This is a genomic window from Bradyrhizobium sp. MI1.7, from assembly GCF_055811795.1.
This window is the reverse complement of sequence record NZ_JBVVPO010000002.1, coordinates 226,502-278,021: the sequence shown is the minus strand read 5'-3', so window position 1 is coordinate 278,021 and position 51,520 is coordinate 226,502. Positions and strand designations below refer to the sequence as shown.

Sequence of the window (51,520 nt, the reverse complement as noted above, 5' to 3'; positions counted from 1 at the left end):
AGGACAGCCCGACGGCGGCCGAGCCCCGCGAAATCTCCTCCATGGCGACGATATGGGCGAGATAGCCCATGCTGGAGCCGCCATATTGCTCCGGCGCGGTCATGCCGAGCAGGCCGAGGTCGCCAAAGCGCTTCCAGAGGTCGGCCGGGAACAGATTGGCCTTCTCGATCTCGGCTGCGCGCGGGGCGATCTCCGCCTCCACGAAGGCGCGCAGCGTGTCGCGCAGCATGCTGATGTCTTCGCCCAGATCGAAATCGATGCTCGGGATGTTCAAGGCGATTCCTCCGTATTCTTGTCGGGTCCGAACCTACCCCCGCCCGGGCGTCCCAGCGGTCGAAAAGGTTGCATTTTCCGCCAAGTTTGGCGAGGATTTTTCATGCCCTTTCAAGCCGCGACCGCGACGCCCCGCCGCGCCATGACCCCAGCCGCCTTCGTCCGCGGCGTGGTTGCCGCTTATGCCGTTTACGGACGGGATCCAGCGGAAGCGCTAGGCAAGGGGCAGGTCGCCGAGGACCTTGTTCGATCCCGGGACGGACGGGTGACGGCGGCCCAGTTCGAGGCGCTGGCCGGCCACGCCATGCGCGAGCTCGACGACGAGGCGCTCGGCTGGTTCTCGCGCCGGCTGCCTTGGGGAACCTATGGCATGCTGTGCCGCGCCTCGATCACGGCCCCCAATCTCGAAGTCGCGCTAAAACGCTGGTGCCGGCATCATCGCCTACTGACCGAGGACGTGCTGTTCAAGCTCTCGCTTGGTGATGAGACCGCGACCATCTCCATTCGCGAGCAGCGCGACCTTGGCCCGTTGCGTGAATTCTGCCTGGTCACCCTGCTCCGCTATGTCCTCGGCTTTTCCTGCTGGGCCGTCGATTCCGCGATCGCGCTGCGTGCGGCCGAGTTTCCCTATTCCGAGCCGGGCCACGTCTCGGTCTATCCGACGATCTTCTGCAGGCATTTGAGCTTTGATGCGGACGGCGCCCGCATCGTCTTCGACAAACATTATCTCTCTCTGCCGCTGACCCGCAGCCCCGCCGATCTCGACAGCATGCTCAAGGGCGCGCTGCGGCTCACCGTGCTGCCCTACCGGCGCGACCGGCTGCTGGTCGAGCGCGTCCGCCGCGTGCTGCGCAATGCACGCGGACGCATTCTCGGCGCCGAGGATGTCGCAAGCGAGCTGGCGCTCTCCACCCGCACCATGCATCGGCGCTTGCGCGAGGAAGCGACCTCGCTACGCGATCTCAAGGAAGAGGCAAAGTTCGAGCTCGCCAAGCAGGAGCTGATGCGCGGCCGGGCGCCCATCAAGCGGATCGCGGAGATCGCCGGCTTCCGCAACGAGAAGAGTTTTTCGCGCGCCTTCCGCACCTGGACCGGCGCCTCCCCGCGCGAGTTTCGCGAGCGCTATCGCTGAGGCGCGGCGTCACCTGCTTGTCATAAATTGACGTCCTCCGAGATCACTCTCGGAGGACGCAATCTCTCGGATCAGGTCGCGATCTCAGGCGTTAGTTCTGCGCGCCCTGGCGAGCCTTGGGCTGCTTCGTCTGCTTCGGCTGGAAGGCGAGCGCATCGTTGCTAGTCTTGGCGCCGCCGGCCTGCGAGCACGTGCCGCCGATGCCACCGGCCGCCTGACGGCAGGCTTCCATCGTCGGATAGCCGCAGCCGTGAGCGGCCTGGGCGCCGTTGGTGATGCAATAATCGTCGGCCTTCGCAGCCGGCGCCGACAGAACAAAAAACGCAGACGCAAACAGCGTCGCAGCAGAGGCTGCGATCGTCTTCGAAGTCGATGTCATGATGTCTTTTCCTGCTTAGGGTCCCACAAAAGCATCCCCGGCGTGCGACGCAGACCGAGGTTCACACCCTGCATCTAGGCAGCGCAAAGATGCCGACAATCACGGTTGCGCGCATTGCAGTCCTGCCTAAATCACATGTCACAGTTAGGTGAGTTACTAAGCGATTATAACTATCCGAATCGACCGCACCGCGCGCAAGCGCCCCCGACTTCGGAATTTCAGTAGAGAGACTTGAACGCCTATCCGACGGGTGCCGCCACTACATCCTGTAACGGCAGCGGCACATCCTTCGCGACGCCCAGCACCGGAAAGCTGCGGACGTTCTTCACATCAGGCATCGCGGCGAAATGCAGCAGCTGCTGGCGCATGCTCTCGACGTTCGGCGCGACGCATTTCAGCAGGTAGTCGGTGTCGCCTGAAATCCGCCAGCACTGCTGGATGCGCGGGATCGCGGCAACCGAGCTCTCGAACGCCTCCAGCACCGGCTGGGCCTGGCTCACGAGCTGGATCGAGACGAACGAAACCACCTCATAGCCGAGCAGCCGCTCGTCGATGACGGCGCGGACCGCCCGGATCACGCCGCGGCTGAACAGCAGTTTCAGCCGCCGCAGGCAATTGGGCGCGGACACGCCGACCCGCAGTGCCAGCTCGTTGTTGCGCACCCGACCGTCCTGCTGCAGCTCGGATAAGATCTTCAGATCGACGCCGTCGAGCTGGTCACGCCCGGCCATCCCCCACCTCGCCATGATCCCATCATGACGTCAGCGAAGCACGCGGCGGAATCGCTGCCAAGTGGCGGCAGCGCGGCGCAATAGCTGTCCGTCTATCGGGGTCATCGGACGCGACGTCATGTCTGCGGGCGGGGTACCCCGCCGTCATGCCAGGGCTTGTCGCGGCCATCCGCGCTCTTTCACTCGGCCCCAAAGACGTCGATGTCCGGGCCTTCGCCTCGCCGAAGCGGCTTCGGCCGCGCAGGCGGGACAAGGCCCGGGCCTGACGCGTAAATCACGTCGTATGAAGTCGTAGCAGCGAGCCGCCCCTCAATGCGTCCAGGGCTCGCCGCGCCGGAACGAGAAATTGTCGGCATAGGCGACCGGGCGGCGGATCGAATCCTGCGGCTCGATCACCTGGTAGGCGATACCCTTGCGCTCACAATAGGCGACCGCCTCTTCCTTGCTGTGGAAGCGCAGCGTGATCTGCTGCTTCATGTCGCCGGACGAGGTCCATCCCATCAGCGGCTCGACCGAACGCGGCTGCTCCGGCTCGTAATCCAGCTGCCATTCCTTGGTCTTGGACCGGCCGGATTGCATCGCGTTCTTGGCGGGCTTGAAAATGCGTGCGGTCATGGGTGGTCCGGGCCTCTTGGTCTTTTCGTTCGATTTCGATGCGTCACGGTAGCAGTTGGTGGAAACCGCGGGCATAGTATAGAGACACCTTTTGGGAACTGATCGGTGATTCCGGTCCCCCGGGGGTGCGTTGCCGACGGGTATAGTCATTATGCTGCACCGTGACAATTGCGTACCCGCCTTCCGCGCCGGGATCCCGCCCGGCGGCCCTGTCTCGCCGACACCAGCGTATCCGCCCCCTCCGAAAGCTTCCGTCGCATGGCCTTCCTGAACATCAACGCCACGCTTCCCGAAAAGGGCCGTGACCTCAGGCTCGACCTGTTTCGCGGCATCGCGAACTGGGCGATCTTCCTCGACCATATCCCCGACAACGTGGTGAACTGGATCACCACCCGCAACTACGGCTTTTCCGACGCCGCCGACCTGTTCGTCTTCATCTCCGGCTACACCGCTTCCTTCGTCTATGCGCGAATGATGCTCGAGCGCGGCTTCATCGTCGGCGCCACGAGGCTGACCAAGCGGGTCTGGCAGCTCTACGTCGCCCACATCATCCTGTTCGTGATCTACATCGCCTCGATCAGCTATCTGGCGCTGCGCTTCGGCGACTCTGACATGATCAACGAGTTCAACGTCGCCGGCCTCGTCGACAACGCCACCGAGACGCTGCGCCAGGGCCTGTTCCTGCGCTTCAAGCCGCTCAATCTCGACGTGCTGCCGCTCTACATCGTGCTGATGGGGCTGTTTCCGCCGGTGCTGTGGTTCATGCTGCGCAAGCCCGACCTGACGATGGCGCTGTCCATCGTGCTGTGGCTCGCCGCCCGCCATTACGGCCTGAACCTGACCGCCTATCCGGCCGGCCAGTGGTACTTCAACCCGTATGCCTGGCAGGTGCTGTTCGTGTTCGGCGCCTGGTGCGCGATGGGCGGCGCCCGGCGTTCGGGAGCCGTGATCAATTCGCCGATCACGCTGTGGCTTTGCCTCGGCTATCTCGCCTTCGCGCTGGTCATGACCATGGCCGGCCGCTTCCCCACCCTCGGCGGCATGTTCCCGGGATGGCTGTTCTCGGCCTTCAACCCCAACGACAAGACCAATCTCGCGCCCTACCGCTTCCTCCATTTCGTCGTGATCGTGATCCTGGTGATCCGCTTCGTGCCGAAGGACTGGCCTGGTCTGGAGTGGAAGGTGTTCGATCCCTTGATCGTCTGCGGCCAGCAGTCGCTCGCCGTGTTCTGCGTCGGCGTGTTCCTGTCCTTCGTCGGCCATTTCGAGCTGTCGATGAGCTCGGGCTCGCTGTTCGCGCAGATCTTCGTCAGCATCGCCGGCATCGCGATCATGACGACGGTGGCCTATTACATTTCCTGGTCGAAAAAGCAGGACAAGCCGTTGAAGCCGCCGCCGCCCAAACCTGCGGCCGCCGCCTCGCCCGCAAAGGCCGCCTAGAGCCATTTCCGTTCCGATGAAATCGGAACGGGGTGCTAGCTTCTAGTAGCGGCAGCGGAGCCGGCTCAGGCCGCTTCGCTGTCGTACTCGGTGAACTTCTTGTAGATCCAGTCGCGGCCGTCGTGGCGGCGCCAGACCTTTCCATAGACGATCTGCCCGTTGATCGAGCGGCGCGGCACGATCACGGTCCAGAGGTGCCAGATCTCGGTCCAGCTCGACTGCGGATGGACGGTTCGGACGTTGCGATCGAAAGACATGACGCAAAACTCACAAGATATGAGCGCCGCGACGAACTGTGACCTGTGTGACCACCGATTGCAGGCAGCCCATCGCGAGCCTTGCCGACCTGATATCAGCCAGGAATGCGGCCGCAACAACCACTCGGCCTTAACCTAACCGGTCAACCTTACCCCTCGTGGGTACCCGCCAAGACCCGTTGAAAGCCGGCGCCGATCTTTCTATGATGCGTGCACAATTTGAGAATGAGCGCGCCGTTTCGGACGCGTGGCAATTGCGAACTGATTTTCATTTTTCAAATGACTTGCTGACTGGGGCACCACAATGAATATGCAATGTGGACGTTTGCGCCTGGCGGTGTGCTCGGTGCCGCCTGCGCCGCGTGTCAAGGCAGTCAAGACATCTGTCTCTGAACCGCCGAAGGCGGCCAACGACAATCATCTGGCGTGGCCGTTCCTGCCGTTTCCGCTCGGCTGGTACGCGACGAACTGATCCCCGGAATAGCGCGACGCCGCTCAAGCGGAATATCATCGCTTGGCGGCGTCCGTTTAGGCATTGGGCGCTGAAATCCCCAATGCTCATATGTCTATGGCGACAGCCAAAGGTTCGAAGCAATTTTGCGAATTCTGCGTCGGGCCGGCCGGCGCAATGCCTTGAAAAATCGCGCAGAAGTCGCGTTGGGTGAAGAACAAGCGCCAAGGCTTCAGGCAAGGCTTCAAGCAAGGTTCGCGCGCGCTTCCGGTCGCCATAGGCCCGCCTGCCCATCCCCCGCAATCGCGCCGGCTGAGATGCCCTGCGCGTTGTCGGTCTGTCGCGGCGGCCGTGCAGTTCCCGCCTTTGCAGTCGCAACCAATCACCGCGCCATGAGTTGCAGGTTCTTCCCGTCTGTCCGGGGAAGCTGCGTGGCTGCGATCCATGCCCGCGCGATGTACGGACGGTCATCTCGCCTCACGACCGTGTGAGCTGGAGCGCGGCCGGTGAATTTTCACGAGCGAGCAGAGACCAACGAACAGCAGGCCGCAAGCCAAGGGGATGCAGTGAGTCAAATCGATACGACCGAGAAACTCTCGGGCACACCGGAGACTGAAAGTTCGCTGTTCGCGCTGTGCGGGCTTGGCGTCGCCGGGATCGCAATGCTGGGCTGGATCTGCGCCCTCGCCTGGATCGCCTGGCGCCTGGTCGATTGGCTGTGGTTCTGAAATCGAAACGCCGCCGGCACGCCGACGCACGCAAAAGTTGCATCGGACGTAATTTCGCGGAGATCGCCCCGCTGACCTGACGGTCGGCAGCGAAACGGGATGAGCGCGGCGCAATATCGAGAGAATTGAAGGAGCTTCAACCTCGGGACTGGTCGGGGCAGCTGGATTCGAACCAACGACCTGCAGTACCCAAAACTGCCGCGCTACCAGGCTGCGCTATACCCCGAATGTCCAGCGAGCCCCGTCGATACACGCTTCCCAAAGCGCCATCAAGCTTTCAAGCCGCCAGCAAGGCCGCAATAACCCCGCCGGGTCGCCCTACTTGGTGCCGAACAGCGGGTGGCCGACGCGGTCGCCGGGACGGATGCCGTATTTCTGCGCCGTTCCCGCCACCACCTCCAGCACGGCCCGCGCGGGCCCCTGGGACGAGATGATCTTGGTCGACAGCGGCTCGGTGTTTTCGGCGATGCGCAGGATGCGACCGTCGGCGCGGATGAAGATCATGTCGAGCGAGACGTAGGTGTTCTTCATCCACATCGACACTTCCTGCTCGGGTTTGAAGTCGAACAGCATGCCTTTGCCGTCGGCCAGTTCCTTGCGGTACATCAGCCCGGTCTGCTTCTCCTCCTCGGTCGTCGCCATTTCCACCGAGAACACCTGCACGCCGTTCCTGGTGACGATCTCGAGCGGCTGGAAGCTGGCGGCGCGCACCGGCGCGCTCGCGACGGCACAGCCGACGACGAGGATGGCGGCCAGCCAGCCCCTCGCAATGGACCAGACGGCCTTTCGGTCAAAATTCATGGGACGGTACTCAAGGGGGCGTGGGACTGGACCAGTCCTTACGCGGCGATCGTGACAAAAGCCAGAGGCGCGCCGGACGGCCTGCGCGCCTCTTGTCACGATTGCGGGAGTTGGCGATCGCCGCTAGTGCGACTGCAATCCCGGCGATCCGGTCTCGGGATGGATCTCGGCCGCCATCATGCCCTTGGAGCCGGGCCCGAAGCGGACCAGGACATACTGGCCGGGCCTGAGCTCGGTCATGCCGAAGCGGCGCAGCGTCTCCATGTGCACGAAGATGTCGGGCGTGCCCTCGCCGCAGGTCAGGAAGCCGAAGCCGCGCAGCCGGTTGAACCACTTGACCTGGGCTCGCTCCAGTCCGCTGGTCGCGGTGACCGTGACATGGGTGCGCGGCGGCAGCATCTGCGCCGGATGGATCGCGGTCGACTCGTCCATCGAGACCACGCGGAAGGCCTGGTAGCCCTTGGCGCGCTGGATGCACTCGACGACGATGCGGGCGCCCTCATAGGCGGTCTGGAAGCCGTCGCGTCTGAGCACGGTGACGTGCAGCAGCACGTCCGGCCAGCCATTGTCGGGAACGATGAAGCCGTAGCCCTTTGAAGCGTCGAACCATTTGATGACGCCGTGAACCTCGACGAGGTTGGCACTGCCTTCACCAAGTCCGCTGAACGGGCTTAGCGCGTTATCGCGACCGCCGCCGTGCTCGCCCACAGCGGGAACTCCGATCTTCTTGGACTCAAATCCGTCCGACGACCCCATAACCCCGGACCCCACACTGCCCATTGCAACCCGCCTCAGCGGCGGCGTCGAATCACGCGTCTTAAGAGAATGTTCTCAATTCGACGCGATGCGAATCTTTCGACTCAAAAGATAACACTCCCGGTTGCGGCGCATAGATAAAAAAATGATTCGCCGGAACCTATGAACAGCTTGCACAGCCGCGAATCAAATTGATGCCTCAATTTCCGACAAAGGGCCCGAGAGTCTCGCCTATGTCGTGGCGGATAACGAGGTCGGCGATGTCGTCCTGATCGGTCGGCTCGCGATTGATGATCACCAGACGTGCACCGGCGTTCTTCGCCATCATCGGAAAACCCGCCGCCGGCCACACCACGAGCGAGGAGCCGATCGCGATGAAGAGGTCGCAGGCTTGCGACAGCGCGGTCGCGCGCTGCATTTCGTCGTCGGGCATCATCTGGCCGAACGAGATCGTCGCGGTCTTCACGGGCTCGTCGCACGCGGTGCAGTTGGGTGCGCCGCCATCTTCGTCGAAGCGGCGCTTCACCCAGTCAAGCTGATAGGCCTGCCCGCATCCGATGCAGCGCGCATAGGTGGTATTGCCGTGAAGTTCGATGACGTGCTCGGCGGCAAAGCCCGAAGCCTGGTGCAGATTGTCGATGTTCTGGGTGATGACGGCGGGAACCTTGCCAGCGCGGTAGAGCGAGGCGAGCGCGCGATGACCGCGGCCGGGCCTGGCCGCGGCAAAGACCGCCTCCATCGCAAAGCGGCGGCGCCAGGATTCGTCGCGAGCTTCCTGGCTGGCGACGAATTCGTCGAACGGGATCGGACGGTTGCGCGTCCAAATTCCCCCCGGTGAGCGGAAGTCCGGGATGCCGCATTCGGTGGAGATGCCGGCGCCCGTGAACGGCACGATGGTCCTCGACTCGGCGATCATGTCGCCGAGTCGTTCGACGCCGCTGCGAAGATCCGATGCAATCACTCGCGGCCTCCCATGTTGGCCTTGCGCTGGCCGCTCCATGCGCAAGCGACAAGATCGTTGACGCTGTTATCCACTGCCGCGTGAGAATCGCGCAAGCGCGGTCGGCAATTTTTTCCGACCTTCGCTTATCACAATCCTGCAATGCCTCCTCCCCATTGACGCCCCAATCAGAAGCGCCAATGCATGTGTTAACGCGACTCAACGTGATTGCGGCGGCAGTGCGTGAGTTCGGCCGTGCACACATATTGGAGTGCACAGATACTGACGTGTAGAGGGGATTTGACATGACCGAAGACGAACAACGCAAAATCCGCGAACGCGAAGAGATCGCCGCCCGTGTCGCCGCCTTCCGTGCCACGCAGGAAAGATTCCAGCGCGAGCGCGAAGAGTATTTCGTGTCGACGCTCGACAATGCGCGCAAGGTGGAGCGGCCCTCGCTCTGGCCATAAAGGCACCTCCGATCGCCACGCATGAAAAAAGCCCGGAGCATCGCTCCGGGCTTTTCACTTGGTCAGCCGTTACCAGTGGCGGTAGTAGTGGCGCCGGGGGTAGTACGGCCCATCGCCGTAATAGGCATACGGGCCGGGGCTGTAATAGGCGGGCCCGCCATAATAGCCGTACGGATGGGACGCAGCGACCGCGCCCGCGGTGATCGCGCCGGCGGCGAGGCCGAATGCGAGGCCCGGGCCAATGCCGCGACCGCGCGCCTCAGCAGGCGCAGGTGCCGCGACCGCGGTCACGCCGACGGCTGCGACGGTGGCCAGAGCTGCCAATGTCTTCTTCATGACTCTCCTCCTTCGCGTCTTGCGGGGACAACGTCGCCGGCCCGCGATGGTTGCGCGCAGGAGTGGAACCCGGGCGGCAGAAAAATATCGGCACGAGCGGAACGAAAGCCGGTTCGGCGGATTGCATCTGCGAGTGCGGAAGCCTCCGCTATCCGGTTGAGGCGACAGCACGATGCCCCGTCAGCATCTCCGCGATGCTGGCGGGGTTTTTGGTTTCGCGGACAGAAAATGGCGGCAGACATCAATGGCTGCCAATGGGACGGATGCCGAGGAGGACACATTGCCGCTATCCGCTTTGCTGGGGCGCATCCGCAGGCTCGTTCCCAAATCCCGCGACCAGCATTACGACGAGATCGTCCGCAACTTCGGTGTCGGCGCGCTGCGCCCGCCGCCGACGCCGATGAGCGACGGCGAGCTGGCGCGGGCCATCGCCGAGTTCCTCAAGGAGCAGCCGTCGAGCGCGTCCGTTGCGACCCTCGGCCGGCGGCTGGACCCCTCCTCTCCGCTGTAAGCGGGTTTGTTTCTGGCGAGCACGGAACAAATGTTTCCCGCGCACGTTGAACCCTCTTCACGCAAGAAGGGACCCGACATGCCCGCGTGGCTTGAAGTTCTGCTCAACCTGTCCGGCTATGCCGGCTTCGTCGCGCTTGCGCGCCGCGGCACCGCGTGCCCGGGCCATTCCGCCGACGACCGCACCTATGGTGACGAGCGCTAATTGGTGTGGGGCGCCTGGCCTGCCGTGCGCACCAGCCGGTCGGCCTTGACCGCGACGCGCGTGTCCTCGAGCTGCGGCCGCAGCGAGAAGCTGATCACCACGAAGGCGAGGCAGAACAGCGAGCCGACGACGGCGACGCGCCGGTAGGTGTGGCGGTCGCCCTGATAAAACGATGGTTCTGAAAAAGGTGTCATGCAAACTTGCTTCTGGGCAAAGTCGTCTCTTGTCCTTGCCAAGACACCTATCCCAAGCAGCCGCAAGCGCAACGCGATTGGGGTTTTAACCTAACCGAATAGGGTTATCGGCTTTCCCGCAAATTTTCGTTAGGAGTTTGCGCAAGGCTTGAGACATCTGCCCTTGAGATCCCGGCGCGCCGCTTCAGACAACGTCCGCACCAAAACTCGTAAACGCTCCGCCGGAGCCGCGGGTACGGCTTTGTTCCAGCTTCGCCTGCATTTCGTTCTCGAAGAACGAATCGGAATCGAAAAAATCGCCGCGGAGCAACTCTTAACAAGTGGTGCGGATCGTCGCGAAATCAAACGTGCGATCGCAGCGAAGGCACCATCACTCCATGTCGTCTCGCTTCAGTGGCGGCGGCACCTGCGGCACCGAGGGCCTGCCTTTGCGCAGCCGCTTGTGCCTGTCGGACCAGAACACTTTGACGATCTCGGCGAGAAACCAGCACGCATCCATGTCGCTCTCCCTCGCTCCATTCCGTAACGAGGACATGAGGGCTGGACCGTGCGAAGTATCACGCTCACGCGCGGCGAGAAGGACTGTCCCGCATCGACACAGAAGGCACGCCTTGTTCTGCATCCGACTCCATTTCGTTCGCAAAGAACGAATCGGAGTCGAGCAAATCAGCGCGGCGCGACTCCTAACGATCGATGAAGGCGCGCGCCGTCACGGCTTCATCGGCAACATTTTCATCGGCAGACGAGATCGCGCTGACTGGGTCGCCGTCGTGGCCCGCCGGCGCGCCTCACGCCGCGCGCTTGGCGTTGGCCTTCTCGGAAAAACATTCGAGGATCTGGATGCGGAGTTCTTCGGCGGCCGGCCCCTCGACTTTCCTCAGCTGATTCCAGAGCCTGATCACTTCGCGCTGTTTCTCGACGGTCATGAGTCACCTCCAACGTGATGACCAACTAGAACAAAATGAGAACAAAAAGTCCAGCCCCTCGCGCGCGATTTCCCACGCACATCGCCTCAAGCCTTGCTCGCGCTGCGCGGCCCCCTGAAAGCTGGGGATTTCCGCGCCCGGCCACTGGCCGCGCGGCCTGACGAACATGCTCCGTCGCCACGGCGGGTTGCTTTTTGGATTTTCAACCTTAAGTTCGAGGCGCTGGCGGCCAGGCGCTGAAATCCCAACGCCGCCGGCCAAGAGAGCCCCGTGCGCAAGCGCGGGGTTTTTCTTTTGGGAACGCGCCGTCGCCCTCGCCGTTAGCCATTCCGGAGCGAGGGACCGTGACCAGGAAATTTTACGCCGTCGAGGTGGTTCGTCAGATCGAGGAGACCGTGGAGATCATGGTCGAGGCCCCCGACGAGACCACGGCGCACGATGCGGCGCTTGCGCACCTCAAGGCGCGCGGCTCCGAATATCAGTGGCTCAATCCCAAATGTGAATTCATCGTCTGGCGCGAGCGCCAGATCGATCCGCCGGCGATCATCGATGTGTCGGTGTCGCCGGAGTAGCGGCCGGAACGAATGGCACCGCTCCGTGTTGTCAGGTCGAATTCAGTGGTGCTGGCGGCTGTGCGACGCGGCCGTCCAGCTTTGAGAAGCCCCGGCGCCCAACGCCGGGGTTTTTCTTTGCGGCGCGCTCGAACAACAGAGCAGCGAATAACAAAGCAGCCACACGGGCGTTACACCGGGTGGCTGCTTTGACGACTGTCAGCTTCGCGCAAGATTCCGTCGCCGTCATCTCAACCGCCGAACGCCGGACAACGTTCCGGCGTACGGCAAATTTTCGTGCGGCCTTTGTTGACCGTCAGACCGGCAAATTGTCGTTCAGCCCCGGCGGGACTTCGCCTTGCGCGGCCCGCTCGGCGAGGAGCATCTTTTCGGCCTCGTACCAGAAAGTGTCCATCCTCCCCGCGGGCTCGCCGGCTTGCCGCCAGAGATGATAGGCGCGGTCCCGGATCTGTTCCTCGCTCAGACTGGCCATGTGACGTCTCCCTTTGGGAAGCAAAGCGTGACGATGCCCGAGAGTTCCTTGTCCGTGTCTGACACACCAGCCGGCGGTCGTTGCGACGCTCCGAGAGAGGGAGCCGCCGCGACGACGTCGCGGGCCCCTTAGACGGAGTCCTTGGCCACCTTCAGCGGCGAGGCCTTCACCGACTTGCTCGCCGGCTTCGCCGCGAACTGCATCGGCTCCTTGGTGAAGGGGTTGACGCCCATGCGGGCCTCGGTCGCCGGCTTGTTCACGACCGACATCTTGACGAAGCCGGGAATGACGAACTCGCCGGACTCGTTGAGCTCCTTGTAGCCGACCGTTGCCATGTACTCGATGACCGACTTCACGTCGTTCTTCGACAGCTGCGTGCCCTCGGCAATTGCATCAATCAATTGAGTTTTCGTCATCTTCGCCATGTCTGAATTCCTTTTGTGCGGGTGAGCAGATCCTGCTCAGGACGCGGCTGAACCACGCAAGTGTGATGCCGATTCACGCCGGAGGTCATGAAGTCACGGGGCTTAGAACCCATTGAAGCCCAAAACACAAGCATGGCTTCGGCTGGGGTTCCACCCTTTCCCGCGAAAGTGTCGCAGCATGCGCCGCGTTGGCTTTGAACCATTCTGCCGCTGGCGCGTCTAACTAATTGAAGTCCCCAAGCTTCACCCCCATCAGAGAGCCCCGCTTCCCCCAGGCGGGGCTTTCGCTTTTGGTGGCCTGGTGGAGCGCGCCGGCTGTTATATGGTCGGATGTTTCTCGTGAGGGGCTGATGAAGATTGCCATTGTTATCGCCGGCCTGATCGTCGTTGCGGTCGCCGCCCTGGTCGCCATCCAGCCGGAGTTTTTGAAGCCTGCGTCTCTGGCGCAGGTCAAGAAGTCCGACATCTTCGGCTTTTCGCCCGGGATGACATTCGAGGAGACCAACAAGCTCGTCACGCAACGTCACTACCGCTGCCGACAGGGTCGCGGTTCGTACATCCTCGAATGCGAAATCAACGGCGCCAAAGTCACGGTCTATAATGACGACGTCGACGCCAGCCACCCCATCCGGCGCGTCAATGCCGCGTTGAACAATCCGGGACCGCAGGACGCGGCCGTCAAATCGATCTCCGACCAGTTCAACGCCCAGCCGACCAGGGACGCCCGCGACGGATGGACGTGGATCGTCGGCCGTGGGCTCAAGCTGAGCTACGACGGCAGCGCCTTGAAGCTCGTGGACGAGGCCTGGGATAACAGGCTTCGCAACGACGAAGCCAAGCGCTAGGCGCGCTGCGCCGAAATGAGCGGACCGTCACCGCAACCCGGTTATCCCCAGCCATCGCGTCACCTCGTCGTGAAACCTGCGACCCGGCACGCCTTGTTGAGACTTCGGTAACCTAACCCATCCACTCTCCCCGCCAGTATCGTTGCGTTGGAGTAAACCCACAGTGCTGAATTTTGACGAGCTGCGTGAACTCGCGGCTGATGTTCGCGTGTTTGTTGACATCGCCGAGGACAAAGCCGAAGCGCTCAAGGCCGTCATCGCGGCTTACGACGTGGTGCTGGCGATCTTCCCCTCGCAGGAGGGCATGGGCCTCCACGTCATCAAGGGCAAAGAGATCCTGGACAGAATCGCCAATTCGCGGACCCACGCGATCTACAGCCACACGGCGATTGCGGTTCCCGACCTCGAGCATGCGCAGATGCTCAAATATCTGACAGCACCTGTCGAACGACGGATTGCTGCGTAGTTGCCGACGGCAGGCGCATCCCCACAATGACCGGCGGATAGGAACGGTCGGCTCTCCCGCACATTGACCCGTCTCCAGATGAGGAGATTGCAATGAGCGTTGAAGGTAAAGCCAAGGAAGCCGCCGGCTACGTCAAGGAAGAGCTGTACGAGCACGGCAAGTCGCCCGGGAGCCAGAAGAAGGCTCAGGAGGGTCGCGACCTCAGGAACGAAGGCCGCGTAGAAGACGGCAAGCCGCCGAAGACGACGAAGCCCGGCACCGGTCACTAGACTGACTTTTGTCAAAGCCGCCCCTGGCCATGTCAGGGGCGGCTTTTCATGTGCGCTCGTGCCCCGGACGCAGCGCTCCCGGCGATGCGAAGCATGGTCCAACAGCGACAAACACGCTGCGGCTACGTCCCATCTCGCATGTCCCTGGTCGCGAAGTGACATCCAAACGCCACCAGGACCAGAGCAAACGTCGAGCCGAGCAGAATTCGCAGGGTCGATCCCATCTCCTGGCTCACATACCGGACATCGTGCCGGTGCGCGTAGCGTTCAGGATGCGCGGCATCAGGCGCCTGGGGAGAACTCGTCAAAAGCACAAGCCACGCGACGGTCCCGCAAATCGCCGCAACCCTCGCAATCTTTCCGAGCCTTTGAAGCCAGCGCTTCATGCCGCTCCCATCATGGCGTGGATCTCCGCTGCGCCTTTGTCCGGATCAGCTTTCATAAGCTCCAGGAGGTCGCCGCGCCTCTCAAGTCTTCGGCTTGGTCAGCAGCCTGAGAGCACTGAGAACGATGAGAATGGCGAAAGCACCGAGAGCGTAGGTGAGTGCATTCACGAGCCAGGAAATGGCAATCCCTGCGAAGCTGGAGCCTCCGACCGCTCCCCAGAACAAATACGCTGCGGTGATGCCGGGCCACTCCAGCGAAAGAAAAGCGAAGTCGGTCAGCGGCTCGATGGCGAGGAGCACCGAGGAGATGAGCGCCCCGATGGCCAGTGCGATGATGAGGTTTGCCTTCACGGAGAGCATCAAAAACCCAGCAGCCCGGCGATAACCGGAACGAGGAAATAGGCGGCGAGCCCAAGAAGGCCGCCCACGACAAGGCGTGCCCCGCGGCCGTGAATCTTCGTATCGAGCCACGCACAAACGGTCACCGCAGCCTGTCTCAGCCAGTCACCGACCAGGATTCTGACGAGATCAAACAGGAGTTCTGCAAAGAAAGCGGCCATGGCGTTTAGTCGCCCTACCTCTGGCGGGGTTCAACCGCCGAGGGTTGGCCATCGAGGGCGCCGGTTCGATAGGTTGCTGGCGAGGTCACTGTTCGACACTCATAAACAGCCATCATCGCCGAGGAACGGGCCGATCGGGACCGGATTGGTTTTCCGTCACCGTGAGTGATGCCGATGCGGATTGACGAAAAGCCGGCCGAGGCGGGTTCTCATTTAAGAGAATTCCCTGCATAGTGCGGCATGGCCAAAGCAAAAGTGACCTTCAAAACCGTCCGCCTCTCAGACAGCGACTGGAAGATACTGGCGGACTACCCCGACCACGAACAGCGCGAAATCACCGGATTCGCCAGCAAGGCAGATGCCGACGACTGGATCAACGGCGATCGCAAGATCGCATGGCTCCGTTCCCAAGGTTACGCCAAGTGAGCTAGCCAAGTGACGTAGCTGTCGCGCGCACGTCGCGATCCCCCTTTTTGATGTTGCAGCCGCATCGTGTCATGTCCTTGCGCGGACAGACGGTCACGCATGCGCGGCTCACGCCTTGCGTTAGGACCCGCTAGCGCCCCCTGCAACCAAAAGGAGTAAATTCAACCGTCGTCAATCAAGGGGAGATCGTCATATTGCCGGACCAGATCCCCTGGGGCCCGGTCGACGCGCGTGGCGCAAGTGCCATTGGCTTGCTTTCGCCGAAGGTGGTGGAGAAGCTGGGGTATATGATGGGGCTGGTGCGGGAGCGAGCGTGACTCGTTCGCATCCGTCGCGAAGCGCGAACGCTGCTCGCAGCCACTTCAATTCGTCGTGGTCTTGCCGCCGCGCATGGACACGAGCTTGTCCTCACCAAATCCGAGAATGAGCCAAGCGGTCTCATCGAAACCGTCTGCGAGCTTTCCCTCGTGAGAATACACGATCTGAGCAGCTTCCGACTTCGACGGCGGTCCCAACGCCGTGATTACCTCCTGACGCGACATACCTAAATGCAGCTTGCTGTCGAGGACGACGGGCGAGAACTTTTCCGGGATGATGGCGCAATCGGCCGAGGCCCCGGCGTCTTTCTCGGTGAGCTCTTCAACGATCTCCGTGACGAGATGGTCCGGGCCGCCCATCTCTCCGCTGGACACCACCCATAATCGATGCTGCGCGCGCCGATAACACAGCCAATAGATGCTATCTCCAGCGTCGCCTTGGTGTCGGATGGTCCCTTCGCCCACGGCTTCGCGAACCGCGCCGAGCCGCGTCTCTTCGAAGCGGCCGGCGAATGCGCCTAGCGAAAAGCGGGTCGCCAATCTCTTCACGACTGTCGGCGGCACGCGCTCGAACGCATGTTCGTCGACTGGGGGCGGCGGTGTCTGCGCGGAGCAGTCGTCCGCGGGGATCGCGAAAAGGAGAAGGAGCAAGAAGAGCGTCTTTCGACCATCAAATCCGAATTGCCTATATATTTCTCGCCTCAGCAGGTCGCGCCTAGGCGTCGAGAGTGCGGGCATCAGTTTCTGGGTGTCGGACACGTCAGTCACCCCAGCTTCCCTTCATTGATCTTGTGCGCAACCTCGCCAACAGAGCTGCCAACGATGACGGCGGTCACGATTGGCCAAAAACCCGCCACCATGACGATAGCGCCCCAACGCATGTCTTCGCCGGGCCGTCTGTAGCCATCGTTGATGCCGCCGAGGATCAACCAGATCAGGCAGCCAATTGCATATCGTTTGAACCATTTCACGGCGAAATACCTTCCAGATATGGGCATTAGTGACCATGGCATTGAGGATGGTTCATCGGCAGGACCGGGCTTGCTCATTGACGAGAAGCGCTGAATTCCGCTGACAGCGCATTGGAGTTACGGTGACAGTGCATTCAACCCGCTGCCATCTGCCGTCGGAGTTGAGTGCACTGTCACCGTAACTCCGATCAATTCAATCTACGCTGTGCGGTCCAGCGAGGCGGAACGACGTTCGTCAAGAGCGAAAATACACGCGTTTGTTTTGACGCCATCTGGGTCTCGCTCCACCACGCAGATTGTGAATACGAATAGTTGAAGCGCATTACGGCCCTAACAATCGGATCACCTTGCGGCAGCGCAACGAAGCGATTGAGAGGGCATATGTAGATCGGCGCCTCCCCTGGCTCGATGAAGTTCGATGCCGCAACGTTTAGGGTGATGTTCGCGACGCCGTTGTTATTTCGGGTCGTCACTTCGATCAGCTCGCAGATGATCTTCAGGTCTGTAATCTTGAAGACCTTGCTATTGTTCGTGACCGTGAAGGGAACGTCGAAAGGCGACGCCAGAGAGGGGGCGCCTGCGTCAAACTCCGGCTCAGTCGGCCAGAACGGCTGAAAGGTGCCCGCGAGGAAGCCTATCCCCGCTACGGTTAGACCAGCCAGCACGCGGCCTACGATAGTGTCTGCGAGACGTCTAGGCGGTTGCTTGTCTCGTCCGGCCATTGCGCTTCCCCTCAAGGAAAGTTTGTTAGCTCCTGCATCTCGTCCAAGGAGTTGACCGAAGGTCCGATAACCGTCCTTGGAATTACGGTGACTGTGCTGCCACCGTAATCGCTCGCATAGCGCGGGATTTATCTGTTTTGGACTCTACTATAAGCTGCGGCTCGGGACTCCTTACCGGGACGCATCATGTTTTACCGTATAATTTTGGTCGCTCTCGTTCGGACGCTTGCTGAAACCGTACGTGGCGAGACGATTTCGGGAGTAACGGTGACAGTGCATTAAATTAATTCGCGGTCTGCTTCGATCCACACTTGGTGGAAGGATCAATTGAGTGCACTGTCACCGTAATCTCCGGTTTCAGAAGCTGGCCGGTCAGTCGATCGAGGCGAGCGATGAACGATCGTCTCCGAGAGTGCGCACCGCTACGATGTTATTGGCAAGAGCTACTACGTCGGTGTGATTAAACTCAGCAGAGCGAGAGCGCCCCCTAATCCCGCTGCGGCGGCGGATGTGTAGGCAGCCCTCGAATTAAATTTTGACTGCTCATCAAACGTCGCGTGAAAATCGATGACCTCGCCAGTGCCCAACTTTACGTGGATGCCGCCACCGAACACACCACCGACCGAAGTTGTGGATGCCATAACCTTAGCTCGCGCTGACTTGATCCAGTATAATCCCGATGCAACAGCGCAGCCAGCCGTAGCTAAAGTCAGCAAGACTTTCAGATATTGAATCGCAACAACCATCGCTCTTGCGCCCCCGCGCGCTCCGTCTGGAGCGTACTACTATTCACACGGAAAAGCTGCTATTAGCAAGGCTTTCAACCGACCTTCAGCTTTAGAGAGCCCCTATATGGACGAATTTTTGAAATTGTATGGTTCGGGCGACAGTGCCGCGATGGCGCTCGGAATATTCTTGGCCTTCCTCGGGCTCTTCGCTCCCAAGAAGTTCTTCGGCATCGAATTCGATTGGACGCCGGCTACTTCCGCGGCAGCACTAATCTCCGGAGTGGCATTCTTTGCGTTCTCTTACCCGCAGCTGCGTTTCTGGCAATCGAACACTAGTAATGTTGATCAAGCGACTATCGCGAAACTGGTGTTAGACACGCAGCAGGGCATTGATTCAATCAACGCCGCTCGTTCTGGAAACAGTTATCCATATTGCTCTGACCACGCGGGAGCCGGTCTAGCACCTCTAAATGACGCAATAACGATCTTAAATAAGATAGCGAAGGCGAAGTGACGAGCTGTCACCGCAATTGCGGGAAGATGACCTGCCTCAACGTGTCTTTATGGTTCTTATGACGACTTGGGTGTTTCAATGATTGCGGCATTGACCGACTATGCGACAAGGATTTGGGAGTTCGCTTTCGCTTTCTTCACTCAATTCTTCCTTTTGGCGACTGGGATAATCTTTCTAATAGATCAGCTTCTGAGTCGAAATTTTTGGCCGAAAGCCTTTTTGGATTGGCTCCATGAGCACTGGCCTGAAGAAGGCCGCCACAGGACCTTCCGACGGCTAGTAATAGTTGGTCTAGCTATCTCTGCGTTTCTAGCCTTCGATCGCGTGAATGAAGACCTCAAAAAGCAGACCGCGCAACTCAACCAACAAAAGGACCCGACGCAAGGCAAACCAGTCGAAAATCGCGCCAGCATGAGCTTCGAGATGGAACGTGCTGGCTGGAAACATAATGTTCTCAATCGTTACAACGTGGTCCGATATCCCTTGGCTTACAGCCTAAGCAATGGGAAATGGGCGTTGATACTATTCTATGATAAGCAGTTCATCCCTATTCGGGCTGACGTCAAAATCGACAATCGAGAGATAAAAGCTGGCTGGGAGGCACAATACTTCTATCCGGAAGCCGCAATATTTCTCTTCGATGGCGAATTAATCAAAGACGGCATCACGGTCGAGATTTCGTTGCATGGCTCAGAATAGGGCATCCCCCAACCGGCACACTGTGTAAATCGGCTTGTTGGCCAGAAAGACACTAACCCGGTCAATTGGCATGCATGGGCCAAGAGCATCATCCGGCAACGGCGTGAATTGCGGTGACGGTGATTAAACTCATTCGCCGTCGCCCCTGCTGACTCTGTGGCTTCGGTCCACGCTTGGGGCGATACTTCACCAGCAGGTTTCGACCTCACGTGCATGTGCGCACGCCCCCTGCCCCTCCTCCCACTTTCCTGCTATCTCCTGTCCCCGCCGTTCCGGCCCAAACCAAAACACCTCCGTATCAGGGAGCAACAACCATGCGATACCTCCATACCATGCTGCGCGTGCGCAATCTCGATGTCGCGCTGAAGTTTTACCAGGATGCGCTGGGACTGAAGGAGGTGCGGCGGATCGAGAATGACAAGGGGCGCTTCACGCTCGTCTTCCTGTGCTCGGCGGACGATCTCGAGGCGCTGAAGAAGCAGCCGCAAACGCGCGGCGCGCCGCTGGTCGAGCTCACTTACAATTGGGACGAGGAGAAGTATGGCGAGGATCGCTTCTTCGGCCATCTCGCCTATGAGGTCGACGACATCTACGCAACCTGCGCGCAGCTGATGAAGGCCGGCGTCACTATCAACCGGCCGCCGCGCGACGGCAACATGGCCTTCGTCCGTTCGCCGGATCTGCACTCGATCGAGTTGCTGCAGAAGGGCGAGCCGAAGGCGCCGGCCGAGCCCTGGTCGTCGATGCCGAATACCGGCCACTGGTAGGGCCGCGACGCAGGAACCAGCCCTCGCTACCGGTGTTGTCCTTCCGACATAACGATTGGAGGAGGACGCAATGGGACGAGGACTGTTGCTGTGGATGCTTGGCGTGCCGATCCCGGTGATCATTCTGTTGTGGCTGTTCTTCGGCCACTGATCATCGGGCTCGATTTGCCGGGTTCGATTTGCCAGGCTCAACTTGCTAGGTTCAACTTGCCAAGTTCAGCTTGCAATGAAAGCTCCGCCGACGGCGGAGCTTTTTGCATGAGGGGCGCGCCGCAATCGCCGTCGCTCCCGCCAGGGAATTCCGCTATCACGCGCGCCAAAGCGAAACGCGGGAGGACTTCATGCCGGACACCAAGCGGACGATCTGGGGCCGCGCCAACTCGGTCAACGTGCAGAAGGTGCTGTGGTGCCTCGCCGAGCTCGACCTGCCCTATGAGCGCATCGACGCCGGCATGAGTTTCGGCAAGACCCGCGAGCCCGACTATCTCGCGATGAACCCCAACGCGCGGATCCCGACGCTGGTCGAGGGCGACTTCGTGCTGTGGGAATCGAACTCCATCATGCGCTATCTCTGCCTCGCGCATGGCCGCGGCACGCCGCTCTATCCCGAGGCAGCGAAGCTGCGCACCAGCGTCGACCGCTGGCTCGACTGGACGCTGTCGATGGTGCAGCCGGTGGACCGCCCGGTGTTCTGGGGCATCGTGCGCACGGCCCCCGCCGAGCGCGACATGATCCAGGTGCAGCGGGATGCCGACGCCGCCGCCGAGGTCTGGGCCATCGCCGACCGCCTGCTCTCGTCGCGCCGCTTCATGGATGGCGACCAATTCACGCTGGCCGACATCGCGGTCGGCGCCTATGCGCGGCGCTGGCTCGGCGTCGAGGGCATCACCCGTCCGGCGCAACCGCATTTGACCCGCTGGCTCGCCGAGCTCGGCAAGCGGCCCGGATTTGCCCAGTTCGTCGCACCGCCGATGTCGTGAGCCGGCGGCGCGGCGTAAGCTGTGCTGACTGCGCGATGAATCGTCGTCACGGCGCATGCATCAAGCGTCGCGCCGGCACTTGACGGCTACTGTGCATGGGGTTGTTTTCGCGTTTTTGCTCTGGGCGGTGCCTAGCGCCAGCCGCGCTCGACCAGCAGCACGCAGATGATCAGCACCAGCGTCACGGCGGCGGTGGCGAGCTTGGCCGTCCAGCTCAGGCCGCGCCCGACCCACAACAGCAGTGCGCAATACATCACGAAGGGGACGATGATGTCGGGCCGCATGAGATCCGGCGGCATCGGCTTCAGCGCCTGACCGTGGTCTCGACGCTGACCGAGCCGCCGATCTTCACGCAGGTGCCGGTACCCTCGACCATGACGAAGCGCGGGCCATAGGAGGCGCAGGAACCGGCCTTCGCCGTGCCACCCGTCCCCTTCAGCGGCAGAGCCTTGCCGGCCTGCGGCCCCTCGGCAGGCGGAAGGCGCAGGGCCTCGGCCGCGGCCGCGGACGTGGCCAGCAACGGGAGGAGGATGAGGAGCGGCGCGCGCATGCAACCGTTCTAGCCCGGACCGGCGCCCCGCGCCATCCGGGTCGCCTCGCCCGGGATCAGATGAACTTGACGCCCGCCGATTTGCCGCGGCGCCAGATCACCTGGCAGCTCCGCCCGGTGCGGGCATCACGCGCGAACGCCATCCGGATCACGCCCGGGAGCTGGCTCGCGTCCTCGTCCAGCATGATCTTCGCGCCGGTATCGGAGATGTCCTGGACCAGGCAATGCCGCGCCGCGAATCCGCCGTCGAGCGTGATCCAGGCGTGCCGCGACAGCGATTTGCGGGCTGCGCGCTTCTTGGGCTGGGGCATGGACAAATTTCTCCGGTTCCAGCGCTAGCTCAGGCCCCCCTAAGAAACCGTTGAAATCGCCCCCGAATGTAACGGGGGTGGAGGCTATCCACCGGTCCCAAAAGACCGTTCCCGAACGGCTTGCCCACGGCGCCAAAGGCCACTATACGTTCGCCCGCTGCAGCCGCCGGGCTCGACTCGGATGGCCGGCGGCCATGCCGTGAAAAGCGGCGGGGCCTTGTGTTTGCTCCCTTCGTCTATCGGTTAGGACGCCACCCTTTCACGGTGGAGAGAGCGGTTCGATTCCGCTAGGGAGCGCCAACAAAATCAATCACTTGCCGCCCTCCTCCGCCGCCGTGTCCAACACCTGTCCAATATACGGGTATGGACTCGTACACAGCGCCGGGTCGCGGAGCTGCGCGAAATGGAGCGCCTTTGCTCGGATTGGGCGGACGATGACGATCTCGTTCTCGCGCGCGATGGACTGAACGCGCTGGCGGCCGACTACCGCGCAGCTGCGGACGCGATGGTTCCCTCTGGTGCTGTTTGGGACCTTTAGGGCGCGGTGAGCGTTGAGGCGTTAGCACCGGGGCAGGATCGCGAACCCCGGAGTTCGGATCATGAGCACGATCCCTGCGGACCTCGAAAGAAAGTTCGAACAACGGTGGGCCGCCAGATTGGCGCGGCACATTCCGCCGGCTCCATTTGCGCGCCCAGCCTGTCCGAGGTGCAAGGCCCAGATGATGCTCGTCAGCATCGAGCCAAAAAGCCTAAGCGTGGACCTGCACATGTTTCGCTGCGCTGTCTGCAATCACGCACTTACGACATTCGCAACGCATGAAGATCCCATGCATTCCAATGGCCGCTGGCTTCAAGGCGATTTGCGCCCACCGAAGTAACCCGCGCTGCAAGTCGTGACCGAAGGCGAGATGCCGCGGCTGCCGGAAGGTTTCAGGGTCGAGCTCGACAAGGACGGTTGGCGGCACTGACTCGCGCGAAGCGGCGATGGCCTCAATGCATCTGCCGCTCTGACTGATCTTCACTAATCCGCCAGCCGCGTAGGGCATGACCATGTCCGATGACTGGACCAAACGAGCGACGAACATCCTTCGAGAACTTCATGCTGCCGAGACGGAGCTAATCGGCAGGGGTGTTATCCTGACCGACGGTAAGGCGGGGACGGTTGATCACGTCTTCCTTGACGAGGTGCACGGGCTCCGGATCTCGATCGGTGGCCACGACGGCAAGTGGCCGATTTCGACTCTGAAGCTTCTAGACTCCGGTTTCGCCAGATAGCTTGTCCGCCCGGTCACCGTCCGCGGTGATCACTCGGTGACCGGGCGCCCAGCGCGGACTTCGAAGGCCTGCTCGCCGGTGCCTGGCCGAGTAAGCCAGTCACAGTTTACCTGGAGTGGCAGCCATGATGCAGAACGTTGTAGCCGGATGCGTCGCAGTGGCTTTGATTATCCTGGCCTTGATTGGCTTCGCCCAAACGCACCATGAATGTTGGCACGGGCACGTGCTCCTAACCCATGAGCCCTGCGGATCCGTCAGCCCTTCAATATAGGAACAACCATTTTCCGCTGATCTAGGCGCGGGACCAAAGCCCCGCCGCTCGTGAAGTTCTGCCAGCACAGGTAAGCTTGCGGACGACTCAGCGCGAAAGCCCCCCTACCGCCCGGTAACCGCCTTCTGGCGCGCAGCGTTCAGGCCTGCCTTTGTCTGTGCAGTTGCGGCACTCGCGGGCTCTCGATTTGGGGGCGGCTCATTGAGGTCTCGGGCCCACGGCGCGCCAGATCGAACAACTGACTTCGGAGCGGCATGTTCTGAGCTGGAGCAGGCAGAGACGAGAGAGACGACAACAAGGGACATCCCCGTCCGGCCCAACGTTTGAGTGATCCTGTTCATCAGGCAATCAACTTCTGGCGCGGCCTTACTGTTGGCGCCTGCGATCCGCTCTAGCATCGAAATAGATGACCACCGCGAATGTGGCGCCTAGAGCCAAAACGCTGACACAGCCGGTAATCAACGCCACCGCCATCATAGCTGGATCAGTATTTCTACGGCGTCAGGGCTGGGCAATTCACGAATGATTAGCGCATGCAACAAGGCTGGGGCCCGCCAGCGTGAACCGGCGGGGCCTTTGCTTTTCCACACCCACGATGCGCCCGCGTTCGTTCCGCGGCCCAAGGGATTGATAATTTGACTCTCGCGGCGCCAGGCTTCGATGGCGCAATGACCAAGGTAGAGAACCGAGCGGCCGCCAGGACCTACCACCAGGAGCGGATGCGTAAGCTCGACGAGGAAGCCAAAGCAGCACGCATTTTTAGACGGGGATAAACGACCATGGACATCATCCCATCTCTTTCACGGTGGAGAGAGCGGTTCGATTCCGCCAGGGAGCGCCATCATCCGGGCCATCGGGTGATGCGGCGAAATCCGCCCCTCTCCCTGAACCTCCCTGCCCCTGACCGACGACCAATGTCCCGTTGGAACCGGTACAGGCCATGGTGCTGCATAAATCCCCCTCGGACCGCCAGACCGGCGCCGCCTCGCCGGCACCGCCGTCGTGGATGCACCGTACAGCGCCCTACGCGCCGGAGCGGCGCGCCAGAATGCTGGAGCACATGGCGCGCGCCCGATCGCTTCCGCAGCCCCAGGCCGCAACCGCGATAGCGCCGTCGCGCACGAGCGGCGTGGACATTCTCGGCGATGCCTTCGGCTACACGGTCCTGTTCGGTGTCATCGCCCTGCTGTTCCAGTCGCGCATTCCGCTCTATCTCGGCGCCTATCTCTTCCTCACCGACGGCGAGCGCATCGAGCACGCGCTCAGAGTGGTCGGCATCCGGTTCGAGCCGGATACGGTCGGTCCCGACATCATCAAGGGCTTCGCATCCCTGTTCGGATGGTTCGCGCTGCTCGCATCCTTGCAAGGCTCCGTCCCGGCCTGGCTTGCGGCATGGATGCCGCCGGCCGCATCCTGGTCCACCATTGCCGGCATCGCCGTCGTGTTCGCGACCGTCGAAGCGTCTGCGGGGCTGGCTATGCGGCACGCATTGCCGTGGTTCGGATTCCAGATCAGGCCGGACAGCCTGACCGCGACGGCGATCAGGCTCCTCATGGCCCTTGGCCTGCTCGCCTTGCTGGTGCTGCTCGGATCTCTCTGAGCGGCGCGCAATGACGATGTCGTGAGATGGCCGGGGCGTTTACCGGAAATTTACCCCTGCTATTTGATCGGCGTATCGTTTGCTTAGACGTTGCGCCCTACCGTGAATCTACGGAAACAATCCGAAACACGATTGGCGTTCATGTCCGTCTCAGAGTTCCTCCGGCGGCGTGCAGTGGAAGTCAGCGTGAGCGGCAGCTACTCGCTGCCGCGCTGGTACGATTGTGAGGGCCAGCTGCGCACCTTCGCCTGCCGCACCAAGCGTGTCTCCCCGTTCCGCATGATCGTCGACGTACCAGTCGTGGGCAAGGTCGGCGAGCGCGTGACCTCCTATTTCCAGGACTTTGGCGAATTCCAGTGCACCATCAGCGCGACGCTGAAGGCGGGCTTTCTGATGGAACTCGAGATGACGCGGGAGCGGCGCGCCTGGATGTCGGAAAAGCTGACCTGGCTGGAGAAGAAGCAGAAGGACGCCAGCATTCAGGAACTGCGCAATGACGCGCGCTTCGTTCCCCAGGTCTCGCACACCTTTCTGACGCTCGCCGACGGCAGCACCCATGCCTGCTTCATCATCGACGTCTCCACAGCCGGTGTCGCGATATCCTGCGAATACGACCCGCCGATCGGAACCCCGCTTGCGGTCGGTGCCTGCGTCGGACGCGTCATTCGCAAATTCGACAACGGCTTTGCGGTCAAGTTCGCCGAAAAGCAGCAGCGGGACGACCTCGTCCGCCTGGTCGTCCGTACGCCCATGCTGCAATCGGCCTGAATCGGCCCGATCGATTTTAACTCAACTTTAACTAAATACTGGAGGTGCCGATCCCCGCGCGGTAGGGTGTGACCCAGCACGTCCGCAATCACTGCGGGCCTCGACTTATTGGAAGTCCTGGAATGTCCATCGCTGAGTTCGCCCCGGCAGAGACCGCCCAAAACGCGCCCGCCGTCGCAAAGCCGCAGCTCCCGCCCGGCGTCATCACTGAAGGCCCGCTCGTTCAGGCCAAGTTGCGCGAAAGCTATCTCCTCCTCGGCATTCTCTACGTCGGCGCTGTCGCGGGCATCATCTGGGCCATCACGCAAGGCGTCGGCAAGGTGGAGCTGTTCACCTTCGCCTGGATGTTCGCGCTGACCACATTCGGCATCGGCGCAGGCATGCACCGCCTGTTCGTCCATCGCAGCTTCCGCACCGGCCCGATCATGCGCGTCTTCTTCTGCGCCATCGCCCAGATGGCGGTGCAGGGCTCGATCGCGAAATGGGTTGCCAACCACCGCCGCCATCACCTCTATGCCGATGACGTCGGCGATCCCCACAGCCCGCAATTCGACGGCTTCGGCAATCGCTATGTCAGCGCGCTCAAGGGTTTCCTGCACGCCCAGGGCAGCTGGGTGTTCGACCAGGCGACCACCGACAACGAATACTACGCCAAGGACATTCTCGCCGATCCGATCGCGATGTTCTTCGTGCGCACGCGCTGGGTCTGGTACGGGATGTCCGCTGTCTTCATTCCCGCCGTAATCGGCTACACCTTCGGCGGCGTGCACACCATGATCGGCTGCGTGCTGTTCTCCGGCCTGCTCCGCTGTTACCTGCTGATCCTCACCAGCCAGCTCACCGGCTCGGTCTGCCACGCCTACGGCTATCGCCGCTTCGAGGTCGAGGACGCCTCGACCAACGAGTTCGTGACCACGATCCTCACCTTCGGCGAGGGTCTGCACAACAACCATCACCGCTTCCCGCGGGACGCCTATATCTCGCACGCCTGGTGGGAGATCGATCTCAACGGCCTGATCATTCTGGGCATGGAGAAGATCGGCCTCGTCCACGACGTCTTCCACGCCTCGCACCGTCAGCTCGAGCTGGCGTCCGAAACGGAGGCGCAGGCGGCCACGACGGGGCGCTAAAGGCGGCAGGCGGCGGCCGTTCCTCCGGCCGCCCTGCCTCCGCTCCGCTGCCCTATCGCGGCCCCATTGCGGGATCAGCTTTTGAGGGTCTGTGCCTCGTGCCGGACCTCATTTGCAGACTTGCGATCGGGGGACCGAATGGCAGTCAACAAGATTAGGATTGATAAGATCACTTGGGACAGAGTTGGCCGGGTCACCGAGCCCGGACGCTACATGTACACCTTTGGCTGGCTGACGATTACGGCTGGCGATCTCGATATCTGGAAGCAATATCCGCAAGCCGCCTTCACGCTGCTGGCGCACCACGCCGAGCCGGACGAGGCCGTCGGCGAGGAATTCCATCTCGGCGCCTTCGACATCGCGCCGGACGCGCCGCCGCCGTTCACCACGCATTGAAGCGCGGGAAGCGCCGGCCCAAACCGCCTTGCGGGCTGCGCGCGGCGCAGGCGACTGCGGGAACGCATGGCATGCACGTTGCTTAATCAACGTCATGATGCACATCCCTGCCGTCGACCAGGCCCTCCTGCTGCTGCTCATCGTCTTCTGCCTTGGCACGTGCCTCGTACGCGCCTTCTGGGAGCTGGAGCAGCTGCGGGCACGCCGGGTCGCTGCGCCGCCACGTGGGCGCACAACGAAGCGTGACTAGGCCGGTTAGCCCGGCCGCGCGTTGTCCAGGCGGAAGCCCCGCCGCCTCTGGACTCGCCGCTCAGTCACGTGCATCGTGAATCGAAGAAACCTGCGCAGTGCCTTGATCTGACTTGCCAATCGCGATCCGGTGGCGGGCGCGGGCCGCTCCCATCGATGACGAACTGGTTCTGTCATGCGCTTGATTGCGCTCGCAATCTACACGTTCGGTGCCGATCCCGATGAACGCCGGCTGTCGCGCCTGTTAAGTGACGCGACAGCAAATGCATGACACATGGTCGCATCGGTAGACGTAGATAAGCAAATCAAGGGAACCTATTTTCGGCGCCGATGTACCTGATTGAAGCTTTGCCCACCGTCATCGGAACTGCCGCCATCGCCCCGGCGCTGCTGATGCTGTGGCTCGTCATTGCCGCCGAGGAGCGCCCGGGACCGCCGGCCCAGGTCTGGACCGCCTTCCTGCTCGGCGCGGCCAGCATTTCGCGCCCTTCGCCAAGATGGTTGCAGCCCCCGACAACCCCTGGGCGGCGCTCGCCATGCATTCGGTCTTCGGGGTCGCGCTGCCCGAGGAAGCGGTCAAGGTGATCGCCATCGTGCTGGTCTCCTCGACCAAGCGGCGGACCTTCGCCAATCCGATGGATACCGTGGTCTATGGCGCCGCCGTCGGCCTCGGCTTCGCCGCCTACGAGAACCTCGCCTACCTCGTCCAGCACGCCGAGATGTGGCGCTCGCTGGCCGCCCTGCGCAGCGTGCTGACCGTACCGTTCCACGGCGCGCTCGGCATCATCGCCGGCGCCTACCTGACGATCGCGCGCGCCGGCACGGCGCTGGGTGCCAACCGCCACCATCGCGACTGGGCCCGCCTGTCCAGCCGCCTGCTGATCTTCGCAGGCCCGGTCGCGCTGCATTCGGCCTTCGACTTCCCGCTGCTGACCTTGCAGCGGATGCCCGATCTCGATCCGACGCTGCGGATGTGGCTGGGCGGAGCGAGCCTGCTGATCGGCTTCAGCTCGATCGCCTTCGCCATCCGCCTGGTGCGGCGGGTCGCGCGCCATCACGCGCCGCGGACCGATATCGCGCGGGAGCGGCTCAGCCAGCTGCGCCGGATGTGGGCGCTGCTGCTCGCCGGCGGCGGCGTCGGCTTCCTCGGCCTCGCCTTCGTGCTGACCTCGATCCATCACTGGCTGATCAACCCCGAGCGCAATCTGACATTGGCCCTGATCCCGATCGGCTTCGTCTCGATCCTGCTCGGCCTCGCGCTCCTGATTGTCACGATCGCGATCTACATTCTCGGCCGCAACCGCGTTCGCACCAGCGGCGAAGGTTTTTCGTCAGCGCACGGCGGCGGTTGAGCCACGGGATGGCAAGCGCGGTGTGTGCATACTAGATTGAGCAGACATCTTTCGATCTGGAGCCTGCCGATGACATCGCCTGAGGATTTTTCCCGGCTGCAATCCGCCATGAGCGAAACGGTCAAGGCGCATTGGAAGGCCTTCCTGTTCGAAGGCATCCTGCTTGCCGTTCTCGGCGTCGCCGCGCTGATCCTGCCGCCGCTCGCAAGCCTTGCGATCACGATCTTTCTCGGCTGGATGTTCCTGATCAGCGGCATTGGCGGGCTGATCGTGACCTATTGGGCGCGCAGCTCGCCGGGATTCTGGTGGTCGCTGATCTCGGCCGCGCTAGCCGTGCTCGCCGGCATGCTCCTGCTGGCCCGGCCGATGCAGGCCGTGCTGACGCTGACCATCGTGCTCGGCGCCTACTTCCTCGCCGAGGGCGTCGCCACCATCATGTATGCGCTGGAGCACCGCCGCGAGCTGAGCAGCCGCTGGTCCTGGCTCTTGATCTCGGGCCTCGTCGACATCGCGATCGCGTTCATGGTGATCACGGGGCTGCCGAGCTCGGCGGAATGGGCGATCGGCATCCTCGTCGGTATCAATTTGCTGTTCGGCGGCGCCACCCTGATCGGAATGGCGCTGGCAGCACGCAAGAGCAACAGTTGAGGCGCCTCGTGGCCCCTCGCGCCGATTGGGGGGTGACAACCCGCCAATCGCGCGCTATATGAGCGGCCATGATCACCCTCGTCACCAGCTATTTTTGGTACTTTAGCTACGACAGCTCGCTGGCGGCAGGAGGATCGCGCTCAATCTGAATATTGAAGCAAACGTCCGAACAAGCCGCCAGACCTGGCGGCTTTTTTATTGCCGGCAGGTTCAAACAAACAGGAGCCCGCCGTGCTGAGCACGACCGACGATCTTCGTATCCGCGAACTGAAAGAGCTGAGCACACCGGAAGAGGTGATGCGGGAAGTCCCGCGCACGCTCACCGCAACGCGTGTGGTGATGGCGGCGCGCAACGCCATCCATGCCATCCTCAACGGCCAGGACGACCGCCTGCTCGTCGTGGTCGGCCCCTGTTCGGTGCACGATCCCAAGGCCGCGCTCGAATATGCCGAGCGTCTCGCGAGCCTGCGCGAAGACCTTGCCGACCAGCTCGAGATCGTGATGCGGGTCTATTTCGAGAAGCCGCGCACCACCGTCGGCTGGAAGGGCCTGATCAACGATCCTGACCTGGACGGCAGCTTCGACATCAACAAGGGCCTGCGGCTGGCGCGCAACGTGCTGTCCGCGGTAAACAATCTCGGCCTGCCCGCCGGCGCAGAATTTCTGGACATGACGACGCCGCAATACATTGCGGACCTCGTGTCCTGGGCCGCGATCGGCGCGCGCACGACCGAGAGCCAGATCCATCGCGAGCTGGCCTCGGGGCTGTCCTGCCCGGTCGGGTTCAAGAACGGCACCGACGGCAATGTGCGCATCGCGGCGGACGCGGTGAAGTCGGCCTCACATCCGCATCATTTCATGGCGGTGACCAAGCTCGGCCGTTCGGCGATCGCTTCGACCGCGGGCAACGAGGATTGCCACATCATCCTGCGCGGCGGCAGCCAGCCGAACTACGATGCGGCAAGCGTCGCGGCGGCCTGCGACGATCTGGCCAAATCCGGCGTCGCGCCGCTGGTGATGGTGGATGCGAGCCACGCCAATTCGAGCAAGAAGCCGGAAAACCAGCCGCTGGTCATGGCCGACATCGCCGGCCAGATCTCGGGTGGCGAGAACCGTATCATGGGCGTGATGATCGAGAGCAATCTCGTCGCCGGCCGCCAGGACGTGGTGCCGGGCAAGCCGCTGACCTACGGCCAGAGCATCACGGACGGATGCATCGACTGGGCGACCACGGCAACCGCGCTCGAGCAACTCGCTGACGCGGTCGAGATCCGGCGCAACACGAAGCGCGCGGGACTGCACGAACGCTCGGCGTAAGGCCAAAGCCAACGCGGGCGGGGCGAGCTGTCGCGCCCTGCCCGCCGCTAGCCACAAGCTAACAGCCGCGGCAGATGCTCTTGATCTTCTTGTCGAGCGCCGCGTCTTCCTTGTTCACGGGATTATTCGGATCGCTCAGATTCTTCTCGTTCGGCACATCGCCGGCGCGCGGCTGGCGATGACCGATGGGTGCCTGCGGCACTGATCCCGACGTGGCGCCGCCGGATGTCGACCCCTTCGAGCCGCTGGGCTGTGCAACCGCCGCGCCGCCAAGCAAGACCACGAGCGACGCTGCCACCACCATGATCTTCTTCATATCCGTTCCTCCATTCTCAAACCCACGTTCTCTGCATCGCCGCTCACGTCTCGGGCGGATACAGATGAACGTCGCCGCAATAATCCACGATACGATAGCTCGTTTCCGTCTCCGCTTCACGCGCGTCGGCTGCGGTATTTTGCACCGCCAACACATAATTCGGCCCCACCGGCGATTTGCCGGCGCCGCCGGGAATGTCGATGACATAATCGGGCTGACACAGTCCTGACACCCGTCCGCGCAACTGCCGCATCAAATCCTGCCCCTGGGCCAGCGTCGTTCGCAAATGCACGGTGCCCGGCGCGAGATCACCGTGATGCAGATAATAGGGCTTGATCCGGCATTCGACGAAAGCTCGCATCAAATCCGACAAAGCGGCAATGCTGTCGTTGACGCCGCGCAAAAGCACGGACTGACTCACCATGGGAATTCCGGCATCGGCAAGCCGTGCGCAGGCCGCGCGCGCAGGCCCCGTCAACTCGCGCGCATGGTTGGCATGCACCGCGACCCAGGTGGTCGCGCCCTCGACCTTCAACGCAGCCACCATCTCGTCGCTGATCCGCGCGGGATCGGCTACCGGCACGCGGGTGTGAAGGCGGATGATCTTGACGTGATCGATTCCCGCGAGATCGGCCATGATCTCGCTCATCCGGCGCGGCGATAGCATCAAGGGATCGCCGCCGGTCAGGATCACTTCCCAGATCTCGCTGTGCGAACGGATGTAGTCGATCGCCGCGCGATATGCGCCGTCCGAGAGCGCGTTCTCCTTGCCGGGCCCGACCATTTCGCGGCGGAAGCAGAAGCGGCAATAGACCGCGCAGACGTGGACGAGCTTGAACAGCACGCGGTCGGGATAGCGATGCACAATGCCCTGCACCGGCGAGTGCGGATGATCGCCGATCGGATCGGCGCTCTCGCCTGGCTGCATCTCCAGTTCTGCGGCGGTCGGAACGAATTGCCGCGCGATCGGATCGTCGGGATCGGACGTGTCGATCAGCTCGACCAGCGCCGGCGTGATCGCCACCGCATAGCGCGCGGCGACACGTTCGAGCGCGGGCAGCGCTTCGGCAGGTGCAAGCTGCGCGGCCACAAGTTCGGCCGGCTCACGCAGGGTGCGTGCAAGGTTGGTCTTCGTCATGTCTCACTTAACGTTTCATTTGCAGGCGGTGTCCACACCACCTGATCGATCCGCGCTGCGCCGCTCGCCAGCATCACCAGCCGGTCGAAGCCGAGCGCGACACCGCTCGCCTCCGGCATTTGGGCGACCGCGGCCAGAAAATCCTCGTCCAGCGGATAGGCCTCGCCGTAGCGGCGCTGCTTCTCCGCCATCGACTCCGTGAAGCGCTTGCGCTGTTCCTCGGCGTCGGTCAACTCGCCAAAGCCGTTGGCGAGCTCGACGCCGCAGGCATAGACCTCGAACCGCTCGGCGACCCGCGGGTCATCGGCCTTCACCCGCGCCAACGCCGCCTCTGGAGATGGGTATTCGAACAGAATGGTCAAACGCCCCTGCCCCAGATGCGGCTCGACATGCTCGACCAGGACCTTGCTGAAGATGTCGGACCAGGTGTCGTCCTCCGCCACCCGGACCTTGGCGCCGGCCGCCTGCGCGAGCGCGGCACGGTTACCCTCGCCGCCCGAAATTGTCGACAGCAGGTCGATCCCTGCGAACCGCTCGAAGGCGCCGGCGACCGTCACCAGCTCCGGCTCGGCGAAGGGGTCCGCGGCCCGGCCGCGGAACGAGAAATTCCCGATCCCGGTCGCCTGCGCGGCGCGGGCGATGACCACGACGGTGTCCGCCATAATGGCATCATAGGGGGCGCTGGCCCGGTACCATTCCAACATGGTGAATTCGGGCAGATGCAGGTCGCCACGCTCGCGATCACGGAACACCCGTGCGAATTCGAAAATCCGCTCCTCGCCCGCCGCCAGCAGCTTCTTGCAGGCGAATTCCGGCGAGGTCCGCAAGTACCGGCTGGCACGGCTGCCATCGGGCCGCATGATCTCGGTCCGGGGGGCGTGCAGATGGGTTTCGTTACCCGGGGAGACCTGAAGGACCGAGGTTTCGACCTCGAGGAACCCCTGCTCGGCGAAAAAGCCCCTGAGAGACCCGGTAATGGCCCCCCTGGCCTGGAGGAGCGGCCGCCGGTCGAGGTGCCGCGAGGGCGACCAGAACGGCGAAATCGGCTTGTCCCCAACCATCAACCGGCCGCCCCGCAGGCCAGCAAAATGCTGACATTCAATGACAAAATGCGTATGTTGCGGCCCGAAACGGGTGCCGCGGTCTGATTTGAGGCCCCAGGTCCCCCATCAATTTGACCACGTCCTGGCCGGAGCCGGGCCAAGCAAGCAGGAAATATAGCTTTGAGAGTCATCGCCAGTTCTATTCGCAAGGGCAACGTGATCGAGCAAGACGGCAAGCTTTATGTCGTTGTGACCGCCGAGAACATCCATCCCGGCAAGGGCACTCCGGTCAGCCAGATCGAAATGCGCCGAATCTCGGACGGGGTAAAGATCTCCGAGCGCTACAAGACCACCGACCAGGTCGAGAAGGCCACGATCGAAGAGCGCAACTTCACCTTCCTCTATGAAGATGGCGACGGCTTCCATTTCATGAACCCGGAGACCTATGACCAGGTCCAGGTGTCCAAGGACGTCATCGGCGACGCGGCCGCCTATCTCCAGGAGAGTATGACGGTCAAGCTGTCGACGCATGACGTCAACGTGGTGTCGATCGCGTTGCCGCAGCGCGTGACGCTGGAAGTGGTCGAGACCGAGCCCGTGACCAAGGGCCAGACCGCCTCCTCCTCCTACAAGCCCGCGGTGCTCTCCAACGGCCTGCGCACCACCGTGCCGCCGCACATCGCCGTCGGCACCCGTATCGTGGTGATGACCGAAGACGGCTCCTACTCCGAGCGCGCCAAGGACTAAGCGAGGAATCAGAGCAGGTGCCGCCGGGGGCCGAGGCAGTGGTTGGGAAAAGTTTCCGCTTCGTCTCGCTGATTCTGGCGGCGCTTTCGCTCCTCACCGCCACTCCGCTCGCTGCGGACGAAATCCGCAGCCCTTCGCTCACGGCGCTGCGCGTCGATTGGCGCGCAGCGCTCGACCAGTTCCGCACCGAGGTCAACAGCCGTCCTCCGATCGCGGGCGACTTCATCTTCGCACCCCGCCGTTCGGTGCCACGCTACGATCCGCGCGCCATGCCTGCGCTGGTGCAGCTCAACGCGGTCTCATCGCAATTCTTCACCGGTATCGCCCGCAGCTCCGTGCCCGTGCTTCTGCCGTTCGATGCTGCCGCCTATCTCGAGGCGCAGCGCAATCGCGCGCCGGGGACACTCGCGCTCTCGCGCTATCAGGCCGATTTCAATCCCGTCGACATGTTTGATGCCGGCCCCTCAGGTTACAGTGCCAGCTTCTCGCTCGAACCCGGTGCCGGCGACGGCATGCCGAGCCGCGTCTACACAAGGCCGGTCGAGGTGCAGATCACGGGCTCGGCACTCGTTTACGACGTCGCCGATCCCGCCGGCGGCAAGGGCGAGCAGGTCAAGCCGCTTGCGGCAACCTATCCGGACCTGCGCAGGTTCATCCGGGAAGGCTATGTGCGCTACGCCTTCACCCGCTTCGGCGTTGCCTATGTCGTCTCCATCCAGTGCCTGGACAGCATCGCAAAGCCGCGGAGGCTCGCCTGCAAGGAAGCCTATCCGGTTGCCGAGCGCTTCCTGAAAGGGCTCCGCATCGCCGGCGGCCAGCGCATGCGGCCGCTCACGGACATGGCCTCCAGCATCATCGATCGTCCTTCAGCGCGGTCGCCGGATTTCACCTACCGACCGAGCGGCGACATCATCCCGAACACCGGCTATCGCAACAAGGCCGGCCATCCGGATGTGATGGCCTATGCGCAGATCCGTTTTCCGCTCGAAAAGGCGCCCGCCTTCGTGCGTTCGCAATCCTACGGCAAGCGCGACAAGAGCGACGGCCCGACGGCCTATCCCTGGCGCGACAATTTCTGCGAGTCCCGCAGTTTCGAGGTCTGGCAATGCGGCGGCGGTTATGGCCACCAGGGCGAGGACATCCGCGCCGCCGAATGCCCACCGCCCGGCGAAGGCCACGAACCCTGCGATCGCAAGCAGCGAGGCGTCGTCGCGGTGCGCGACGCCATCGTGATCCGCGGCGCCAAGGATCAGGCCGCGACGCTCGAGGTCAACAGCCGCACCGAGCATATTCGCTTCCGCTATATGCACATGAACCCGCAGGCGCTGACCGCCGACGGCATGCTCAACGGCCGCATCGTCACCGAAGGCGAGAAGATCGGCGTGGTCTCCAACTATCTCGACCATCCCGCCGGCACATCGATGCATTTGCATTTCGACGTGCAGGTATTTACTCGCGACGGCTGGATCTGGGTCAGTCCTTACGTCACGCTGGTCTCGGCCTATGAACGCCTGATCCACGCCCGCGGCCGCGAAGTCGGCCCGGAGATCGCCGGCACGCCGCAGCCGGTGGCGCATGCGTTGCCGGAGGACGTGATCAAGCCGGACCTGCGCGAGGGATCGAGCGGCGAGGAGAATTGAGGGGCGAGCTCGCTCATGGGGCCGCTACGGACTACTCCAACAGCGTCGTCAGCTGCGCGCCCTCGTCCGCCACGAACACCGCGATCAATTCCGCCGGCTCGGTCGCGCTGGCATTGGCCGAGACCAGATGCGTCGATCCCGGCGGCTCGAAGAAGGACTGGCCGACACCAAATGTCTCGACAGGACCGCCGCCAAGCTGGGAACGGATTTCACCCTTGGTGATGTAAGCGGTCACCGAGCCCGCGTGACGATGCGGCCGCGAGAATCCGCCGGGACCGTAGAACACACGCACGATGGTGACGCGCTTGCCCGGGACGTTCGGTAGCGCGTAGGAGCCGATCGGCTCGACCTTGTCGAGCGGCGAGCTCTCCGCCGCGGTCGCGCAGAGCGGCGCCAACGCGCCGGATACGGCGTCCATCGTCACCGGCAACGCCTTGCCGATCGCAAGCGCGCAGGCGAGCCCGCCGACGACGGCCAGAGCCATCGAGCGCGATGGCGCCGGACGCTGCGCATGGGTCAAACTCATTGCAGTCATGATAACCTCCCCTTGTTTTATCGTTGTTGCACTCAAGATGCCGCGGCGCTCGCTGCGACCGGCCGCTTCGCCGGCGTCCAGCGATACGCGGCGCCAAAGCGGTTCCAGACGTTGATCGAGGCGACCGCCGAGGTCAGGTACATCAGCTCGGTCTCGGAGAATTCGCCGGAAGCCTCCGCATAGACCTCTTCGCTGACGCCATCGGGCAGGCAGGTCAGCGCCTCTGCCCAGGCCAGCGCGGCCCGCTCGCGCGCGGAAAAGACCGGCGCCTCGCGCCAGACCGCGACCAGATTGAGCTTGTCCACGGGCACGCCGATCCGCTCCGACAACAGGACGTGGTGCTGCACGCAGAAGGCGCAGCCGTTGATCTGCGAGGCGCGCAGCTTGACCAGCTCGAGCAGCTGCTTGTCGAGGCCCGCCTTTGCCGCCACCTGGCCGAGCGCCAGCACCAGCTCGTACGCATCGGGCGCGATCTTCTTGAAATCCTCGTACTCGCCGCGGGCGTGTGACATTGGCGTTCACCTCGTGTATTGTAAGACTACTTACATCTTATAAGAGCTCTTATATGACACGCAAGACCGCTGCCATCACGAAATCGAAGGCTCCGCGGAAGCCGACCGCACCTGCCGAAATCGTTGCCGTTCGCGTGCCCGCGCCCGGAGAAGGCAAGCGCGGCGAGCAAGGTTATCTCGGCTATCTGCTGCGACAGGCCCACGCCGCGGTCCGCCTGACGATGGAACGGACGCTCGCCGACCTCGGCGTGACGTCGCCGCAATTTGCCGTGCTCACCATGCTGAACGCCTACCCCGGCCTCTCCGGCGCCGACGTCGCCCGGCTCACCTTCCTGACCCCGCAGACGGTCGGTGTGATCATTCGCAACCTCGATCGCGACGGTGCGATCGCAATGACGCCTCATCCGGTCCACGGCCGGATCCAGCAATGGACGCTGACGCAGCGGGGAACGACGCTGTTGAAGGCTTGCAGGGAGCGCGTGATCGCGCTGGAGAAGCGCCTTGCCGCAAGTCTGGACGCCAAGGCAGAGACCGCGATCCGGCGCTGGCTCGCCGGCATCGCCGCCGATTTGCAGGAGGACTAACCGGCTCTAGTCGCCTCCGTCACCACCGCAGCCGCCGTCGCCTCCATCGGCATCCGAGAAGTCGCTGACGGCGCCGTCGCCCTGAATGCCACGGCCAAAGTTCTCGGCGATGATCATCAGGATCACGACAAACAGCCCGGCGCCGAACGGCCAGGGATTGGTACGGATGATGTCGAACAGCTCCCGCATGCGCGCATTCTGGGCAGACGGAAGCAAACCGACCGTAAAGCGACAGGCTCACAATTGGGGATATCCGGGCAAGCGCAGGGACGCTCAGCCGCCCTTCAACGCTTTCTTAACCTCGCCGTCGGGCCAGGCATCGCCTGCCGCGCTCACGCGCACGCGGCTCTGATCGGTGGCATTCACCAGCACATGCGAACTCGTCCGATCACCGCTCGGCTCGAGACGCAAATCGGTTTCGGGCTTCCAGCTCAACGTGTTCGCGAGATCGCCGGGATAGATCCGCCATTGCGATCCGTCGTCGAGTTCGACGACATGACTTTCCGCGTGTGCCCGTATCTTCATTCCACCCCGAATTCTCGATGAGCAGATTGCGTGCAGACGGCGGGCCCCGGCGCTCGGCGGGGGCCCAGCTCCGTCAGTCGTTGTCGTGATGAATCACGGTCTTGCTGCGATTGCCGAATTCATCTTCCTTCTTGATCACCGTGGTGCGGTTGGCAGGCTCGCGCTCCCTGATGACCGTGGTGCGGTCGCGATCGCGGTCCCGCTCACGATATTCGTGGGACTGTCCGACCGTCACGCCGGCTCCGACCGGGCCGACGTGAACGCCGACTTCGTCGGCGAATGCAGGAGCGGCGATGGCCGTGACCATGGCGGCGGCAAACAGATATCTTTTCATCTTCATCCTCCAGTGTATGCGGAGGGAATGCGGGACTGCGACACTTTGTTCCGGCGGAACGCAGCGCGATGGCCTGTTCCCGGTGTTCCAGGAACCGGCCCACAGCGGCCGTGATTCCCGCTAGAATGGGTCCATGAAACAAGCTGATTCCTCGGCCAATCACAGCCGCCGCGCCCTGCTTCGATCCACGCTCGGCGCAGCCGCATTCATCACATTCCCCACGCAGCTTCTCGCCGCGCCTCCGGGCTTCGACGAATGGCGCGAGGGTTTTCGTGCACGCGCCATGGCGAAGGGCATTTCGGCTGCGACCTGGCAGCGCGCGATGGCGCGGGTCGAGCCCGACATGAGCGTGTTCAAGCAGATGCGCAACCAGCCCGAATTCCACGAGCAGGTCTGGCAATACATCAACCGCCGCGTCTCGGACTGGCGCATCATCAACGGCAAAATCGCGCTCAAGAACAACGAGGCATTGCTCGCGCGTATCGAGCGCGATTTCGGCGTCGAGCGCGGCACGCTGCTGGCGCTGTGGGGCGTGGAGTCGGCCTACGGCGATCCGCTGGTGCAGCAAAACCACATGACGCCGGTATTCCCCTCGCTCGCCGCGCTCGCCTGGAACGAGCCGCGCCGCAAGGCCTATTGGGAGACCGAGCTGATCAACGCGCTGCGCATCGTCGACAAGGGCTGGAGCACGCCGGAGCAGATGCAGGGATCCTGGGCCGGCGCGATGGGGCATTCGCAATGGATGCCGGAGGTCTGGCTCAATGTCGGCATCGACTATGACGGCGACGGCAAGGTCTCGCCGTTCGGCAAGCCCGACGACGCGCTGGGATCGACGGCAAAGTACCTGGTCAATCGCGGCAAGTGGCGCCGTGGCGAGCATTGGGGCTACGAAGTGCGCGCATCCGGCGAGGCGAGCGGCAACCGGACCTATGCGGCGTGGCAGGCGGCCGGCGTCACCCGCGCCGACGGCCAGCCGTTTCCGCAACCGAATGCATCCGCGCAGATGTGGACGCCGGTTGCGGGCGGGCCGACATTCCTGCTGGGACCGAATTTCTATTCGGTGAAGAGCTACAATCCCTCGATGAACTATGCGCTCGCAATCTGCCATCTGGGCGACCGCTGCCTCGGCGCGCCGCCCTTCATCCAGCCCTTCCCCGGCTCAGAGCGCGCGCTGACGCTCGCCGAGGTGCAGGAGATGCAGACGCGCCTGACCAAGGCCGGGTTCGACACCGGCGGCACCGACGGCCGTGTCGGCAACGACACCATGAAGGCAATCAAGGATTTTCAGCAGCGCGCGGGGATCACGCCCGCCGATGGCTATGGCGGGCTGAAGGTGCTGGCGAAGCTGCGGCAAGGGTCGTAACTTGCCTCAGTGCCGGTACTGCGGCTCTTCCGCGTCGAGCTGGCGGCGGATCGCGGCGAGATGCAATCGCGCGGATTCGGAATCGCCTTCGCGCATCTGCCTGTAGGTTTCCGCCGCGATCGCGGGATCGACCGACAGCACCTTTCGTCCCGTCGACATCGCCAGCACCTGCACCTCGGCGGCGCGCTCGAGATAGTAGAGATCGTCCCAGGCCTCCGCGATGGTCGGCGCCAGGACCATCACGCCATGATGCTTCATGAAGACGATGTCGGCATCGCCGACGGCGGATGCGATCCGCGCGCCTTCGCGGTTGTCGAGGGCGAGGCCGTTGTAAACGCGGTCCACTGCGGTGCGGCCGTAGAATTTCAGCGCGGTCTGGCCGGCCCAGATCAGGGGATCACCCTCGGTCATCGACAAAGCCGTGGCGTAGGGCATGTGGGTGTGGAAGGCGACCTTCGCGCGCGGCAGCAGCCTGTGCATCTCGGCGTGGATGTAGAACGCGGTTGCCTCGGGCGCGCCCTCGCCGTCGAGGACGTTGCCGTGGAAATCGCAGATCAGGAGCTTTGACGCCGTCAGCTCGCGGAAGGCGTAGCCATATGGATTGACCAGGAAGAGATCGTCATGGCCAGGCACCACGGCCGAGAAATGGTTGCAGATGCCCTCCTCAAAACCATTGCGCGCGGCCATGCGGAAGCAGGCCGCAAGATCCTCGCGCGCGGTGCGGATCGCGTCGGTGGCGAGATCAGGCCGGTTCGAGCGGAACGGCGCAGGTGCGGATGAGGAAGATTGAAGGCTGTGCGCCATGGCGAAGGAAACCTCTTTCGGTCGGAAGAGGCCCGCGTTGTACAGGGCCGACGCCTCTGCGTCAGCCCCTGCGGGCGCCACCCTGCCCTTCGCGTCTTGCGCGGCGGCTTATTGCCGCCGCGGCACGCCGCCGGCGTTCATGCCGCCGTCGATGACGAGCTCGCTGCCGGTGACGTAGCGCGAGGCATCGGAGGCCAGATACAGCACACCGGAAGCGATCTCCGCGGCCTGCCCGGCGCGGCCGAGCGGGGTTGCGACCTTGGCTCGCTCCTCGGGGTCGATCGGGGCGTTCTGGCCGGCGCCCGTTGCCCCCGTCGGAATCTTGCCCCAGATCGGGGTATCGATGATGCCGGGGTGAACGGAGTTGACGCGGATGCCGTCGCCGGCGGCCGCGCACTCCATCGCGATCGATTTGGCGAACAGCCGCACGCCGCCTTTGGTCAGCGAATAGGCCGAGAGGCCGGGCGCACCGCGCAAGCCCGCGAGCGAGGACATCATCACGATCGAGCTGCCGCCCGTCTTGCGCATCAGCGGCAGGCAATGCTTCACGGACAGAAACACGCCGTCGAGGTTGATCGCGTTCTGCTTGTGCCAGTCAGCGAGCGTCATATCGACGATCGAGGGTACCGCAATGCCGATGCCGGCATTGGAGACCATGATGTCGAGCCGGCCATGGCGCTTGGCGATCTCGGCTACGATCTCGATCCAGCGCTCCTCGCTGGTGACGTCCTGCTCCAGGAAAATCGCCTTGCCGCCGGCTTTTGTCAAGCGCTTGACGAGCTCCGGGCCTCGCAGCTCGTCGATGTCGGTGATGACGACGGTAGCGCCTTCGCGCGCGAACAATTCGACGATAGCCTCGCCAATGCCCGAGGCGCCGCCCGTCACCAGCGCGACCTTGCCCTCAACCTGCCCTGCCATGTTCACTCCCTTTTTTGTTGTTTGAGCGGCTTATTTTTGACGCATGATCTCCGCGCAAACGCGTACCGCGTTTGTCGCGAGGGATCTTGCGTCATCTAATCACGGATGGCCCCTGGTCCGGTAGCGCGACGTCGACGACGCGGAATTGCACGCGCTCGGCGCCCTGGTACCGGTCGACCGACAACGATCCCGCGACATGCAATTGCTGACCGCGATTGGCGAGAAGTGCATTGCCGAGCTTCTGGCCGACCGAACGGAACGCAATGCCGTTGACGATCGAGCCGTCGCCCGACTTGAAGCGTAGCCTCAAATGCGCCTGTCCGACCTCATCGGCATAGACGAGCTGATGCGACGGCAGCGCCAGCACGACTTCCGGATTGCCGCTGCCGAAGGGACCGGCGCGGTTGAGCGTGGTTGCAAGCTCCGTCGTCACGGCGCGCGCGGACACCGCGCCGTCGACATAGAGCTCGTTGACATGGCGCGCCTCGGCAACGTCCCGCGCCAGCGCATTTTCGAGATAGGCGCGGAATTCGGCGAGCTTCTCCTTCCGCAACGTTACGCCCGCGGCCATCGCGTGGCCGCCGCCCTTCAGCAAGATGCCGTCGGTCACCGCCTGCCGCACCGCCTTACCGAGATCGACGCCGGCGATGGAGCGGCCCGAGCCGGTGCCGATGCCGCCGGGCTCCAGCGCAATCGCAAAGGCCGGCCGTGAAAACTTCTCCTTCAGGCGGGACGCGACGAGGCCGACCACGCCGGGATGCCAGCCTTCGGAGGCCGTGACGATGACGCCAATCTTGTCCTCTAGCCCGATCGAGGCCAGCGCCTCGGCTTCGGCCTGCGCTTCGGCCGCCTGCTCGATGACGCGGCGCTCGCTGTTGAGGCGATCGAGCTCGGCCGCAATCCGAGCCGCCTCGACGCTGTCGCCTTCGAGCAAGAGCCGCACGCCAAGGTCGGCGCGGCCGATGCGGCCGCCGGCATTGACGCGCGGCCCCAGCATGAAGCCGAGATGCCAGGCCTCCGGCGGGCCGTTGAGCCGCGCCACGTCCATCAGCGCGGTGTGGCCGACATGGTCGCGCCGCCGCATCGCGATCAGGCCTTTTGCGACGAAAGCACGATTGAGCCCGATCAGCGGCGCGACATCCGCAACCGTGCCGAGCGCGACGTGATGCAGCATGCCGAGGAGATCGGGCTCGGGCATCTCGCTCGTCCAGAAGCCGCGCTGGCGCAGCTCGCGGTTGACCGCGACCAGCGTCACCAGCACGAGGCCGACGGCGGCGAGATGGCCAAGGCCCGAGAGATCGTCGAGCCGGTTCGGATTGACCAGCGCATCGACCTCCGGCAGCTCCGTGCCGGCCTGGTGATGATCGATCACGACCACGGACATGCCGAGGCGCTTGGCTTCAGCGAGCGGCTCGATGCTGGTGGTGCCGCAATCGACGGTGACGAGCAGCGTGGCGCCCTTCGCGGCCAGCGCGCGGATCGCTTCAGTGTTCGGGCCGTAGCCTTCGAAAATCCGGTCGGGAATATGGATCAGCGGATCGAGCCCGCAATGGCGCAGATGCCAGGCGAGCAGCGCCGCCGAGGTCGCGCCATCGACATCGTAGTCGCCGAAGATCGCGACCTTCTCGCCGCGCATCGCTGCGTCCGCGATCCGCTTCGCGGCGGCCTCCATCTCGGTCACAGTGTACGGGTCCGGCAGCAGCTTGCGGATGGTCGGATCCAGGAAGTCGCTGACGCCATCGATGTCGATGCCGCGGCCCGCCAGCACCCGCGCCAGCAACTCCGGCAGCTGGTGCCGCTGCACGATGGCGAGCGCCTTGGCCGCCCCGCGCGCATCCAGCCGGTCGAGCCAGAGCTTGTCGGTGAGCGAGCGCGCGACGCCCAGAAACGCCTGGGGCACTTCGACGGGCAAGGCGGTTGCGGGCGGCGTCATGAGTCGAGACTGGCTTGAGGAACCCGGGAATCGGACTGGGCGTTGCGGCGATCGGCCGACAATGACGATTGACCTGGAATCCCCCGGGATTTGCAATGTCCGCGCCGCACAAAGCGGTGGATTGCCGCTTTGCTGCGCGGACTGACTATCATTTGGGCATTCCGTGGAACAGCAAATTAAGCGGGCGTTAGGCGGAATCTTCGAAAAAGACTCGTATTCGATCTGTAATTAGTTGTTCCGGGTTCGTTGCAGATCAGGCCTCATTGCCAAGGGAAGCTCCCCGATGTCTGCTGCGCTGGGTCTGAAAGCCAAGCCAATCGCCACCGAACCCGCTGATGACGATTCCGATATCTCCGCGCTGATCAATCGCCTGACCGCGGAGGTCAACCAGATCGCGGTCGACAAGACCAAGGCGATCCAGCAGATCACCAACCAGATGAAGATGCTGGCGCTGAACGCGCTGATCGAAAGCTCGCGCGCCGGCGCGCAGGGCGCCGGCTTCGCAGTGGTGGCGCAGGAGGTGCGCGGCGTCGGCCAGCAGGTCGAAACCATCGCCCGCGAGCTCGAAACCCAGCTGACGAAGCGCACCGGTGATCTCGTCGCCTCGATCGACCGCATGAGCCAGCGCTCGCGCGGCGAGCGCATGGTCGACCTGTCGCTCAACGCCATCGAGCTGATCGATCGCAACCTCTATGAACGCACCTGCGATGTGCGCTGGTGGGCGACCGATTCCGCCGTGGTCGATTGCGCGGCCTCGCCCAACGCCGCAGCAGTCTCCCATGCCTCGCAGCGGCTTGGCGTGATCCTCGGCGCCTACACCGTCTATCTCGACCTCTGGCTCTGCGACCTCGACGGCAATGTCATCGCCAACGGCCGCGCCGACCGCTTTCGCGTCGTCGGCCAGAACGTCGCCCACACAAAGTGGTTTCGCGAGGCGCGAACCTTGCGCTCCGGCGACGACTATGTCGCCGGTGACGTCGAGAACCAGCCGCTGCTCGGCAATGCGCAAGTCGCGACCTATTGTGCCAGCGTCCGCGCCGGCGGCCAGGCCAACGGCGCGCCGATCGGCGTGCTCGCCATCCATTTCGACTGGGAGGCACAGGCCCGCGCCATCGTGCAGGGGGTGCGCGTCGGCGACAGCGACAAGGCGCGCGTGCTGCTGGTCGACTCCAATCTGCGTGTCATCGCAGCTTCCGACGGCCAGGGTATTTTGAGCGAGCGCATCTCGATCTCGCTGAACGGCCAGCGCTCCGGCTTCTACCACGACCGCACGGGCGCACTGGTCGCGTTCCATGCGACCCCGGGCTACGAGACCTATCGCGGCCTCGGCTGGTACGGCGTGATCGTCTGCGGGGCGTGACGACATCATCGCGTGATCTGTGAGCGCGGCAGCGTGACCGTCGAACGATGGTCGCGCCGTGATGCGGAGTGACTTGCAGCCTATCCGAGATAGCCAGACACTCCGTCCCACAACAGCTTCAACGCCGTCACGGCCAGCAAGCCATGGCACGCCCGGTAGATCTGCCGCTGGTCCAGCTTTCCGTGCAGCCGCCAGCCGAGCCAGACGCCGCTGGGAATGGCAAAGAGGCACGCCGCCATCACGATCCAGACGTTGCCCGCCGGCCGCACGAGCAGCAGCCAAGGTACCGCCTTGATCGCGTTGCCGACGGTGAAGAACAGGCTGGTCGTTCCCGCGTAGACCTCCTTGCTGAGGCCAAGCGGCAGGAGGTACATCGCCAGCGGCGGTCCGCCGGAATGCGCGACCATGGTCGTGACACCCGAGGCAAGACCGGCAGCAACCGCCTTCGGCGAGGAGCGCGGACGAATGACCACCTTCGGATCACTTACGAACCATATGCCAACGAAGCTCAACGTCACGACCGCCATCACGATCGCGACGGCGCGATGGTCCAATACACGGAACAAGAGATAGCCGAGGGCAATGCCGATCACGAGCCCGGGCAACAGCAGCACCAGGTCCGGCTTCGACCATGTCGATGGCTTCCAGTAGCGCAACGCGAACAGGTCCATGGCGATGAAGAGCGGCGCGAGCAGGCCGCCCGCGGTGACCGGATCCATCACGCACGACAGCAACGGAATGCCAACGATGGAGAAGCCGCCGCCGAATGCGCCCTTCATGAAGCAGATCAGGAAGACGCCGGAAAAGGCGATGATCACCGTGGCGACCGTCAAATCCATCTGCGCATCTCCATGACCGCCACGCTCGCGCCTCGGCGCGCGTCACGCCGAAACATCGCGGGCGAGACCCGGCTCAGGTCGCCGTGACGTCGTCATCGGTTGCTGTTGGGCCGGCGTCGGTCGACGTCGCTTGCGAGGTTCGAGGCGGCTCGGCCTTCGGCTGGAAAAAGAGACCGGGCAGCACTGAAGACAGGCCAAAGGTCATTCCGAGGAATGCCAGAAACACATCAAGATAACTCACGCTCATTCTGTTGCTCCGCTTTGTCGGGCGCGACCACCTCTCGGTGCATTTGAGGGTCGATGCGGCGCAATATGAACCGGTACATTATTCAGTACAATAAGAACATTGATCTCGGTGCAATTTTGCCGCCTCCGCATGAGCAGAGCAGATGCAGCAAACTTCTTGCGTTGGGCTTCGAACCGACCGCGGCAGGCGCGGCGCCCACCCCGTCGCAACGAGTCTTCTGAAGCATTTTCCGGCAAAGCAGGCCGGTTACAGGCAAGAGCTTGCCGCATTGCTCGGCTACGCTGCGCTTCGCATCACGTTGGGCGGACGTGACGTGATCGGCTCACGGATTGGGATCACTCACGCTCGTCACATGCCGAGGAGACATGCCATGCAGATCGTCGTGATCGGCGGGACCGGATTGATCGGATCCAAGCTCGTGACGAAGTTGAAACAGCACGGCCACGAGGCCGTTGCAGCCTCGCCGAAATCAGGCGTGAACGCCGTGACCGGGGAAGGCCTCGCTGCAGCGCTGGCTGGCGCGGATGTCGTCGTCGACGTTGCCAACGCGCCGTCCTGGGAGCCCGCCGCCGTGCTCGATTTCTTCCAGCGCTCAAGCACAAACCTCGTCGCGGCAGAGGCGGCCGCGGGCGTGAAGCATCACGTGGCGCTGTCGATCGTGGGGACCGAACGGTCGCCCGACAATTCCTATTTTCGGGCCAAGCTCGCCCAGGAGACCATCATCAAATCCTCGTCGGTCCCCTACTCCATCGTTCGTGCCACCCAGTTCTTCGAATTCCTCGGCGCCATTGCCGAAACGGCTGTGGTCGAAGGAAAGATCGTCGTCCCGTCCGCACTGTTTCAGCCGATCGCCGCCGAAGACGTAGCCGATCGCCTCGCGGAGGTCGCCATGGGCCGGCCGCTCAACGGCACCATCGATATCGCAGGCCCCGAGAAGGCGCCCTTCAATGAATTCATTGCGCGGCGCCTGAAGGCGTCCGGCGACGCCCGACCGGTGGTGGGAGACCCGAAGGCACCGTACTACGGCGCCCCCATCGACGACACATCGCTGAACCCGCTCGGCGAGGCGCGGCTTGGAAAAACGCCGCTCGCAACGTGGCTCGCAAGACTCTGAGGGACCGCAAGAGCTTCCATCACGACAACCACTGCAATGAAGGAAATCCCATGCGCAGATTGCTGATCGCAACGGCGGTTTATGCCGCATCAATCCTGACGGCTTATGCGGCCGAACCGGCACCTCTGGCCAAAGTGACGGTCGTGTTCGACCAGGCGCTGCCGAACGTCCCGGGCAAGAGCATGAAGGGCGTGCTGGTCGAGTATGGTCCCGGAGGCTCCTCGCCGGCCCACATGCATCCGCGCTCCGCATTCATCTATGCGACCATCCTGGAAGGAGCGATCCGCAGTCAGGTCAATGACGAGCCCGCCAAGGTCTATCGCAAAGGAGAGAATTTCTTCGAAAAGCCCGGCGACCGTCACGCCATAAGCGCGAATGCCAGCGATACCGAACCTGCGAAGCTGCTTGCCGTCTTCGTCGTGGATTCAGCAGACAAGGAGCTGGTCACGCCGATCACGAAGTAGCGCCGCCTCGTCACGCACCGCGGCGCGCGGCCATCTCCGCGGCGAGCAGCAACGCGGCGCGGCTGGCGCCGATCGACGCGATGCCTTGCCCTGCGATGTCGTAGGCGGTGCCGTGCGCGGGCGTGCAGATCCGGAATGGGAAGCCACCGAGGTCTGCCAGGGTCTCGAGGCGCTCGCCGGCGAGCTCGCCTGCGAGCGCATCAGCGACGCCGGGATCGGCGAAATCGCCGCCGCACATGACGACATGGTTCGGCATTATCGCGAGGGCGATCTGATCCAGTATTATCGCGGCAACCGCGCAATTCACGAGGCCATCGTCGCCGCAGCCGAAATCCCGCGCTGACCCGGCTCTATGCTTCCGTGACCGCGCGCATCAGGCGCGCGCGCTACGTCACGCCGATGACGCCGCAGCGCTGGGCGTTCGCCGTGAAGGAGCACGAGGCGATCCTGAACGCGCTGCAGCGGCGCGATGGCGCCGGCCTCTCCCACATCCTGCGTGCGCATCTGCGCCACAAGCGCGAAGAGGTCTTGCAGGCGGGCTTTGCCGAGACGGAAGGAAACGACCTCGCGCTGCGGATCGCGTGAGGCGACCTTGCCCGGCGAGCACTCGTTCGCCCCATTCCGCGTCTGGCATTCGCGCCGCTTCGCTGCGATAACCGCCCCGAAGGTCGGTCATAAGATCAGGCGACGCCGCAATGAACAAACCACTGCCCTCTGCCCCCGTCGCGCGTGCGACCTCCAACAGCACGGGAAGCGCACCGCAAGGCGGCTTTGCCGATCTCGTTCCCGAACTCAGCGTTTCCAGCATTCAAGCCAGCCTGCCGTTCTGGCGCGACTTGCTCGGCTTCGAGCTCGCCTATGATCGCCCCGATGCGCGATTTGCGTATCTCGTCAGGGGGCGTTTGCAGGTGATGCTCTGCGAACTGAATGGACGCTGGGAGACGGCCGAGATGCAGCGGCCATTCGGACGCGGCGTCAATTTCCAGATGGTCGTCGATCGCATTGATCCCATGCTTAGGGCTCTCGGCGATGCCAAATGGCCGCTCTACGAGCAGCCGAACGAAGCCTGGTATCGGGCTGGCGACCAGGAATTCGGCCAGCGTGAATTCCTCGTCCAGGATCCGGACGGTTACCTCGTGCGCTTCGTCGAACGCCTGGGCATGCGCACGCCATCCTGACGCAAAAAGATTCGTGCCGTCCTGCCGCATCGCGCGATCAGGAGACACAATCGCGACGGTGCACGCTGCCCGGACCATTGAACTGATGCACGCTCTCTGTCGTGTGGGGCGTAAGCTGCATTCGGCTCGCGAGCCGAACTTGCTCAATTTCGCATTCGCCCGATTATCCTTGCGACCCTCTGTCAGCTGACGTGGTCGCGCGTTAGACGTGAAGCTCCCCCGCTTCCCGCTCCGCGAGCACCTCGGCTCGCCGTTGCGCAGCCAACGGAGACCATCTCATGACCAAACCAAGCATCGTTTTCGCGCACGGCCTCTGGGCTGACGGATCGTGCTTCGGCAAGCTGATCCCGACGCTGCAAGCCGAAGGCCACGAGGTCCTGGCGAGCCAGCACGGGCTCGATTCACTCGCAACCGACGTCGCCTGCGTGACGGCGTGCTTTGGCCGTGTTCCCGGACCCGTGGTCCTCGTCGGCCACTCCTATGGCGGCACACTGATCACGCATGCCGGAACCGATCCGCGGGTCGCCGCGCTGGTCTACATCGCCGCGCTCGCGCCCGCTGCCGACGAAACTTCGCAGAGCCAGATTGCAAAATTTCCGACGACGCAGGTGTTCGGCCACATCGACGCGCCGGCGGGCCGTGTCTGGCTCAAGCCAAGCGGCCTGACGCACTTTGCCGGCGACCTGCCCGAAGCCGAGCAAAAGCTGGTCTACGCAACGCAAGGGGCGCCGGTTGCGGATCTCCTGACCCAGAAGGTCGATGGCACAGCGTGGACCTCGAAGCCGAGCTGGTACATCCTCGCCAGCAAGGACCAGACGGTTCACCCCGATCTGCAACACTTCGTCTCGAAGCGCATGAACGCTACCGTGACCGAAGTGGCTTCGTCCCACGTCCCCATGCTGTCGAAGCCGGATGTGGTGCTGGATGTGATCCGAAAGGCTGCGAATGCGGTCACAGCGAAGTAGCATCGGCTGACATACCATACCGAACCAAGGCAGATGACGTTGTCATTCTTCAGATCAGGTCCGGGCGGCGCGAGACCGCCCGGACCTTTTGTCCATCGCGAAAACGCCATGCCGATTTCTGCTCTTTCTAATATCGATTAATCCGATTGTAACAGCGCGTATTATTCGTTTGTCAAAATCCTCCTTCTGCGTAGCCTGATCCGCGCCATCGCCCGGCTGCCCGTAAAGGCCGCCCCCGAGAACAGCGAGGCACCGGAGGATTGGATGACGACGACGCTCGACGCATCGGGAATGCCTGCACGTTCGCTGCTGCCCTTCCTTGATCGCGAGCACACGATCGCAAGGCCGGGCTACAGCCGATGGATGGTGCCGCCCGCCGCACTCTGCGTGCATCTGTGCATCGGGCAGGCCTACGCCTTCAGCGTCTTCAACCTGCCGATGACCAAGCTGCTCGGCGTCACCCAATCGGCATCCGGCGACTGGAAGCTCACCGAGCTCGGCTGGATTTTCTCCATCGCGATGGTTTTCCTCGGACTGTCGGCCGCAGTGTTCGGACGCTGTGTCGAGGAAGGCGGCCCGCGCAAGGCGATGTTCACTGCCGGCGTTGCCTGGGCGAGCGCATTCCTGATCTCGGCCCTCGGCGTCTATCTCCACAATCTCTGGATCATCTATCTCGGCTACGGCGTGATCGGCGGCTGCGCGCTCGGCATCGGCTACATCTCCCCGGTTTCGACGCTCATGAAGTGGTTTCCCGACCGGCCGGGGATGGCCACCGGCATGGCGATCATGGGCTTTGGCGGCGGCGCGCTGATCGCTTCCCCCCTCTCCGTATGGCTGATGAGCAAGTTTGCGACCACGAGCGACGTCGGCGTGCTCGGCGCCTTCATCACGCTCGGCTGTGTCTACTTCGTCTTCATGATGGTCGGCTCCGCCATCGTGCGCGTGCCGGCGCAGGGCTGGAAGCCGGAGGGTTATGTGCCGCCTGCGGCCGCCACCAAGCTGATGACCAGGAACGACGTGTTCGTCTACCAGGCGATCAAGACGCCGCAGTTCTGGCTGATCTGGATCGTGCTGTTCTGCAACACCACCGCCGGCATCGGCGTGCTCGGCCAGGCCTCGGCGATGAGCCAGGAGATGTTCCCCGGCCACATCACCGCAGTCGCGGCCGCAGGTCTCGTCGGCCTGATGAGCCTGTTCAACATGGGCGGACGCTTCAGCTGGGCCTCGTTATCCGATTTCATCGGACGCAAGAGCACCTATTTCGTCTACATGGTGCTCGGAATCGCCCTCTACGTGACCGTGCCCTATGCCGGCGCGAGCGGCAATGTCGTGCTGTTCGTGCTGTGCTTCCTGATCATCGTCAGCATGTATGGCGGCGGCTTTTCCACCGTGCCGGCCTATCTGCGCGACATGTTCGGCACGCGCTATGTCGGCGCCATCCACGGCATCCTGCTGACGGCCTGGTCGATGGCCGGCATCGCTGGGCCTGTGCTGATCAACTACATCCGCGAATACAACGTCACGCACGGCGTGCCGAAGGCGCAGGCCTACAACACGACCATGTACATCATGGCCGGACTGCTCGTGATCGGCTTCCTCGCCAACCTCTGCGTCCGTGCCGTCGACAAGCGTCATCACATGAAAGACGAGGACAGTTCAGGTCTCGAGGCGGCGCGTGCTGCCTGACGTTCGGACGAACACAAGGAGGCGACCATGACCACGACATCACGGAGCGAAGCGTCATTCTCCCAATCGCTGCTGAGCTGGATCGCCTGGCGGGTATCACGGACGATGGCGGCGATGCGGCCGGTGCATCGTGCCACCGAGATCG

68 protein-coding genes, 2 tRNA genes and 3 pseudogenes (2 of these 73 cut by a window edge) are annotated in these 51,520 nt (G+C 63.2%); 37 read left to right on the top strand and 36 right to left on the bottom strand.

The window, feature by feature from the left end; genetic code table 11:
- Positions 1-229 carry the beginning of an isovaleryl-CoA dehydrogenase gene (locus AC0L3X_RS04170; RefSeq protein ID WP_283018864.1) on the bottom strand. The gene continues 899 nt to the left of window position 1, outside the view, so 229 of the gene's 1,128 nt are visible here — the first part of the coding sequence; the start codon lies at positions 227-229; the stop codon falls past the left edge of the window.
- A gap of 147 nt (positions 230-376) precedes the next feature.
- On the opposite strand from AC0L3X_RS04170, the gene AC0L3X_RS04165 reads away from it, so the two are divergent.
- On the top strand, positions 377-1,405 hold the full coding sequence (locus AC0L3X_RS04165) for an AraC family transcriptional regulator (protein ID WP_166096498.1): 1,029 nt from the start codon (positions 377-379) through the stop codon (positions 1,403-1,405).
- A 91-nt stretch (positions 1,406-1,496) separates the two neighbouring features.
- Here AC0L3X_RS04165 and AC0L3X_RS04160 read toward each other — a convergent pair whose 3' ends face one another.
- From AC0L3X_RS04160 to AC0L3X_RS04150, 3 genes are all read right to left on the bottom strand, one after another.
- Positions 1,497-1,784, bottom strand: a complete 288-nt coding sequence (locus AC0L3X_RS04160; protein ID WP_063983447.1) for a DUF3551 domain-containing protein — start codon at positions 1,782-1,784, stop codon at positions 1,497-1,499.
- Between the two features lie 239 nt (positions 1,785-2,023).
- On the bottom strand, positions 2,024-2,515 hold the full coding sequence (locus AC0L3X_RS04155) for an Lrp/AsnC family transcriptional regulator (RefSeq protein ID WP_354131288.1): 492 nt from the start codon (positions 2,513-2,515) through the stop codon (positions 2,024-2,026).
- A gap of 309 nt (positions 2,516-2,824) precedes the next feature.
- Positions 2,825-3,130, bottom strand: a complete 306-nt coding sequence (locus AC0L3X_RS04150; RefSeq protein ID WP_014495449.1) for an ETC complex I subunit — start codon at positions 3,128-3,130, stop codon at positions 2,825-2,827.
- A gap of 258 nt (positions 3,131-3,388) precedes the next feature.
- Here AC0L3X_RS04150 and AC0L3X_RS04145 point away from each other — a divergent pair, with 258 nt between their 5' ends.
- Positions 3,389-4,570: an OpgC domain-containing protein gene (locus AC0L3X_RS04145; RefSeq protein ID WP_063983449.1), complete on the top strand. Its 1,182-nt coding sequence runs from the start codon at positions 3,389-3,391 to the stop codon at positions 4,568-4,570.
- 65 nt (positions 4,571-4,635) lie between these two features.
- Here AC0L3X_RS04145 and AC0L3X_RS04140 read toward each other — a convergent pair whose 3' ends face one another.
- Entirely contained in the window at positions 4,636-4,827 is a 192-nt protein-coding gene (locus AC0L3X_RS04140) for a hypothetical protein (RefSeq protein ID WP_166096496.1), read from the bottom strand.
- Between the two features lie 1,017 nt (positions 4,828-5,844).
- Here AC0L3X_RS04140 and AC0L3X_RS04135 point away from each other — a divergent pair.
- A complete protein-coding gene (locus tag AC0L3X_RS04135) occupies positions 5,845-6,006 on the top strand; it encodes an RNA-binding protein (protein ID WP_354130446.1) in 162 nt (53 codons plus the stop codon).
- A gap of 149 nt (positions 6,007-6,155) precedes the next feature.
- Here AC0L3X_RS04135 and AC0L3X_RS04130 read toward each other — a convergent pair.
- The 4 genes from AC0L3X_RS04130 to AC0L3X_RS04115 form a co-directional block, all read right to left on the bottom strand.
- Positions 6,156-6,232, bottom strand: a tRNA-Pro gene (locus tag AC0L3X_RS04130).
- 92 nt (positions 6,233-6,324) lie between these two features.
- Complete coding sequence (locus AC0L3X_RS04125; protein ID WP_038936099.1) at positions 6,325-6,807, bottom strand: DUF192 domain-containing protein; 483 nt, start codon at positions 6,805-6,807, stop codon at positions 6,325-6,327.
- A 123-nt stretch (positions 6,808-6,930) separates the two neighbouring features.
- Positions 6,931-7,563, bottom strand: coding sequence for a cold-shock protein (locus AC0L3X_RS04120; protein ID WP_028150990.1), 633 nt, complete (start codon positions 7,561-7,563; stop codon positions 6,931-6,933).
- Positions 7,564-7,762: 199 nt separating this feature from the next.
- Positions 7,763-8,524: an SIR2 family NAD-dependent protein deacylase gene (locus AC0L3X_RS04115; RefSeq protein WP_071914182.1), complete on the bottom strand. Its 762-nt coding sequence runs from the start codon at positions 8,522-8,524 to the stop codon at positions 7,763-7,765.
- A 284-nt stretch (positions 8,525-8,808) separates the two neighbouring features.
- Here AC0L3X_RS04115 and AC0L3X_RS04110 point away from each other — a divergent pair, with 284 nt between their 5' ends.
- On the top strand, positions 8,809-8,973 hold the full coding sequence (locus AC0L3X_RS04110; protein ID WP_166096472.1) for a hypothetical protein: 165 nt from the start codon (positions 8,809-8,811) through the stop codon (positions 8,971-8,973).
- Between the two features lie 69 nt (positions 8,974-9,042).
- On the opposite strand, the gene AC0L3X_RS04105 is transcribed toward AC0L3X_RS04110, so the two are convergent.
- Entirely contained in the window at positions 9,043-9,309 is a 267-nt protein-coding gene (locus AC0L3X_RS04105) for a hypothetical protein (protein ID WP_283016380.1), read from the bottom strand.
- A 172-nt stretch (positions 9,310-9,481) separates the two neighbouring features.
- Here AC0L3X_RS04105 and AC0L3X_RS04100 point away from each other — a divergent pair, with 172 nt between their 5' ends.
- Positions 9,482-9,820, top strand: a complete 339-nt coding sequence (locus AC0L3X_RS04100) for a hypothetical protein (RefSeq protein ID WP_245344071.1) — start codon at positions 9,482-9,484, stop codon at positions 9,818-9,820.
- 78 nt (positions 9,821-9,898) lie between these two features.
- Positions 9,899-10,024, top strand: a complete 126-nt coding sequence (locus AC0L3X_RS04095; RefSeq protein ID WP_085965803.1) for a hypothetical protein — start codon at positions 9,899-9,901, stop codon at positions 10,022-10,024.
- Here AC0L3X_RS04095 and AC0L3X_RS04090 read toward each other — a convergent pair.
- Both AC0L3X_RS04090 and AC0L3X_RS04085 read right to left on the bottom strand, forming a co-directional pair.
- Positions 10,021-10,218, bottom strand: a complete 198-nt coding sequence (locus tag AC0L3X_RS04090; protein WP_248883244.1) for a hypothetical protein — start codon at positions 10,216-10,218, stop codon at positions 10,021-10,023. The genes AC0L3X_RS04095 and AC0L3X_RS04090 overlap by 4 nt on opposite strands.
- A gap of 370 nt (positions 10,219-10,588) precedes the next feature.
- The gene (locus tag AC0L3X_RS04085; protein ID WP_256461575.1) at positions 10,589-10,717 is read right to left on the bottom strand and encodes a hypothetical protein; all 129 of its coding nucleotides are present in this window, start codon (positions 10,715-10,717) and stop codon (positions 10,589-10,591) included.
- 112 nt (positions 10,718-10,829) lie between these two features.
- Here AC0L3X_RS04085 and AC0L3X_RS04080 point away from each other — a divergent pair, with 112 nt between their 5' ends.
- Positions 10,830-11,162 (top strand): hypothetical protein, encoded by a 333-nt coding sequence (locus tag AC0L3X_RS04080; protein WP_283018953.1) that lies wholly within the window; start codon positions 10,830-10,832, stop codon positions 11,160-11,162.
- A gap of 326 nt (positions 11,163-11,488) precedes the next feature.
- Positions 11,489-11,716, top strand: a complete 228-nt coding sequence (locus AC0L3X_RS04075) for a hypothetical protein (protein ID WP_208086669.1) — start codon at positions 11,489-11,491, stop codon at positions 11,714-11,716.
- Between the two features lie 295 nt (positions 11,717-12,011).
- Here AC0L3X_RS04075 and AC0L3X_RS04070 read toward each other — a convergent pair whose 3' ends face one another.
- Complete coding sequence (locus AC0L3X_RS04070) at positions 12,012-12,188, bottom strand: DUF2934 domain-containing protein (RefSeq protein ID WP_283016379.1); 177 nt, start codon at positions 12,186-12,188, stop codon at positions 12,012-12,014.
- 128 nt (positions 12,189-12,316) lie between these two features.
- Positions 12,317-12,613 (bottom strand): HU family DNA-binding protein, encoded by a 297-nt coding sequence (locus tag AC0L3X_RS04065; protein WP_007591377.1) that lies wholly within the window; start codon positions 12,611-12,613, stop codon positions 12,317-12,319.
- A gap of 350 nt (positions 12,614-12,963) precedes the next feature.
- Here AC0L3X_RS04065 and AC0L3X_RS04060 point away from each other — a divergent pair, with 350 nt between their 5' ends.
- The 3 genes from AC0L3X_RS04060 to AC0L3X_RS04050 all read left to right on the top strand — a co-directional run bounded on the left by AC0L3X_RS04060 (position 12,964) and on the right by AC0L3X_RS04050 (position 14,193).
- Positions 12,964-13,458 (top strand): hypothetical protein, encoded by a 495-nt coding sequence (locus tag AC0L3X_RS04060; RefSeq protein WP_283016378.1) that lies wholly within the window; start codon positions 12,964-12,966, stop codon positions 13,456-13,458.
- A 163-nt stretch (positions 13,459-13,621) separates the two neighbouring features.
- Positions 13,622-13,924 carry a hypothetical protein gene (locus tag AC0L3X_RS04055; protein WP_028150997.1) on the top strand — a complete coding sequence of 101 codons (303 nt, stop codon included), beginning with the start codon at positions 13,622-13,624 and terminating at the stop codon, positions 13,922-13,924.
- 92 nt (positions 13,925-14,016) lie between these two features.
- Positions 14,017-14,193, top strand: a complete 177-nt coding sequence (locus AC0L3X_RS04050; protein WP_283016377.1) for a hypothetical protein — start codon at positions 14,017-14,019, stop codon at positions 14,191-14,193.
- A 467-nt stretch (positions 14,194-14,660) separates the two neighbouring features.
- On the opposite strand, the gene AC0L3X_RS04045 is transcribed toward AC0L3X_RS04050, so the two are convergent.
- Both AC0L3X_RS04045 and AC0L3X_RS04040 read right to left on the bottom strand, forming a co-directional pair.
- The gene (locus tag AC0L3X_RS04045) at positions 14,661-14,939 is read right to left on the bottom strand and encodes a hypothetical protein (RefSeq protein ID WP_283016376.1); all 279 of its coding nucleotides are present in this window, start codon (positions 14,937-14,939) and stop codon (positions 14,661-14,663) included.
- Positions 14,939-15,139, bottom strand: coding sequence for a hypothetical protein (locus AC0L3X_RS04040; protein ID WP_283016375.1), 201 nt, complete (start codon positions 15,137-15,139; stop codon positions 14,939-14,941). The genes AC0L3X_RS04045 and AC0L3X_RS04040 overlap by 1 nt, the downstream gene beginning before the upstream one ends.
- A gap of 240 nt (positions 15,140-15,379) precedes the next feature.
- On the opposite strand from AC0L3X_RS04040, the gene AC0L3X_RS04035 reads away from it, so the two are divergent.
- Entirely contained in the window at positions 15,380-15,565 is a 186-nt protein-coding gene (locus AC0L3X_RS04035; RefSeq protein ID WP_028151001.1) for a hypothetical protein, read from the top strand.
- 362 nt (positions 15,566-15,927) lie between these two features.
- Here the strand turns inward: AC0L3X_RS04035 and AC0L3X_RS04030 are convergent, their stop codons facing one another.
- From AC0L3X_RS04030 to AC0L3X_RS04020, 3 genes are all read right to left on the bottom strand, one after another.
- Positions 15,928-16,641, bottom strand: a complete 714-nt coding sequence (locus AC0L3X_RS04030) for a hypothetical protein (protein WP_354113853.1) — start codon at positions 16,639-16,641, stop codon at positions 15,928-15,930.
- 5 nt (positions 16,642-16,646) lie between these two features.
- Positions 16,647-16,853, bottom strand: coding sequence for a hypothetical protein (locus tag AC0L3X_RS04025; RefSeq protein ID WP_028151003.1), 207 nt, complete (start codon positions 16,851-16,853; stop codon positions 16,647-16,649).
- 188 nt (positions 16,854-17,041) lie between these two features.
- The gene (locus AC0L3X_RS04020; RefSeq protein ID WP_283016373.1) at positions 17,042-17,575 is read right to left on the bottom strand and encodes a hypothetical protein; all 534 of its coding nucleotides are present in this window, start codon (positions 17,573-17,575) and stop codon (positions 17,042-17,044) included.
- A gap of 852 nt (positions 17,576-18,427) precedes the next feature.
- Between AC0L3X_RS04020 and AC0L3X_RS04015 the strand changes: the two genes are divergently transcribed.
- The 4 genes from AC0L3X_RS04015 (at position 18,428) to AC0L3X_RS04000 (ending at position 21,263) form a co-directional block, all read left to right on the top strand.
- On the top strand, positions 18,428-18,817 hold the full coding sequence (locus AC0L3X_RS04015) for a hypothetical protein (RefSeq protein WP_283016372.1): 390 nt from the start codon (positions 18,428-18,430) through the stop codon (positions 18,815-18,817).
- Positions 18,818-18,895: 78 nt separating this feature from the next.
- Positions 18,896-19,516 carry a hypothetical protein gene (locus AC0L3X_RS04010; RefSeq protein WP_283016371.1) on the top strand — a complete coding sequence of 207 codons (621 nt, stop codon included), beginning with the start codon at positions 18,896-18,898 and terminating at the stop codon, positions 19,514-19,516.
- A 314-nt stretch (positions 19,517-19,830) separates the two neighbouring features.
- A complete protein-coding gene (locus tag AC0L3X_RS04005; RefSeq protein WP_014495478.1) occupies positions 19,831-20,283 on the top strand; it encodes a VOC family protein in 453 nt (150 codons plus the stop codon).
- A gap of 341 nt (positions 20,284-20,624) precedes the next feature.
- On the top strand, positions 20,625-21,263 hold the full coding sequence (locus tag AC0L3X_RS04000; protein WP_135213549.1) for a glutathione S-transferase family protein: 639 nt from the start codon (positions 20,625-20,627) through the stop codon (positions 21,261-21,263).
- Positions 21,264-21,394: 131 nt separating this feature from the next.
- Here the strand turns inward: AC0L3X_RS04000 and AC0L3X_RS03995 are convergent, their stop codons facing one another.
- The 3 genes from AC0L3X_RS03995 to AC0L3X_RS03985 are packed head-to-tail and all read right to left on the bottom strand — an operon-like array spanning position 21,395 to position 22,124.
- Positions 21,395-21,562 carry a hypothetical protein gene (locus tag AC0L3X_RS03995; RefSeq protein WP_014495480.1) on the bottom strand — a complete coding sequence of 56 codons (168 nt, stop codon included), beginning with the start codon at positions 21,560-21,562 and terminating at the stop codon, positions 21,395-21,397.
- A 5-nt stretch (positions 21,563-21,567) separates the two neighbouring features.
- On the bottom strand, positions 21,568-21,813 hold the full coding sequence (locus AC0L3X_RS03990) for a hypothetical protein (RefSeq protein ID WP_283016370.1): 246 nt from the start codon (positions 21,811-21,813) through the stop codon (positions 21,568-21,570).
- A gap of 56 nt (positions 21,814-21,869) precedes the next feature.
- On the bottom strand, positions 21,870-22,124 hold the full coding sequence (locus AC0L3X_RS03985) for a PilZ domain-containing protein (protein WP_071914215.1): 255 nt from the start codon (positions 22,122-22,124) through the stop codon (positions 21,870-21,872).
- A gap of 225 nt (positions 22,125-22,349) precedes the next feature.
- Here AC0L3X_RS03985 and AC0L3X_RS03980 point away from each other — a divergent pair.
- The 9 genes and pseudogenes from AC0L3X_RS03980 to AC0L3X_RS03940 all read left to right on the top strand — a co-directional run bounded on the left by AC0L3X_RS03980 (position 22,350) and on the right by AC0L3X_RS03940 (position 31,130).
- Positions 22,350-22,424 (top strand) — tRNA-Glu (locus AC0L3X_RS03980).
- A gap of 744 nt (positions 22,425-23,168) precedes the next feature.
- Positions 23,169-23,399, top strand: a complete 231-nt coding sequence (locus AC0L3X_RS03975) for a photosystem reaction center subunit H (RefSeq protein WP_081369264.1) — start codon at positions 23,169-23,171, stop codon at positions 23,397-23,399.
- Between the two features lie 1,211 nt (positions 23,400-24,610).
- Positions 24,611-25,270, top strand: a complete 660-nt coding sequence (locus AC0L3X_RS03970) for a hypothetical protein (RefSeq protein WP_283018801.1) — start codon at positions 24,611-24,613, stop codon at positions 25,268-25,270.
- A gap of 141 nt (positions 25,271-25,411) precedes the next feature.
- The gene (locus AC0L3X_RS03965; RefSeq protein WP_283018800.1) at positions 25,412-26,038 is read left to right on the top strand and encodes a PilZ domain-containing protein; all 627 of its coding nucleotides are present in this window, start codon (positions 25,412-25,414) and stop codon (positions 26,036-26,038) included.
- Between the two features lie 122 nt (positions 26,039-26,160).
- Complete coding sequence (locus AC0L3X_RS03960) at positions 26,161-27,168, top strand: acyl-CoA desaturase (protein WP_283018799.1); 1,008 nt, start codon at positions 26,161-26,163, stop codon at positions 27,166-27,168.
- Positions 27,169-27,306: 138 nt separating this feature from the next.
- Entirely contained in the window at positions 27,307-27,564 is a 258-nt protein-coding gene (locus AC0L3X_RS03955) for a hypothetical protein (protein WP_283018798.1), read from the top strand.
- A gap of 579 nt (positions 27,565-28,143) precedes the next feature.
- Positions 28,144-29,165, top strand: a pseudogene (locus AC0L3X_RS03950) (PrsW family glutamic-type intramembrane protease).
- Between the two features lie 69 nt (positions 29,166-29,234).
- Positions 29,235-29,813: an HdeD family acid-resistance protein gene (locus AC0L3X_RS03945; RefSeq protein WP_063983474.1), complete on the top strand. Its 579-nt coding sequence runs from the start codon at positions 29,235-29,237 to the stop codon at positions 29,811-29,813.
- 231 nt (positions 29,814-30,044) lie between these two features.
- Positions 30,045-31,130: a 3-deoxy-7-phosphoheptulonate synthase gene (locus AC0L3X_RS03940; protein WP_283018796.1), complete on the top strand. Its 1,086-nt coding sequence runs from the start codon at positions 30,045-30,047 to the stop codon at positions 31,128-31,130.
- 58 nt (positions 31,131-31,188) lie between these two features.
- Here the strand turns inward: AC0L3X_RS03940 and AC0L3X_RS03935 are convergent, their stop codons facing one another.
- The 3 genes from AC0L3X_RS03935 to epmA are packed head-to-tail and all read right to left on the bottom strand — an operon-like array spanning position 31,189 to position 33,645.
- Entirely contained in the window at positions 31,189-31,446 is a 258-nt protein-coding gene (locus AC0L3X_RS03935; RefSeq protein WP_085401231.1) for a hypothetical protein, read from the bottom strand.
- Positions 31,447-31,489: 43 nt separating this feature from the next.
- Positions 31,490-32,584, bottom strand: a complete 1,095-nt coding sequence (locus AC0L3X_RS03930; RefSeq protein ID WP_354131286.1) for a lysine-2,3-aminomutase-like protein — start codon at positions 32,582-32,584, stop codon at positions 31,490-31,492.
- Positions 32,581-33,645: an EF-P lysine aminoacylase EpmA gene (gene epmA / locus AC0L3X_RS03925; protein ID WP_063983477.1), complete on the bottom strand. Its 1,065-nt coding sequence runs from the start codon at positions 33,643-33,645 to the stop codon at positions 32,581-32,583. Before epmA ends, AC0L3X_RS03930 begins: the two co-directional genes overlap by 4 nt.
- A gap of 162 nt (positions 33,646-33,807) precedes the next feature.
- On the opposite strand from epmA, the gene efp reads away from it, so the two are divergent.
- Both efp and AC0L3X_RS03915 read left to right on the top strand, forming a co-directional pair.
- Positions 33,808-34,374 (top strand): elongation factor P, encoded by a 567-nt coding sequence (efp, locus tag AC0L3X_RS03920; RefSeq protein WP_063983478.1) that lies wholly within the window; start codon positions 33,808-33,810, stop codon positions 34,372-34,374.
- A 17-nt stretch (positions 34,375-34,391) separates the two neighbouring features.
- A complete protein-coding gene (locus AC0L3X_RS03915) occupies positions 34,392-36,014 on the top strand; it encodes a hypothetical protein (protein ID WP_063983479.1) in 1,623 nt (540 codons plus the stop codon).
- A gap of 31 nt (positions 36,015-36,045) precedes the next feature.
- Here the strand turns inward: AC0L3X_RS03915 and AC0L3X_RS03910 are convergent, their stop codons facing one another.
- Complete coding sequence (locus tag AC0L3X_RS03910) at positions 36,046-36,549, bottom strand: cupin domain-containing protein (protein WP_063983480.1); 504 nt, start codon at positions 36,547-36,549, stop codon at positions 36,046-36,048.
- A gap of 32 nt (positions 36,550-36,581) precedes the next feature.
- Positions 36,582-37,061 (bottom strand): carboxymuconolactone decarboxylase family protein, encoded by a 480-nt coding sequence (locus AC0L3X_RS03905; protein ID WP_063983481.1) that lies wholly within the window; start codon positions 37,059-37,061, stop codon positions 36,582-36,584.
- Positions 37,062-37,114: 53 nt separating this feature from the next.
- Here AC0L3X_RS03905 and AC0L3X_RS03900 point away from each other — a divergent pair, with 53 nt between their 5' ends.
- Entirely contained in the window at positions 37,115-37,645 is a 531-nt protein-coding gene (locus AC0L3X_RS03900; protein ID WP_063983482.1) for a MarR family winged helix-turn-helix transcriptional regulator, read from the top strand.
- A 6-nt stretch (positions 37,646-37,651) separates the two neighbouring features.
- On the opposite strand, the gene AC0L3X_RS03895 is transcribed toward AC0L3X_RS03900, so the two are convergent.
- The 3 genes from AC0L3X_RS03895 to AC0L3X_RS03885 form a co-directional block, all read right to left on the bottom strand.
- On the bottom strand, positions 37,652-37,834 hold the full coding sequence (locus AC0L3X_RS03895; protein ID WP_063983483.1) for a hypothetical protein: 183 nt from the start codon (positions 37,832-37,834) through the stop codon (positions 37,652-37,654).
- A gap of 84 nt (positions 37,835-37,918) precedes the next feature.
- Positions 37,919-38,170 (bottom strand): hypothetical protein, encoded by a 252-nt coding sequence (locus AC0L3X_RS03890; RefSeq protein ID WP_354131285.1) that lies wholly within the window; start codon positions 38,168-38,170, stop codon positions 37,919-37,921.
- A 73-nt stretch (positions 38,171-38,243) separates the two neighbouring features.
- Positions 38,244-38,504 carry a hypothetical protein gene (locus AC0L3X_RS03885; RefSeq protein ID WP_028151025.1) on the bottom strand — a complete coding sequence of 87 codons (261 nt, stop codon included), beginning with the start codon at positions 38,502-38,504 and terminating at the stop codon, positions 38,244-38,246.
- Between the two features lie 133 nt (positions 38,505-38,637).
- Here AC0L3X_RS03885 and AC0L3X_RS03880 point away from each other — a divergent pair, with 133 nt between their 5' ends.
- The gene (locus AC0L3X_RS03880) at positions 38,638-39,867 is read left to right on the top strand and encodes a lytic murein transglycosylase (protein WP_354131284.1); all 1,230 of its coding nucleotides are present in this window, start codon (positions 38,638-38,640) and stop codon (positions 39,865-39,867) included.
- A 6-nt stretch (positions 39,868-39,873) separates the two neighbouring features.
- Here the strand turns inward: AC0L3X_RS03880 and AC0L3X_RS03875 are convergent, their stop codons facing one another.
- From AC0L3X_RS03875 to recJ, 3 genes are all read right to left on the bottom strand, one after another.
- Entirely contained in the window at positions 39,874-40,671 is a 798-nt protein-coding gene (locus AC0L3X_RS03875; protein ID WP_283018789.1) for an aldolase, read from the bottom strand.
- 108 nt (positions 40,672-40,779) lie between these two features.
- A complete protein-coding gene (locus tag AC0L3X_RS03870; protein WP_283018788.1) occupies positions 40,780-41,589 on the bottom strand; it encodes an SDR family NAD(P)-dependent oxidoreductase in 810 nt (269 codons plus the stop codon).
- A 91-nt stretch (positions 41,590-41,680) separates the two neighbouring features.
- The gene (gene recJ, locus AC0L3X_RS03865) at positions 41,681-43,522 is read right to left on the bottom strand and encodes a single-stranded-DNA-specific exonuclease RecJ (protein WP_071914265.1); all 1,842 of its coding nucleotides are present in this window, start codon (positions 43,520-43,522) and stop codon (positions 41,681-41,683) included.
- Positions 43,523-43,805: 283 nt separating this feature from the next.
- On the opposite strand from recJ, the gene AC0L3X_RS03860 reads away from it, so the two are divergent.
- Positions 43,806-44,882, top strand: a complete 1,077-nt coding sequence (locus AC0L3X_RS03860; protein WP_085401220.1) for a methyl-accepting chemotaxis protein — start codon at positions 43,806-43,808, stop codon at positions 44,880-44,882.
- Between the two features lie 80 nt (positions 44,883-44,962).
- On the opposite strand, the gene AC0L3X_RS03855 is transcribed toward AC0L3X_RS03860, so the two are convergent.
- Together AC0L3X_RS03855 and AC0L3X_RS03850 are read right to left on the bottom strand one after the other, a co-directional pair.
- Positions 44,963-45,721 (bottom strand): sulfite exporter TauE/SafE family protein, encoded by a 759-nt coding sequence (locus AC0L3X_RS03855; protein WP_354123662.1) that lies wholly within the window; start codon positions 45,719-45,721, stop codon positions 44,963-44,965.
- Positions 45,722-45,794: 73 nt separating this feature from the next.
- Entirely contained in the window at positions 45,795-45,968 is a 174-nt protein-coding gene (locus tag AC0L3X_RS03850) for a hypothetical protein (protein WP_473316264.1), read from the bottom strand.
- 370 nt (positions 45,969-46,338) lie between these two features.
- Here AC0L3X_RS03850 and AC0L3X_RS03845 point away from each other — a divergent pair, with 370 nt between their 5' ends.
- Both AC0L3X_RS03845 and AC0L3X_RS03840 read left to right on the top strand, forming a co-directional pair.
- Entirely contained in the window at positions 46,339-47,082 is a 744-nt protein-coding gene (locus tag AC0L3X_RS03845; RefSeq protein WP_354123661.1) for an SDR family oxidoreductase, read from the top strand.
- 50 nt (positions 47,083-47,132) lie between these two features.
- Complete coding sequence (locus AC0L3X_RS03840) at positions 47,133-47,546, top strand: cupin domain-containing protein (protein WP_354097772.1); 414 nt, start codon at positions 47,133-47,135, stop codon at positions 47,544-47,546.
- Positions 47,547-47,556: 10 nt separating this feature from the next.
- Here the strand turns inward: AC0L3X_RS03840 and AC0L3X_RS03835 are convergent.
- Positions 47,557-47,697: pseudogene (locus tag AC0L3X_RS03835) on the bottom strand (4-hydroxythreonine-4-phosphate dehydrogenase PdxA); the annotation flags it as partial.
- On the opposite strand from AC0L3X_RS03835, the pseudogene AC0L3X_RS03830 reads away from it, so the two are divergent.
- The 5 genes and pseudogenes from AC0L3X_RS03830 to AC0L3X_RS03810 all read left to right on the top strand — a co-directional run.
- Positions 47,659-48,131 (top strand): annotated as a pseudogene (locus AC0L3X_RS03830) (GntR family transcriptional regulator). The pseudogenes AC0L3X_RS03835 and AC0L3X_RS03830 sit on opposite strands and share 39 nt — an antisense overlap.
- A 110-nt stretch (positions 48,132-48,241) precedes the next feature.
- Complete coding sequence (locus tag AC0L3X_RS03825; protein ID WP_354123660.1) at positions 48,242-48,724, top strand: bleomycin resistance protein; 483 nt, start codon at positions 48,242-48,244, stop codon at positions 48,722-48,724.
- Between the two features lie 278 nt (positions 48,725-49,002).
- On the top strand, positions 49,003-49,689 hold the full coding sequence (locus tag AC0L3X_RS03820) for an alpha/beta fold hydrolase (protein ID WP_071914273.1): 687 nt from the start codon (positions 49,003-49,005) through the stop codon (positions 49,687-49,689).
- A 264-nt stretch (positions 49,690-49,953) separates the two neighbouring features.
- Positions 49,954-51,375 carry an L-lactate MFS transporter gene (locus AC0L3X_RS03815; RefSeq protein ID WP_354131283.1) on the top strand — a complete coding sequence of 474 codons (1,422 nt, stop codon included), beginning with the start codon at positions 49,954-49,956 and terminating at the stop codon, positions 51,373-51,375.
- A 27-nt stretch (positions 51,376-51,402) separates the two neighbouring features.
- Positions 51,403-51,520 carry the 5' portion of a hypothetical protein gene (locus AC0L3X_RS03810; protein WP_157790313.1) on the top strand. The gene runs 41 nt beyond the window's last position, so the window shows 118 of its 159 coding nt (coding positions 1-118); it begins with the start codon at positions 51,403-51,405; its stop codon lies off the right edge, out of view.

Excerpts from the sequence above, each read along its gene's own strand:
- AC0L3X_RS03885 (WP_028151025.1), bottom strand. The coding sequence starts at position 38,504 with ATGAAAAGATATCTGTTTGCCGCCGCCATGGTCACGGCCATCGCCGCT.
- AC0L3X_RS04020 (WP_283016373.1), bottom strand. The coding sequence starts at position 17,575 with ATGGCCGGACGAGACAAGCAACCGCCTAGACGTCTCGCAGACACTATC.
- AC0L3X_RS03870 (WP_283018788.1), bottom strand. The coding sequence starts at position 41,589 with ATGGCAGGGCAGGTTGAGGGCAAGGTCGCGCTGGTGACGGGCGGCGCC.
- AC0L3X_RS04095 (WP_085965803.1), top strand. The coding sequence starts at position 9,899 with ATGCCCGCGTGGCTTGAAGTTCTGCTCAACCTGTCCGGCTATGCCGGC.
- AC0L3X_RS04100 (WP_245344071.1), top strand. The coding sequence starts at position 9,482 with ATGCCCCGTCAGCATCTCCGCGATGCTGGCGGGGTTTTTGGTTTCGCG.
- AC0L3X_RS03930 (WP_354131286.1), bottom strand. The coding sequence starts at position 32,584 with ATGACGAAGACCAACCTTGCACGCACCCTGCGTGAGCCGGCCGAACTT.
- AC0L3X_RS03910 (WP_063983480.1), bottom strand. The coding sequence starts at position 36,549 with ATGACTGCAATGAGTTTGACCCATGCGCAGCGTCCGGCGCCATCGCGC.
- AC0L3X_RS03995 (WP_014495480.1), bottom strand. The coding sequence starts at position 21,562 with ATGCCGCCGGATCTCATGCGGCCCGACATCATCGTCCCCTTCGTGATG.
- AC0L3X_RS03970 (WP_283018801.1), top strand. The coding sequence starts at position 24,611 with ATGGTGCTGCATAAATCCCCCTCGGACCGCCAGACCGGCGCCGCCTCG.
- AC0L3X_RS03825 (WP_354123660.1), top strand. The coding sequence starts at position 48,242 with ATGAACAAACCACTGCCCTCTGCCCCCGTCGCGCGTGCGACCTCCAAC.
- AC0L3X_RS04160 (WP_063983447.1), bottom strand. The coding sequence starts at position 1,784 with ATGACATCGACTTCGAAGACGATCGCAGCCTCTGCTGCGACGCTGTTT.
- AC0L3X_RS03860 (WP_085401220.1), top strand. The coding sequence starts at position 43,806 with ATGTCTGCTGCGCTGGGTCTGAAAGCCAAGCCAATCGCCACCGAACCC.
- AC0L3X_RS04110 (WP_166096472.1), top strand. The coding sequence starts at position 8,809 with ATGACCGAAGACGAACAACGCAAAATCCGCGAACGCGAAGAGATCGCC.
- AC0L3X_RS03955 (WP_283018798.1), top strand. The coding sequence starts at position 27,307 with ATGGCAGTCAACAAGATTAGGATTGATAAGATCACTTGGGACAGAGTT.
- AC0L3X_RS04065 (WP_007591377.1), bottom strand. The coding sequence starts at position 12,613 with ATGGCGAAGATGACGAAAACTCAATTGATTGATGCAATTGCCGAGGGC.
- AC0L3X_RS04035 (WP_028151001.1), top strand. The coding sequence starts at position 15,380 with ATGGCCAAAGCAAAAGTGACCTTCAAAACCGTCCGCCTCTCAGACAGC.
- AC0L3X_RS03850 (WP_473316264.1), bottom strand. The coding sequence starts at position 45,968 with ATGAGCGTGAGTTATCTTGATGTGTTTCTGGCATTCCTCGGAATGACC.
- AC0L3X_RS04125 (WP_038936099.1), bottom strand. The coding sequence starts at position 6,807 with ATGAATTTTGACCGAAAGGCCGTCTGGTCCATTGCGAGGGGCTGGCTG.
- AC0L3X_RS04010 (WP_283016371.1), top strand. The coding sequence starts at position 18,896 with ATGATTGCGGCATTGACCGACTATGCGACAAGGATTTGGGAGTTCGCT.
- AC0L3X_RS03905 (WP_063983481.1), bottom strand. The coding sequence starts at position 37,061 with ATGTCACACGCCCGCGGCGAGTACGAGGATTTCAAGAAGATCGCGCCC.
- AC0L3X_RS03840 (WP_354097772.1), top strand. The coding sequence starts at position 47,133 with ATGCGCAGATTGCTGATCGCAACGGCGGTTTATGCCGCATCAATCCTG.
- AC0L3X_RS04155 (WP_354131288.1), bottom strand. The coding sequence starts at position 2,515 with ATGGCCGGGCGTGACCAGCTCGACGGCGTCGATCTGAAGATCTTATCC.
- AC0L3X_RS04005 (WP_014495478.1), top strand. The coding sequence starts at position 19,831 with ATGCGATACCTCCATACCATGCTGCGCGTGCGCAATCTCGATGTCGCG.
- AC0L3X_RS04050 (WP_283016377.1), top strand. The coding sequence starts at position 14,017 with ATGAGCGTTGAAGGTAAAGCCAAGGAAGCCGCCGGCTACGTCAAGGAA.
- AC0L3X_RS03845 (WP_354123661.1), top strand. The coding sequence starts at position 46,339 with ATGCAGATCGTCGTGATCGGCGGGACCGGATTGATCGGATCCAAGCTC.
- AC0L3X_RS04105 (WP_283016380.1), bottom strand. The coding sequence starts at position 9,309 with ATGAAGAAGACATTGGCAGCTCTGGCCACCGTCGCAGCCGTCGGCGTG.
- AC0L3X_RS03890 (WP_354131285.1), bottom strand. The coding sequence starts at position 38,170 with ATGAAGATACGGGCACACGCGGAAAGTCATGTCGTCGAACTCGACGAC.
- AC0L3X_RS03820 (WP_071914273.1), top strand. The coding sequence starts at position 49,003 with ATGACCAAACCAAGCATCGTTTTCGCGCACGGCCTCTGGGCTGACGGA.
- AC0L3X_RS04040 (WP_283016375.1), bottom strand. The coding sequence starts at position 15,139 with ATGGCCGCTTTCTTTGCAGAACTCCTGTTTGATCTCGTCAGAATCCTG.
- AC0L3X_RS03945 (WP_063983474.1), top strand. The coding sequence starts at position 29,235 with ATGACATCGCCTGAGGATTTTTCCCGGCTGCAATCCGCCATGAGCGAA.
- AC0L3X_RS04145 (WP_063983449.1), top strand. The coding sequence starts at position 3,389 with ATGGCCTTCCTGAACATCAACGCCACGCTTCCCGAAAAGGGCCGTGAC.
- AC0L3X_RS03815 (WP_354131283.1), top strand. The coding sequence starts at position 49,954 with ATGACGACGACGCTCGACGCATCGGGAATGCCTGCACGTTCGCTGCTG.
- AC0L3X_RS04045 (WP_283016376.1), bottom strand. The coding sequence starts at position 14,939 with ATGCTCTCCGTGAAGGCAAACCTCATCATCGCACTGGCCATCGGGGCG.
- AC0L3X_RS03880 (WP_354131284.1), top strand. The coding sequence starts at position 38,638 with ATGAAACAAGCTGATTCCTCGGCCAATCACAGCCGCCGCGCCCTGCTT.
- AC0L3X_RS03875 (WP_283018789.1), bottom strand. The coding sequence starts at position 40,671 with ATGGCGCACAGCCTTCAATCTTCCTCATCCGCACCTGCGCCGTTCCGC.
- AC0L3X_RS04120 (WP_028150990.1), bottom strand. The coding sequence starts at position 7,563 with ATGGGGTCGTCGGACGGATTTGAGTCCAAGAAGATCGGAGTTCCCGCT.
- AC0L3X_RS03895 (WP_063983483.1), bottom strand. The coding sequence starts at position 37,834 with ATGCGGGAGCTGTTCGACATCATCCGTACCAATCCCTGGCCGTTCGGC.
- AC0L3X_RS04140 (WP_166096496.1), bottom strand. The coding sequence starts at position 4,827 with ATGTCTTTCGATCGCAACGTCCGAACCGTCCATCCGCAGTCGAGCTGG.
- AC0L3X_RS04090 (WP_248883244.1), bottom strand. The coding sequence starts at position 10,218 with ATGACACCTTTTTCAGAACCATCGTTTTATCAGGGCGACCGCCACACC.
- AC0L3X_RS03975 (WP_081369264.1), top strand. The coding sequence starts at position 23,169 with ATGACCATGTCCGATGACTGGACCAAACGAGCGACGAACATCCTTCGA.
- epmA (WP_063983477.1), bottom strand. The coding sequence starts at position 33,645 with ATGGTTGGGGACAAGCCGATTTCGCCGTTCTGGTCGCCCTCGCGGCAC.
- AC0L3X_RS03855 (WP_354123662.1), bottom strand. The coding sequence starts at position 45,721 with ATGGATTTGACGGTCGCCACGGTGATCATCGCCTTTTCCGGCGTCTTC.
- AC0L3X_RS04000 (WP_135213549.1), top strand. The coding sequence starts at position 20,625 with ATGCCGGACACCAAGCGGACGATCTGGGGCCGCGCCAACTCGGTCAAC.
- AC0L3X_RS04150 (WP_014495449.1), bottom strand. The coding sequence starts at position 3,130 with ATGACCGCACGCATTTTCAAGCCCGCCAAGAACGCGATGCAATCCGGC.
- AC0L3X_RS03985 (WP_071914215.1), bottom strand. The coding sequence starts at position 22,124 with ATGCCCCAGCCCAAGAAGCGCGCAGCCCGCAAATCGCTGTCGCGGCAC.
- recJ (WP_071914265.1), bottom strand. The coding sequence starts at position 43,522 with ATGACGCCGCCCGCAACCGCCTTGCCCGTCGAAGTGCCCCAGGCGTTT.
- AC0L3X_RS03965 (WP_283018800.1), top strand. The coding sequence starts at position 25,412 with ATGTCCGTCTCAGAGTTCCTCCGGCGGCGTGCAGTGGAAGTCAGCGTG.
- AC0L3X_RS03990 (WP_283016370.1), bottom strand. The coding sequence starts at position 21,813 with ATGCGCGCGCCGCTCCTCATCCTCCTCCCGTTGCTGGCCACGTCCGCG.
- AC0L3X_RS04070 (WP_283016379.1), bottom strand. The coding sequence starts at position 12,188 with ATGGCCAGTCTGAGCGAGGAACAGATCCGGGACCGCGCCTATCATCTC.
- AC0L3X_RS03900 (WP_063983482.1), top strand. The coding sequence starts at position 37,115 with ATGACACGCAAGACCGCTGCCATCACGAAATCGAAGGCTCCGCGGAAG.
- AC0L3X_RS03960 (WP_283018799.1), top strand. The coding sequence starts at position 26,161 with ATGTCCATCGCTGAGTTCGCCCCGGCAGAGACCGCCCAAAACGCGCCC.
- AC0L3X_RS04165 (WP_166096498.1), top strand. The coding sequence starts at position 377 with ATGCCCTTTCAAGCCGCGACCGCGACGCCCCGCCGCGCCATGACCCCA.
- AC0L3X_RS04015 (WP_283016372.1), top strand. The coding sequence starts at position 18,428 with ATGGACGAATTTTTGAAATTGTATGGTTCGGGCGACAGTGCCGCGATG.
- AC0L3X_RS04060 (WP_283016378.1), top strand. The coding sequence starts at position 12,964 with ATGAAGATTGCCATTGTTATCGCCGGCCTGATCGTCGTTGCGGTCGCC.
- AC0L3X_RS04085 (WP_256461575.1), bottom strand. The coding sequence starts at position 10,717 with ATGGATGCGTGCTGGTTTCTCGCCGAGATCGTCAAAGTGTTCTGGTCC.
- AC0L3X_RS03935 (WP_085401231.1), bottom strand. The coding sequence starts at position 31,446 with ATGAAGAAGATCATGGTGGTGGCAGCGTCGCTCGTGGTCTTGCTTGGC.